The following is a 57,671-nucleotide window of genomic DNA, read 5'->3' on the forward strand; positions in this document are numbered from 1 at the left end:
CGGGGTCCTGCTCGTGCCGGTCGCCGTCGCGGTGGCCGGTCAGCGGCCGGGACGCGGTGGCCAGGACGGTGCCCGCGGAGTCGACGGCGACGCAGCGGGCGCTCTGCGTGCCGAGGTCGAGGCCGAGCCAGACGGCTTCGGGCGGCAGCCCGGCGGGGTCCCGGCGCGGGCGGGGTGCGGGGTCAGGCACGGGGTGCTCCTTGTGCTGCGGTACGGGATCCGGGCGGTGCGGTACCGGGTGGTTCGGTACGGGATCCGGGGGCAGCCGTACGGGATCCGGGAGCCGCCGCCGTCCAGCCCGCGTCCCGCGCGAGCGTCCGCCACCGCAGGAACTCCTCGTACAGCGCGGCGTAGTACTGCGCGCGCTCCGCGTCCGGCTCCCAACTGGTGCACATCCGGACGTACTTGGCGGCGGCGCTGTGCATGCTGGACTCCGCGCCGGTCAGCACGAGGCCGGTGAGGAAGGCTCCCTTGGCGCCGAGTTCGGTGTCGGCGGAGCGGGCCGTGGGCACGCCGGTGGCGTCCGCGATGAGGCGGCACCAGTCGTCGTTGTTGGCGCCGCCGCCGCACAGCCTGAGCTCCGTCACCGTCGTACGGGACGCGGCGAGCGAGTCGCGGACGACGAGGGAGAGTCCGTCGAAGACGGCGCGGGCGAGGTCGGCCGGGGTGTGGTCGAGGGACAGGCCCCAGAAGGCGCCGCGGGCGCGCGGGTCGAGGAACGGCGCGCGCTCGCCGGCCGGGGACAGATACGGCAGGAACATCAGGCCGTTCGCCCCGGGCGGCGCGGAGAACGCGAGCTCGCCCAGCTCCGGCGGCCCGTCGAGCTGGAGGGTGCGCGCGGCCCAGGTGAGCACCTCGACGCCGTTCAGCGTCGGGAAGGCGCGCAGGACGCGTTCCCGGCCCCGGTAGGCGATGTTGATGCCGGAGGGCTCGCCCGTCGCGTCGACGTCCTTGCGGACGATCTCCGTACAGAGCGTGGTGCCGAGGATGCCGCACGCCTGGCCGGGGTTGACGACGCCGACGCCGCGGGCGGTGGAGGCGATGTCGTACGGCGCCATCACCACCGGAAGGCCTGGTTCCACGCCGAGTTGGGCGGCCGCGGCGCCGGTGATCTCGGCGATCCGCTCGTCCTCGCCGAGGACCTTGGGCAGCAGCCGCGCGTGCGCGGAGAGCCCGAACAGGTCCACGATGTCCGGGGCGTAGTCGCCGGTGGCGTGGTCGAGGAACGGCGCCGACGCGTCCGACTCGTCGATCGCCGTCACGCCGGTGAGCTTGTGGAACAGCCAGCCCGCGGCGGTCAGTGAGGCACTGGAGCGGGCGAGCCGCTCCGGGTCGTGGGCGTCGAGCCAGCTGAACACGGCGTTCGGCATGCCGCTGCACGTCAGCGAGCCGTTGCGGCGGAACGCTTCTTCCAGGACGCCCTCGCGCTCCCAGCGGGTGAGGATGTCGCCGGCGCGGCCGTCGGACCACAGGATCGCGGGCCCGGTGGGCCGCCCCGCCGCGTCCACCAGCCAGGCGCCGTCGCCCTGCGCGGTGAACGTCACCAGCCAGACGGGGTCGGCGCCTTCGGGGCGATGGGCGAGCGCGGACAGGGCGGTGCGGACGGTGTGGACGACGGCGTTCCACACGGAGTCCATGTCCTGCTCGGCCCAGCCGGGATGGCGGCGCTCCACCTCCGTCGCGAGCCGCGACACGGCGAGTTCGCCGCCCCGGTCGTCGAAGACGACCGACTTGATCATGGTGGTGCCGACGTCAATCGCGAGTACCGACATGGTGGTTCACAGACCCTTCGTGGCGGGGGTGGCGACGGCGTGCGCGCTGGTCCTCGGTGTGGGGCCGCTGTCGGCGGCCGTGGTCCTCAGTACGAGGGTGAGGCCCGCGCTCACCGCGTGGAACCCGGCGAAGATCCAGACGACGCCGCCCACGCCCAGCGGCCCCTGGAAGAGGCTGACGACGAGCGGCCCGACGAAGGTGGAGGCACCGGCCCCGAGGTTCAGGGCGGCCATGGCCTGGCCCTTGTGGGCGGGCACGATGGCGGTCATGAGGGCGGAAAGCGGCACGTATCCGGAGAGGGTGGCGCCGTAGAGCACGGCGACCAGGACGCACATCGCGTACTGCGCGCCGGCCGCCGCCGGGACGTAGTACAGGAGCAGCGTGGAGACCGTGCAGCCGACGCCGCCGCACCACGCCACCGTCGCGCGCCAGCCGGCCCTGTCCCCGACGACGCCGAACAGAAGGTTCGTGACGATGTTCGTGGCGAACATGATGGCGAGCAGTCTGAGCCACTGGGCGTTGGAAAGCCCGACCTCGTGCCGGAACCACGCCGGAAGCATCACCAGAAAGCCGAACTGCGAGGCGGTGTTGAACATCCGCACCACGGCTCCGGCGCCGACGCGCGGCTCCCGGACGAGGATCGTGAGGCTGCCCACGAGCCCGGTCATGGGGCTCTCCCCCGCCGGGGCGAGCCGAGCCGACCCGGTGCGGTCGCGGACCAGGAGCAGCGCGAGCAGCCCGCCGCCGACGACCACGCCGAGGGCGGCCCACAGCGTGCCGCGCTCCCCCACCCACGGGATGAGCAGGCTCGCGGTGAGCGAGCCGAGCGTGGGCAGGCCCGCCGAGAACGCCGACCAGAACCAGCCCATGGCGCTGCCCATCTGCCGCGGCGGCGCGACGGCCGCGATCCACACCAGGAAGGCGTACGCGAACAGCGGATAGGCGAGGCCGCGCAGGCCGTAGCCGAGGAGCAGCAGCGGATACGACTCGCTGGGCACGGCGACCGCGAGGAAGAACACGTGCGTGACGACGAAGGCGGCGAGGCCAAACCACATGACCTTGCGCGGCCCCCACAGGTCGGAGAGCGCTGCGGACAGCCATCCGGCGACGGCGCCCGTGATGCCGTACACCGTGAAGACCATCGCGACCTGCGACGAGGGGATGCCGAGGTCTTCCAGGTACGGCGAGAGGAAACCGGCCTCGATGCCGACGCCCGTCATGAAGACCAGGAGTCCGAGGTAGCCCCAGGACAGGGGCTGCGGGATGCCGGCGCGTGTGAAGAGCGAACGCGGTGGGACGGTGCCGACCGGGGCGGGCGGCACGGGGGTGTTCGTCATCGAAGCTCCCCTGGGGCGGAGGGACCGGGGTGGAGGGACGGCCGTACGGCGGGACGGGCCCTGAGCTAACAAGCCGACGAAAACCCTCGTCAAACACCTGGTAGAACCTCCCGCGGCGCCGTCGGCCCGCCGTGTGAGAAGGCCGTCGGGGCGGGTCCTGGCCCGGCCTCCGAGCTGGGGTTCCCGGGTACGATCCGAGTGATATACGTGGGAATATCACTCGGAGACTTCACACACGAGGAGAGCCATGGGGCAGCCCGATCGCGTGGACGTGCGCGAGGAGCGGCGCCGCCGCATCCGGGAGCAGGTGGTCGCGGGCGGCTTCGTGCGCGCGGCCGACCTCGCCGACACGTTCGGCGTGAGCCTGATGACCGTCCACCGGGATCTGGACTTCCTGCAGTCGCAGGGCTGGCTGCGCAAGGTGCGCGGCGGGGCGACCGCCCTGCCGTCGGCGCAGTTCCACGGCAGCGTCGCCGAGCGCATGACGACCATGGCGCAGACGAAGCAGCAGCTCGCCCGCGCCGCGGCCCGCCTGCTCGTGCCCGGCCAGACGGTCCTGCTCGACGACAGCACGACGTGTCTGCACCTGACCCGCGAACTGACCGGGCACACCCCGCTGACGGTCCTCACGAACTCGCTGCCCGCGATCACCGCGCTCGCCAAGGAGCCCGGCGTCTCCCTCATCGCCCTGGGCGGCGCCTACTTCCCCGCGTACGACGCCTTCATGGGCCTGCACACGGCCGACAGCGTGGCCGCGTTCCGCGCGGACGTCCTCTTCATGTCGACGACGGCGGTGACCCGCGGCCGCTGCTACCACACCTCACCGGAGACGGTGCAGGTCAAGCGGGCGATGATGGCGGCGGCCACGCGACGTGTGCTGCTCGCCGACCACACCAAGTTCACCCGCGACGGCCTGTACGCGCTCGCGCCGCTGACGGACTTCGACGTGGTGGTCGTCGACGACGGGGTGGCGCGGGAGGAGCTGCGGGCGATGCGGGAGCGGGGGACGGAGGTGCTGGTGGTGGAGCGGGGCTGACACGCTCGCCGCTGCTGGGCAAGAGCTGGCGCGGGTGCTGGTGCGGGTGCGGGTGCTGGCGCGGGCGCGGGTGCTGGTGGCGGGAATGGGCCTCGCGGCCGGGTTGATCTTCGCTGCTACCGTTCGGGCATGCCCACCAAAAACCTGACGATACCCACCACGGACGGCCGGGCCGACGCTTTCGCCGCCGTCCCCGACCGCGGCGAGCGGCACCCCGGGGTGCTGCTGTACACGGACGCCTTCGGCATGCGGCCCGTGATCGAGGAGATGGCCCGCGAACTGGCCGACCACGGGTACTACGTACTCGTCCCCAACCTCTACTACCGGCACGGCCCGGCACCGGTGATCGAACTTCCCGAGCACATCGGGGAAGAGGCCCGGCCCGATGTCATCGCCCGGCTGATGCCGTTGGTCGAGGAGCACACCGCCGAGCGAGTCCTGCGCGACGCCGACGCCTATCTCCGGTTCCTCACCACTCAGCCCGAGGTCACCCCCGGCCCGGTCGGCGTGATCGGCTACTGCATGGGTGCCGCCCTGGCGATGCGCACCGCGACGGCCCACCCCGACCAGGTGGCCGCCGTCGCCGGATTCCACCCCGGCTTCCTGGTCACCGACGCGCCCGACAGCCCGCACCGCGACATCCCCAAGCTCACCGCGCAAGTCCACCTCGGCCTCGCCGAAGGCGACTTGTCGCCCGAGGCCATCGGCGAGCTCGACCGGGCCCTGGACGCCGCGGGAGTCGACCACAGCACCGAGATCTACCCCGGCACCGTCCACGGCTTCACCATGTCCGACACCGACGCCTTCGACGCCGCCGCGCTGCAGCGCCACTGGGACCGCCTGCTCCCCCTCCTCGACCGCACGCTGGCCAACGGCTGAGGCCGCCTGTCTAGGGGCGCGTCAGCTCGTCCCAGTGCACCGTCCGGTCGCACCACCGCTCGAGCAGCACCTTGTCGTGGCCGACCGCGAGGAGCCCGGCGCCGCTGTCCGCGCGGTAGTTCTCCACCGCGGTGACCAGCGCCGCCGTCGTCGACGCGTCCAGCATCGCCGTCATCTCGTCGCAGATCAGCCAGCGCGGGCGCAGGACCAGCGCGCGGGCCAGGCAGGCGCGCTGGAGCTGGCCGTCGCTGACCTCGTGCGGGCGGCGGCCGAGGAGGTCCTCGCCGAGGCCGACGGTACGCGCCAACTCCCGTACCCGGTCCGTGACTTCGGCGGCGCGCCCGGTGGCCCGCAGCGGCTCGGCGATCAGCTGGGTGAGGGTGAGGCGCGGGTCGGCGGACAGCCGGGGCTGCTGGAAGACGACGCCGAACGCGGTGCGCTGGGCGCGCGGCGCGCGATGGCGCCAGCCGCGCGCGGGCTCGCCGTCGACGACGACCCGGCCCCGGTCGGGCCGGTGCAGCAGCGCCGCGACGCGCGCGAGCGTCGACTTGCCGCAGCCGCTGGGGCCGAGCAGCCCGACGGACTCGCCCGGCGCGACCGTCAGGCTCACGTCGCGGACGACGGGGTCGCGGCGGTCGTATCCGGCGGTCAGGGAACGCAGTTCAAGCACGGGACACCTCCGGGGCGGCGGCGACCGGGTGGTGGCAGGCGGCACCGGACAGCGGCAGCGCGGGCACGGACCGGCACGCCGCGTCGGCCCGCTCGCAGCGCGCGGCGAACGCGCACCCCTCGGGCAGCGCGGACAGCTCGGGCGGCATGCCGGGGATGGGCGTGAACTCCCGGTCCGGCAGGGCGTTCAGCAGCCCGCGCGCGTAGGGGTGGCGCGGCCCCGGCTCGCCGAAGAAGTCGGCGGCGTCGGCGATCTCGACGATGCGGCTGGCGTACATCACGGCCACGCGGTCGGCGATGCGCTCGGCCGCCGCGAGGTCGTGGGTGATCATCAGCAGCGCGCGGTCGTCGCCGACGTGCCGCCGCAGTTCGTCGACGGTGCGGTCGACCAGCTCACGGTCGAGGCCGGTGGTGGGCTCGTCCGCGAGCAGCAGCGGGGCGTCGCCGATGAGCGCGAGCGCGGTGGCGGCGCGCTGGGCGAGCCCGCCGGACAGCTCGTGCGGGTAGCGGTCGAGGTGCCCGAGCGGGAACGCGGCCCGCTCGGCGGCGGCCTCGCCCGCCTTCCGCAGCTCGGGCCTGCGCACGCCCGTCAACTCCCGCAGGGTCTCCTCCAGTTGGGAGCGCACGGTCCGTACGGGGGTCAGATGCGCGGCCGGGCTCTGCGGTACGAGGCCGACGCGCCGCCCCCGCACGGTGCGGGCGAGGGTGCGCTCGTCGGCGGTGAGCAGGTCGGTGCCGTCCGAGAGGAGCGCGGCCCCGGCGGTCTCGGCGTTCTCGGGCAGCAGCCCGAGCAGCGCGGACGCGAGCACGGACTTGCCGCACCCGCTCTCACCGACGAGCGCGAGGCACTCACCCGCGACGAGCTCGAACCGCGCATCGGTGACGGCGGCCACGTGGGCACCGCCCCGCATACGGAAGCGGACGGAGAGGCCACGTACGGAGAGCACGGGCGGGGCAGCCGGGGCGGCGTCGCCTACGGCTTCGGACGCCGACGGGTCGGTCGCCGTGTCGGCCTCGGTGGACGGACCGGTCATGGCGTCGGTCCCGGTGGACGGGCCAGTCACAGCATCAGCTCCGATCGGCGGCGCGGGTTGATCCGGTCGCGCCAGGCGCCCGCGAGGCCCGCGATGGCCAGCGTCGGCACGATGATGAACAGGCCGGGGAAGAGCGTCGGCCACCAGTCGCCGGCGAGCAGCGAGCTGCGGGCGCTCTGCACCAGCGTGCCGAGGCTCGCCTGGTGCGTGGGCAGGCCGAGGCCGAGGAAGGACAGCGCGGACTCGTGCCAGATGGCGTGCGGGACCATCAGGACGGCGGCGAGCCCGGCCTGGGGCAGGACGCCCGGCAGCAGGTGCCGCACGGTCACGCGCCGGCGGGACGCGCCCCCGGAGATGGCGGCGTCCACGTACGGACGGGAACGCAGCGACAGGACCTCGGCACGCACGATGCGGGCCGTCGACAGCCAGTGCGTCAGCGCCACGGAGATCACCACCGGCCACACGCCCGGCCGGAACATCGCCACGATGAAGATGCCGAGCAGCAGGTGCGGCACGGACGAGAAGACGTCCACAAGACGCATCACAACCCGGTCCACCCAGCCGCCGGACGCGGCGGCGAGCGCGCCCACGGCGGTGCCGATGACGGTGGCCACGACGGCGGCGACCACGCCGACGAGGAGAGAGACGCGCAGTCCGTACACGCACCGGAGGAGCAGGTCGCGGCCCACGTCGTCGGTACCGAACGGGTGCTCAAGGGACGGCGGCAGGAGCTTGTCGGCGAGGTGCACGGCCTGTTCGTCGAGGTCGGCGAGCGGCGGCACGATCAGCACGGCGAGCACGACGGCCGTGACGATCACGGCGGAACTCCACACCCGCCAGGCGCGGGTGGACCGCGACGGCTTCCGCGCGCCGACGACGGAGCGGCCGGACCGGCTCGCGGCGGACCGCCAGGTCACCTCGGCGTCGGCAGACGTGCGCACGCCCGTCGTGGAGGGCTTGTCAGCCATCGAATCCCACCCTCGGGTCGGCGAGCCCGTACAGCAGGTCCGCGAGGAGATTGCCGAGCAGCACCGCCACCGTGGCGAGCGCGGTGAGCGCGGCGAGCAGCGGGAAGTCCACGCTCGTCGCGGCCTGCACGGTCGCGGCGGCGATGCCGGGCCAGGAGAAGACGGTCTCCACGAGCAGCGCGCCGGTGATCAGTTCGGGCACGCGGGAGCCGACGAGCGTGAGCACCGGCAGCATGCCGGAGCGGAAGGCGTGCTTGAGGAGCACGGTCCGCTCGGCGAGGCCCCGCGCGCGGGCACCCCGGACGGGGTCGTCGCCGAGCGCGTCGCCGACGCCCTGGCGTACGTACAGGACGAACCAGGGAAGCTGCGAGACGGCGAGGACCGCCGCGGGCAGCACGAGATGCTGCGTCACCTGCCCGGCCGTGACCGCCGTGCTGGAGGTGTCGGTGAGCCCGCCCGCGGGCAGCACGCCCAGCTTGAGGGCGAACAGCCACACGGCGAGCAGGCCGAGCCAGAACGGCGGCGCGGCCTCCAGGGTGTAGGCGAGCGAGGTCACGGCCCGGTCGAGCCAGCCGCCGGGGCGGCGCGCGGCGAGCACGCCGAGCGCCGAGCCGACGAGGATCGCGAGGACGAACGCGGTCGCGGCGAGCAGCACGGACCAGCCGATGCGTTCGCCGATGGCGTCGGCGACGGGCTGGCGCAGCGTGCTGGAGTCGCCGAGGTCGCCCTGGAGCGCCGAGGTCAGCCAGTCCCACCAGCGGGATATCAGGGGCTTGTCGACGCCGAGGTTGGCGCGGAGCTGGTCGAGGTTCTCCTGCGAGGCGGTGAGTCCGGCCGTGCCCGCGTACGCCTTGACGGGGTCGAAGGGCGAGGCCTCGGCGACGGCGAAGACGCCGAAGGTGACGGTGAGCAGGACGGGGACGGCGAACACCGCCCGCCGTCCCACGAGCCGCGCCATCGGGCCCCAGGGAAGCCGTCGGGTCACTTGTTCGGCTGCCAGTCCTCGACGTTCCACCAGGGGCCGGAGGCCAGGCCGTGGTCGTGCGGCTCGACCTGGGTGGAGAGGTCACCGAAGGACTTGTTGACGACGTACAGGTGGTCGATGTGCGTGAGGAAGGTGTAGCCCGGGTTCTTCACCAGCTCGCGCTGGATGGTGTCGTACGCGGCCTTGCGCTTGGCGTGGTCCCCGCTCGTGCGGGCGTCCTCCAGGGCCTTGTCGACCTTGGGGTTGTCGTAGTGCGCCATGTTGTTGAAGCCGTCACCGGCGAGGGAGGACTTCAGGAGGGTGTACTGGTCGAAGTCCGGGTCGGCCGGGGAGCCGCCGCCCGCGAGGACCGCGTCCTTGGGCATGCGCGGCTCGATGACCTCCCAGGTGCCGGACTGCACCTCGACCTTGATGCCGAGCTTCTTGGCGTCGGAGGCGTAGGCGAGCGCGTGGTCCTGGCGGAGCTTGTCACCGGTCAGGTACCAGAGCGGGAACTTCGCCTGGACGCCGTCCTTCTCCCGGATGCCGCCCTTGCCGGGCTTCCAGCCGACCTTGTCGAGGATCTTCTTGGCCGCCTCGACGTCCTGCTCGCGCTCGGTGCCCTTGGTGAACCAGGGGCTGTCGGTCGGGACAGGGCCGTAAGCCTCCTTGCCCGCGCCCTCCAGGATGGAGTCGACCATCGCCTTGCGGTCCACGCCGATGTCGAGGGCGCGCCGCACGTCGGTGTCGCCCGCGACCTTGTTGCCGGTCGGCAGGGTCACGACGCGGTAGTCGAAGGTCTTGGCGGCGTACGTCTTCTTGTCGCCGTCGGACTCGAAGGTCTTGGCGAGGTTGGGCGGCAGGATGGCGCCGTCGAGGTCGCCGGTGCGCAGCCGCGTGGCGCGGATGTCGTCGTCCTTGATGATCGCCATCGTGAAGTTCTTGATCTTCGGCGCGCCGCCCCAGTAGCCGGGGTTGGCCTTGAAGACGAGCTTCTCGCCCTTGGACCACTTCTCGAGCTTGTAGGGCCCGGTGCCGATCGGCTTCGTGGTGAAGGCGCCGGTGTTCACGTCCTGCTTGCCCGCGATGTGCTGGGGCGCGATGGGCAGGACGGTGCGCTCGGCGAACGGCGCGTAGGGGTACTTGAGGTGGAAGACGACCGTGTTCTCGCCCTTGGCCTCGACGCTCTTGAGGGCGTCCAGCTCGGTCTTGGAGGCGTTGTTCGTCTTCTTGTCGAGGATCGTCTCGTACGTGAAGACGACGTCCTTGGCCGTGAAGGGCTTGCCGTCGCTGAACTTGACGCCCTTGCGCAGCTCGTACGTGTACGTCTTGCCGTCGTCGGCGACCTTCGGCAGCTTCGCCGCGAGCGCGGGCTTCAGCTTCATGTCGGCGTCGTGCGTGAGCAGACCGTCGAAGATCTTGGAGTTGCCGTCCTTGCCGTAGCCGAGGAGCGGGCTGAGGGTCTCCGGCTCGTTCGCGATGCCGACGACCGCCGAGTCCTTCGCGCCGTCACTGCCCTTGCCGTCGTCCGGCGCCGAGCAGGCCGTGGCGGCGACCGCCAGTGCGGCGGCCGCCGCGACGGCACCGGTGCCACGTATCGATCCGGCCCTCATGCTCCACACCCCTACACAAGATCAAGAGTTATTGCGAACAGCTCGCAATTATGCCTCATGTAATGGGTGGGTAAGGGCCGGGGTCCATACGGCTTTAGCCCTACGCCCAGGTCAGGGAGTTGCGGGCGCGGGCAGGTCGATCAGGCCGGCCAGATTCTCCCGGTGGGTGCCCGCGGTGCCGAGGGCGATCGAGTCGGCCTTGGCCCGCTTCAGGTACAGATGGACGGGGTGCTCCCAGGTCATGCCGATGCCGCCGTGCAGTTGGACGGCCTCCTCGGCGGCGCGCACCGCCACGGGGGCCGCGTAGGCCTGGGCGAGGGCCGTCGCGAGGTTCGGCTCGTCGCTGCCGGTGGCGAGGGCGTCGGCGGCGTGCCGGGCGGCGGCGCGGGTGTTCACCACGTCGAGCCAGAGCCGGGCGAGGCGGTGCTTGAGCGCCTGGAAGGAGCCGACGGGCCGGTTGAACTGGTGGCGCTCCTTCAGGTAACGGACGGTCTCCGTCAAGCACCATTCGGCGAGGCCGAGTTGCTCGGAGGCGAGCAGTCCGGCACCGGAGCGCAGGCCGAGCCGGACCGCGGCGTCCGCCTCCGCGCCCTCGGCGAGCAGCCGCGCGGGGGCCGCGTCGAGGGTGACCGTGGCGAGCGGGCGGGTGCGGTCGAGGGAGGTCCGCGGGGTGAGGGTGACGCCGTTCCGGCCGGTGTCGACGGCGAAGAGGCCGCTGTCGGACGGGACGAGCAGGATGTCGGCGGCGGCCGCGTCCGCGACGCCGGTCACCTCGCCGTACAGGGCGCCGCCCGCGTACCGGACCCGCGGGTGGGCGGCCTCCGGGGCGGTGGCGAACGGCACGGCGAGCGCGCCGACGGTGCGGCCCGACGCCAGCGCGGCGAGCAGTTCCGCCGCCGCGTCGCCCGTGCAGGCGAGCAGCGTCTCGGTGGCGATGACGGCGCTTGTGAGGTACGGCACCGGCGCCACCGAGCGGCCCAACTCCTCCAGGACCACGGCCGCTTCGCGGTGCGTGGCGCCCTGTCCGCCGCGGTCCTCGGGCACCAGGAGCCCGGCGAGGCCCATGCCGTCGGCGAGGGCCTTCCACAGCTCGCGGTCGTGCGGCTCGTCCGACTCGGTGCGGGCGAGGACGGCGGCCGGGTCGCAGTGGTCGGCGAGGAGGGAGCGCACGGCGGAGCGGACCGCCTCCTCTTCCTCCGTGTAGAGCAGGTCACTCATCGGGCCAGGTCCTTCCAGGCGACGTCCTTGTCGGTGCGCGGTTCCGGCGGCAGGCCGAGGACGCGTTCGGCGACGATGTTCAGCAGGACCTCGGTGGTCCCGCCCTCGATGCTGTTGCCCTTGGAGCGCAGGTAGCGGTAGCCCGCCTCGCGCCCGGTGAAGTCGACGAGGTCGGGCCGGCGCATCGTCCAGTCGTCGTACAACAGGCCCTCCTCGCCGAGGAGTTCCACCTCCAGGCCGCTGATCTCCTGGTTGAGGCGGGCGAAGCCGAGCTTCATGCCGGAGCCCTCCGGTCCAGGCTGGCCCGCGACGAGCTGCTGGCGCAGCCGCTCGCCGGTGAGCCGGGCGACCTCCGCCTCGACCCACAGGGTCAGCAGGCGCTGGTGCAGGTCGTGGGTGCGCAGTTCGGGGCGCTCGCGCCAGGCCTCGGCGACCGGGCCGATCATGCCGCCCTCGCGCGGGATGCGCATGCCGCCGATGGACACGCGCTCGTTCATGAGGGTGGTCTGGGCGACCTTCCAGCCGTCGCCGACCGCGCCGAGGCGGCGGCTGTCCGGGATGCGCACGCCGGTGAGGAACACCTCGTTGAACTCGGCCTCGCCGGTGAGCTGGCGCAGCGGCCGCACCTCGACGCCGGGGTCGGTCATGTCGCAGATGAAGTACGTGATGCCGCGGTGCTTGGGCACGTCCGGGTCGGTGCGGGCGATCAGGATGCCCCAGCGGGCGGTGTGCGCGCTGGACGTCCACACCTTCTGCCCGTCCACCACCCAGCTCTCGCCGTCGCGGACGGCGCGGGTGCCGAGCGCCGCGAGGTCGGAGCCCGCGCCGGGCTCGCTGAAGAGCTGGCACCACACCTCCTCGCCGACCCACAGGGGCCGCAGGAAGCGGCGCTTCTGCTCGTCCGTGCCGAAGCCGAGGATCGTGGGCGCGGCCATGCCGAGGCCGATGCCGATGCGGCGCGGGTCGTTGTCGGGCGCGCCCGCGTCCTCCAGCTCGGTGTCCACGACGGCCTGCAGCGAGCGCGGCGCGCCGAGCCCACCGAGGCCCTCGGGGTAGTGCACCCAGGCGAGTCCGGCGTCGAAGCGTGCCTTGAGGAACGCGGTGCGTTCCGTCGTGGCCGGAGGGTGCTCGGTGAGCAACTCCTGGGTGCGGCGGCGCAGTTCGTCGGCGTCGATCGTGCGGCCGGTGTCGGTCGTGCGGCCGGTCATGCGGCGGCCTCCTCGGCGAGCGCGGGCAGGACGGCCACGCGGCCGGTGGTGATGCCGTCGGCGACGCGCTGGACGCCCCCGGCGGCCTGGCCGAGCGGCACGCGCTCGCTGACGAGCGGCTTGACGGCGCCCTTCGCGGCGAGTTCGGTGAGCCGCTCGTGGCACTCCAGGACCGCGCGCGGGTCCTTGGTGTTGTAGAGCCCCCAGTGCAGGCCGACGATCGAGTAGTTCTTCACCAGGGCGTGGTTCAGGGCGGGCGTCGGGATGGCGCCGCTCGCGAAGCCGACGACGAGGATGCGGCCCTCGAAGGCCACACACTTGGCGGACTTGGCGTACGCGACGCCGCCCACCGGGTCGTAGACGACGTCGGCGCCGCGGCCGCCGGTGGCCTCCTTCACGGCGCCCACGATGTCGTCCTCACGCCGGTCGAGGACCAGGTCGCAGCCGAGCTCCCGCGCGACCCTCGCCTTCTCCGCGCCGCCGACGACGCCGATGACCCGGGCGCCCGCGGCCCTGCCGAGCTGCACGGCCGCGCTGCCGACGCCGCCCGCGGCCGCGTGCACCAGGAGCGTCTCGCCCGCCTTGAGGTGCGCGCGCCGGTGCAGCCCGAACCAGCCGGTCTGGTAGCCGATGTGCAGCGCGGCGGCCTCGGCGTCGTCGAGGGCGTCCGGCACGGGCAGCAGGGCGGCGGCGTCCGCGACGGCGTACTCGGCGAAGCCGCCGTACGGCAGCACGGGGTTCGCGATGACGCGGCGGCCGTCCTCGGTCTCGCCGCAGATCTCCACGCCCGGCGTGAACGGCAGGGGCGGGGTGATCTGGTACTGGCCGCGGCACAGCAGCGCGTCCGGGAAGTTGATGTTCGCGGCGCGGACCTTCAGGAGCACCTGGCCGTCGCCGGGCACCGGCCGGTCCGCCTCTTCGAGCCGCATCACCTCGCTCGGCTCGCCGTTGCGGTGTACGTGCCATGCGCGCATGCGGGGCCTCCACGCTGTCGTCGACCGTGCTCCGGAGGCATACTAAGCGGTCGCTTGCCCGGAAGGGAACAGGGGGTGGCCCCGCGGGCCCGCTACTCCTCCGGGTCGCGCTTCGCGGCGGGCCGCGCGCGCACGTGCATCCGCTCCCCCTGCGGCCCGAAGAGGCTCAGGAACTCCACCGGCCCCTCGCCCGTGGACCCGAACCAGTGCGGCACCCGGGTGTCGAACTCGGCGGCCTCGCCCGGCCCGAGCACCACGTCGTGCTCGGCGAGCACGAGGCGCAGCCGCCCCGACAGGACGTACAGCCACTCGTACCCCTCGTGGGTACGCGGGTCGGGCTCGACGGAGCGGGTGGGCTCGATGACCTTGTACGCCTGCAGCCCGCCCGGCTGCCGGGTCAGCGGCACCATCGTGCGCCCGTACCGCGTGATCGGCTTGGCCCGCACGCGCGGATCGCCGACCGGCGGGGCGCCGACGAGCTCGTCCAGGGGGACCTGGTGGGCGCGGGCGATGGGCAGGAGCAGTTCGAGGCTGGGCCTGCGGCCACCCGATTCGAGCCGGGACAGGGTGCTCACGGAGATGCCGGTGGCGGCGGAGAGCCCGGCGAGGGTGGCACCGCGCTCCTTACGGATCTTGCGGAGGCGGGGGCCCACGGCGGTGAGGACCTTGTCCGTCTCGGCACCGTCGGGCTCGGGGGCGGGCAGGCCGCCGGAGTCCTGCCCGGCCTGATGCCCGGAGTCCTGCACGGCCTCACGTCCGGAGTCCTGCCGGGCCTTACGTCCAGAGCCCTGACCGGCCTTACGTCCACTGCGTCCGCTCTTCGTCGGACCACTCGCTGTGCTTCCCATGCGCCTATTGCAGAATCAGCAAGCCGATATGTCAATCCGGCACCCGATGCTCGGGGCTGGGCACTCGGCGCTCGGCTCGCGGTGCTCGGCGTTCGGCACCCTCGACGCGGAACCGGGGGCGCCGACTGCCGACGCCCCCGCGTCACCCCTTCACCTTTGCGCACCGGCGGGCTATCGAAGCACCCATGACGACCGACGGCACCGGGCAGCACCCCACCCCCACCGAGACGCACCCGGGCAGCACGCCCCCCGCGCCTCCTCCCGGCCTGCCCGCCCCGCCCCCACTGGGCGCGACGGCCCTCCCGCCCGGCACGTACGACGGCACCGTCGTCCTGGTCACCGGCGGCGGCAGCGGCCTCGGCCTGGCGATCGCGGCCGAATTCGCCCGCCTGGGCGCGGACTTGGTGATCGCGAGCCGGAACGAACCACGCCTGACGGCGGCGCGCGCCGAGCTTGCGGGGCTGGGCGGCCGGGTGGCGACGGCGGTGTGCGACATCCGCGACCCCGATCGCGTGGCCGCCGCCTTCGACGCCGCCGAATCCGCGTACGGCCTGCCCGCCGTCCTGGTGAACAACGCGGCGGCGAACTTCCCCGTGCCCGCGGAGGAGATGTCCCCCAACGCCTGGCGTGCGGTCGTCGACGCGACGCTGACCGGCACGTTCTTCATGACCCGGGAGTTCGCCCGCCGCCACCTTGCCGCGGGCACGCCCGCCTCGGTCATCAACATCGGCGCGTCGTACGCCTGGACGGGCGGCCCGGGTTTCGCGCACAGCGCGGCGGCGAAGGCGGGCGTGAAGAGCCTCGTCGAGACGCTCGCGGTGGAGTGGGGCCCGTACGGAATCCAGGTCAACGGCCTGGTACCGGGCCTGATGCCGCACGAGGACATGACGCGGGACATCCGCGCGGCCCTGAGCGACGCGGACCCCCTGACCGACGCGAACGCCCCCGCCCCCCGCACCTCACCGCCCTTGGCCACCCGCCAACCCGCCCTCCGCGTGGGCGCCCCACGCGAACTCGGCTGGGCGGCGACGTTCCTGGCCTCTCCTTACGCCCGCTTCATCACGGGCCACACCCTGGTGGTGGACGGCGCGAACTGGCAGCGGCGGTCCTTGGTGAACCCACCGGTGGTGTCGGTGCGGGAGCAGTTGGGCCGGGGCGGCTCACCTTCGCCGCCCGGCGCACTCACTTCCCCTCGAACTCCCCCGCCCGCCCCGCCCCCTTGGCCGTGAACCCCTCCCCCACGTCCTCCGAGTTCAGCGTGATCGCCGCGGTCATCGCCACGCGGTCGAGGGTGCGGTCGAGGGCCGCGTCGGCGTAGGTGTCGATGTTGCGTTTGATGGCGCGCACGGCGAGCGGGGCGTTCGTGGCGATCTCGGTGGCCACCGCTCGTGCGGTCGCGTCCAAGTCGGCGCGGGGTACGACGAGTTGGGCCAGGCGCAGGCGTTCCGCCGTGGTGGCGTCGATGCGGCGGCCCGTGAGCGCGAGGAACTTGGCCCAGCCCGCGCCCGCCTCGCGGGCCACGCGCAGGTCGCCGCCCGCGTCGACGGCGACGCCGAGTTGCGCCTCGGGCAGCGCGAACTCGGCGTCGTCCGCGGCGATCCGGACGTCCGCCATGAGGGCGAGTTCGAAGCCGAAGCCCAGGCAGTGGCCCTGGACGGCGGCGACGATCGGCTGCGGCAGACCCGCGAAGGCGCGGAAGCGCTCGTGGGCCCAGCGGATGCCCTCGTAGTAGTGGTGGGTGCGTTCCGCGCCCGAGCGGCCGGTGATGGCGCCGCCGGGCGCGGAGATGTCGATGCCCGCACAGAACGACCGGCCCTCCGCGCGCAGCAGGACCGCGCGGACGGAGTCGTCGAAGCGGATCCGGTCGGCGTACAGGCCGAGTTGGCGGGTCGACTCCCAGCTCCAGGCGTTGAGCCGGGCGGGCCGGCAGAGGGTGAGGATGCCGACGCCGTCCTCGACGTCGAGGCGAAGGCGGCGCTCCGCACCCTCCGGGATGTCCGTGCTGACGGTGTCGATCACCCGGTCCGCCCCTCTTCCCGCGCCGCGCCGACGGTACGTACCTGACGTACCGTCAGCCTACGGGTGGCGGCTCACCGGATGAAGACCCCGGATCAGCGGCCGAAGACCTCGAACGCCACCGCGGGCTTCCCGCCGAAGCGCGGCGCGAGTTGCTCGGCGAAGCCGCTGAGGAAGGTGCGGCAGTACTTCTCGGGGTCCTCGTCGGTGAGGACTTCGAGGTACGCGCGGTGTTCGAGCAGGGACTGGATGGCGCGCTCCATGCCGGGCGTCGCGTCCACCGCGTGGGTCGGCCGGTCCGTGCCCGCGATGGCGACCCAGCGCACCCCGTTCCACGGTTCGAGACCCTGCTCGGTCAGCTCGGGGAAGATCCAGCGGTTGCCCGCGTCGGACGCGGCGTCCAGTGTGGCCCGGCCGACGGCGACGTGGTCCGGGGTGTTCCAGGCGACGCCGCCCCAGGTGTCACGGTGGTTGAGGGTGATGACCAGCTCGGGCCGGTGCCTGCGGATGGCGGCGGCGATGTCGCGGCGCAGCGCCGTGCCGTACTCGATGACGCCGTCGGCGTGGTCGAGGAACTCGACGGTGTCCACGCCGACGACGGCGGCGCTCGCCCGCTGCTCCCGCTCGCGCAGCGGCCCCGCCTCGGCGGGTGCCATGGTGTCGATGCCGGCCTCGCCGCGCGTCGCGAGCAGGTACGCCACCTCGCGCCCGGCGTCGGTCCACGCGGCGATCGCTCCGGAGCAGCCGTACTCCAGGTCGTCCGGGTGGGCGACGACGGCGAGGGCCCGCTGCCAGTCCTCGGGCATGGGGGTGAGCTGCGCGGGCTCTGCGGAACTGTTCTGCTGGTCGGTCATGGGCGGCAGCCTATCCGTGGGCACCCCGCCCACGAACAGGCGTACGTACGGGAACAGCGGGACCGGGAGCATACGGCAACAGCGGGACCGGGAGCCGGGAAGCGTCAGGCCTCGCCGCGCACCAGGCCGAGCAGCCGGTCGAGCACCTTCGCGCCGCTCACCCGCAGCCCGTCGTGCTCGTACTCGTCCGTGATCCAGGTGCGCAGCCCCCGGATGGTGCGGGCGGTTCGCAGGGAGTGCTCGGTGTCGACGAACAGGTCGTCGTGGTAGACGGCCGCCGCCACGGGGACGTCGTTCGCGGCGAGGCGCGCGGGGTCGTACAGCGGGGCCCAGTCGGTGCGTCCGGCGAGGAGGTCGGCGGTCTCGCGCAGGGGGCGCAGGGCGGGGTCGGAGTCGAACATCCAGCGCTGCACGGCCTCGCCGGTGAACAGCAGCGGGGCGCCGTTCGCGAGGCTCTTGCCCGCGTCGAAGCCCGGGAAGTCGGCGCGCACCCGCTCGGCGGACCAGGCGGTGGGGCGCCCGCCCTGCCCGTAGCACGCCTCGTGCAGCAGGGCGTACAGCGGCGCGGCCGCGTACGAGAGGAGCCCGAGCACGGCTTCCTGGAAGGCGTCCGACAGGGTGTGGCCCGCCGGAGTGCGCACGAAGGCGTCCTCCAGGAGGTAGTGCAGGCGGTGGCTGCCGTCGCCGGTGCCGAGCAGGATGCCGAGGGACTGGAACGCCTCGACGGTGAGGCGGTAGCCGCCGGGCAGTATGGGCTCGTGCTCGGCGACGTACTCGGCGATGCGGCGGGCCCGCTCGGCGTCCATCGGGTAACGCGCGTAGTGCGCGAGGGACTTGCGCTCCATGCGCGGGTACGCGGCGCGGTAGACGTCGTCCGCGTGCCCGTCCAGTGTCGGCAGGCCGCCGGTGATCAGCGCCGCCCGCAGCCCCTCGGGCGCGGCCGACAGATAGTGCGTGGCGCAGAAGCCGCCGAAGCTCTGGCCGAGGACCGTCCACGGCGCGCCGCCGGTCACCTCCGGACGGATCGTCTCGCAGTCGCGCACGATCGCGTCGGCGCGGAAGTGCGCCAGGTAGTCGGCCTGTTCGCGCGGTCCGCCGCGCAGCGGCAGCGTCTGCCGGTTGGCCGGGGTGGAGCTGCCGGTGCCGCGTTGGTCGAGCAGCAGCACCCGGTAGTCGCGCAGGGCGCGGCCCAGCCACGCCTGCTTGCCGCTGAATCGGTTGGCGCCGAAGCCGGGCCCGCCCTGGAGGTACACCAGCCACGGCAGCTCGGCGTCCTCGCGCCCCGCCGCGACGCACTCCCGCGCGAACACCTCGATCCGCTCACCCGTCGGGTGGTCGTGATCGAGCGGCACGGTGAACCTGCGGTCGGTGAGGACGACTCCGGGCTGGCGGTAAGTGACGGTCAAGAGGACTCCTGAGCGTATGCGACAACGTGTGCGACAGATGCGTGGGCAACGTATCGCAACGCCTGGGTGCACGCGTACGCTGCGATCGTCCGATGACCAAGGAGGAGGAAGCGGGATGCGCGTCGCTCTGTTCCTGACGTGTGTCAACGACACGCTCTATCCCGACACGGGCCGAGCCGTGGTGAAACTCCTGACCAGGTTGGGTGTCGACGTGGACTTCCCGGCGGCGCAGACCTGTTGCGGGCAGGCCCACTTCAACACCGGCTACCGACATCAGGCCGAGCCGCTCGCCCGGTATTTCTCCGATGTCTTCGGGGAGTACGAGGCCATCGTGACGCCCTCCGGATCCTGCGGGGCGATGGTGCGGGAGCTGTATCCGCGGATGGGTGAGCGGGCCCGCGCGGAGGGCCGCGGCGACGGGCTCGCCCGCACTCTGGCCCCCGTGGTGCCGAAGACGTACGAACTGACGGAATTCCTGGTGGACGTGCTGGGTGTGACGGATGTGGGCGCCTACTACCCGCACACCGTGACGTACCACCCGACCTGCCACGGCCTGCGCTCCCTGGGCCTCGGGGACCGGCCGGCGCGGCTGCTCGCGGCGGTGCAGGGGCTCGACCTGGTGGAGCTGCCGGGGGCGACGGAGTGCTGCGGCTTCGGCGGCACGTTCGCGGTGAAGAACTCCGACGTATCGGCGGCGATGGGCGCGGACAAGGTGCGTCACGCCGAGTCGACCGGCGCGGAGGTGCTGTGCGCGGCGGACAACTCCTGCCTGATGCACCTGGGCGGCACGATGGCGCGGCTGCGGACGGCCATGCGGCCGGTGCACATCGCGGAGATCCTGGCGAGCACGGAAGAGGAGACCCGGGCATGAGCGCGACGGCGGAAGAGGAGACCCGGTCGTGAGCGGGACGTTCGTGGGGATGCCCGCCTTCCCGAAGGCGGCGCACGAGGCCGTCGGCAACGCGACGCTGCGGGCGAACCTGCGGCACGCCACCCACACCATCCGCGACAAGCGCGCGAAGGCGGTCGCCGAACTCGACGACTGGGCGCGGCTGCGCGAGGCGGGCAAGCAGATCAAGGACCATACGCTGCGCCATCTCGACCACTATCTGGTGCGGTTGGAGGAGTCGGTCACCGCGGCGGGCGGCACCGTCCACTGGGCCGCCGACGCCGACGAGGCGAACCGGATCGTCACCGGGCTCGTCAAGGACACCGGCGAGTCCGAAGTCGTCAAGGTCAAGTCGATGGCCACGCAGGAGATCGGGCTCAACGAAGCCCTGGAGGCCGCGGGCATCCGCGCCTACGAGACCGACCTCGCCGAACTCATCGTGCAGCTCGGCGAGGACCGCCCCTCGCACATCCTCGTCCCCGCCATCCACCGCAACCGCGGTGAGATCCGCGACATCTTCGCGCGGGAGATGGCGCGTTGGGGCCGCCCCGCCCCCGAGAACCTCACGGACACGCCCGCCGAACTGGCCGAGGCCGCCCGGCTGCACCTGCGGGAGAAGTTCCTGCGCGCCAAGGTCGGCGTCTCGGGGGCGAACTTCATGGTCGCCGAGACCGGCACCCTGGTGGTCGTGGAGTCCGAGGGCAACGGCCGCATGTGCCTGACGCTGCCGGAGACGCTGATCTCCGTCGTCGGCATCGAGAAGATCGTGCCGACCTGGCGCGACCTGGAGGTCTTCCTCCAGACCCTGCCGCGCTCCTCGACCGCCGAGCGCATGAACCCGTACACGTCGATGTGGACCGGCACCACCGACACCGACGGGCCGAGCACCTTCCACCTCGTCCTGCTGGACAACGGCCGCACCGACACCCTCGCCGACGACGTCGGCCGCCAGGCCCTGCGCTGCATCCGCTGCTCGGCCTGCCTGAACGTGTGCCCCGTCTACGAGCGGGCGGGCGGACACGCCTACGGCTCGGTCTACCCCGGGCCCATCGGCGCCATCCTCAGCCCTCAACTGCGCGGCACGGCCAGCGAGATCGACGCCTCCCTCCCCTACGCGTCCAGCCTCTGCGGCGCCTGCTACGAGGTGTGCCCGGTCGCCATCGACATCCCCGAAGTCCTCGTCCACCTGCGCGAACGCGTCGTCCAGGGCGGCGAGTTCACCCGCCACGGCGCGAAGGTGACCCTCAAGCCCGCGCAGGGACACGCGGCCGAGCGGGCCGCGATGCGCGCGGCCGGCATGGTGTTCGCCAGGCCCGGACTGCTGCGGGCCGGTCAGCGGCTCGCCGCCCGCACCCGCCGGGTGCATCCGCGTACGCTGCCGGGGCCCGGCCGGGCGTGGAGCGCGACCCGGGACCTGCCGAAGGTCCCCGGCGAATCGTTCCGGGACTGGTGGCAGCGCACCCGCGGCGGACAGGAGGACGGCGCATGACCAGCCGGGACATCGTCCTCGGACGCGTACGGCGCGCGCTCGGCGATTCGGCGGGCCGGGCCCCGGAGCCGTACGAGCAGGCCGTCGACCGGAGCTACCTGCGCGAGCACGGCGCGCGCACCACCGAGCAGACCGTCGACCTGCTCGCCGAGAACCTGGCCGACTACCGGGCGCTCGTGCACCGCACGGACCGCGAGGAACTGCCGATGCTGCTGACGCGGCTGCTGGCCGCGAGCGGCGCCCGCACCGTCCTCGTCCCGCCCGCCCTGCCGCCGGGGTGGCTGGCCGCCGCCGATCCGGTCCGCGTCCACGACCGGGCCGCGAGCACCGCCGCCGAGCTGGACGAGGCCGACGCCGTCGTCACCGGTTGCGCCGTGGCGATCGCGGAGACCGGCACCCTCGTCCTCGACGGCTCCCCCGACCAGGGACGCCGCCGCATCACCCTCGTCCCCGACCACCACATCTGCGTCGTCCGCGTACCCGACCAGGTCGTCTCCTCCGTACCGCAGGCCCTCGAACGGCTCGACCCGGCGCGTCCCCTCACCTGGATCTCCGGTCCTTCCGCGACCAGCGACATCGAACTCGACCGGGTCGAGGGCGTGCACGGGCCGCGCACCCTGGAGGTCGTCCTGGTGACCGGGCCCGGCTGAGCGGGTGCGGCAGGTCCGGCGTGCGGCCGGGTGCAGCGTATGCGGGGATGATCACGCGCGGTTAGCGTGAGGGAATGATCCGGTTCGAGCAGGTGACCAAGCGCTACCCGGACGGCACGACGGCCGTGGACGACCTCTCCTTCGAGGTCGCCGAGGGAGAGCTGGTCACGCTCGTCGGCCCGTCCGGCTGCGGCAAGACGACCACGATGATGATGGTGAACCGGCTGATCGAGCCGACGTCGGGCCATATCTACGTCAACGGCGAGGACATCGCGGGCGTCGACCCGGTGCGGCTGCGCCGCCGCATCGGTTACGTCATCCAGCAGGTCGGCCTCTTCCCGCACCGCACCGTCCTCGACAACACGGCCACCGTGCCCGCGCTCGTCGGCTGGAAGCGGGCCAAGGCGCGGGCGCGCGCCGCCGAGCTGCTCGACCTTGTGGGGCTCGACCCGAAGACGTACGGGTCCCGCTACCCGGAGCAGCTCTCCGGCGGGCAGCGCCAGCGCGTCGGCGTGGCCCGCGCGCTCGCCGCCGATCCGCCGGTGCTCCTGATGGACGAGCCGTTCGGCGCCGTCGACCCGGTCGTGCGGGAGCGGCTGCAGAACGAGTTCCTGAACCTCCAGCAGACCGTGCGCAAGACCGTCCTGATGGTCACGCACGACATCGAGGAGGCCGTGCGGCTCGGCGACCGGGTCGCGGTGTACGGCGAGGGGCGCATCGAGCAGTTCGACACCCCGGGCGCGGTCCTTGGCACGCCCGCGACGCCGTACGTGGCGGAGTTCGTGGGCGCCGACCGGGGCCTGAAGCGGCTCTCGGTCACCGAGATCGAGGCCGACGACCTGGAGCAGCCGCCCGTCGCCCGCCTCGACGAGCCCGCCGCGCAGGCCGCGGCCCGGCTCCGCGCGGACGACGCCCGCTGGGCGATGGTCCTGGACACCGACGGGGACCTGCACGGCTGGGTCGGCGTCGACGAGGTCGCGCTCGCCGACGACGGGGCCACGGTCGGCGACCTGGCGCACCGCATGAACGCCTGGGTCCCCGTCGGCACCCCGCTGAAGCAGGCCTTCGGCATGATGCTCCAGCACGACGCGGGCTGGGTCGCCGTCGTGGACGGCGCCCGCTTCGTCGGCGTCCTCACCCCGGCGAAGCTGCACGAGGCGCTGCGGCGGTCGGTGGACGCGGATGCCCACGGTGTGGGGCGGGGGGAGGTGGAGTTCGACTCGGTTTCCGACGCGTAGCGCCTCTCCGGCGCGGGGCGCCTCTCCGGCGCGGGGTGACGGGGGTTTTGGCTGCGCCATGACTGGGGTGGTTTGGCACCGCCGGGGCGGTGCGCGGGGGTTGCTCGCCGTTGCGGCGGAGAAGAAACCCCGGCTCGGGACAGAGCCCACTGCGGCCGGGTGGGTTCAGGTGCTGTGGGCCAGGAGGTAGGCGCGGCGGGTTTGGGCCTCGGTGGGTAGCGGTTCGCGTTCCAGGCGGGCCTCCACGGTGAAGCCCGCCTCTTCCAGGAGTTCGGCGATGTCCGCGACAGCGAGGAAGCGGAAGTCGAGGTCGACGTCGTGCCCCCACCACTCGTCCAGGTGCCGGATCTCCGTGCCGATGTGGAACGACAGGAGCAGCAGCCCCGAGGGGCGCAGCACCCGCCGCGCCTCCGCGAACGCCGGGAGCAGTTCGTGCGGGTCGAGGTGGATGATCGTGTAGAGGGCGACGGCCGCGGCGAACTCCCCGTCCTCGGCGGGCAGATGCAGAAGGTCGCCCTCGCGGAACTCCACCCCCGGATACCGGCGGCGGCCCGTCGCGACCATCCCCGCCGACAGGTCGACACCGACAGCGCGCACGCCGAGCCCGGTGAGGTGGGCCGCCACATGCCCGGGGCCGCAGCCGAGGTCGGCGACGGGCGCACCCGGTCCCGCCCGTTCCACCAGGCAGGACAGGAGCGCGCGTTCGAGCGGCTTGGCGTCGAGTTCGTCGTGCAACCGCTGCGCGTACTCGTCGGCGACGGTGTCGTAGCTGCGCCGGACGGCGTCGTGAGGGGCGCCGTGATCCCCGTGTTCGGCGACGTGCTCGGCGTCGCTCACCTGATCGGCCATGGCGGGCAGCATGGCATCCGCCGCGACCCGTGCCTACAGCAGCCCCTTGTCCTCCAGGTACTCGCGCGCGACGTCCTCGGGGAGCCTGCGCCAGCTGTCCACCCGGCGGTTGAGGTCGGCCAGGTCCGCCGTCGTCAGGACCGAGTTGAGGCGGGCCAGGGCGTGGGCGACGCCTTCGCTGCCCGCGCGGGAGCGGTTGACGACCGGGACGATGTAGTCGGCGTTCTGCAGGTGCTTGTCGTCGGCCAGGAGCACGAGGCCGAACTCGTCGAGCGTGGCGTCCGTCGTGGTGGTGAGGACCATCTGGTCCTGGCCTCGCTGCACGGCCTGCTTGGCCTGCGTGGTGCCGACGCCCTTGGGATCGACTCCGGTGACGTCGATGCCGTAGACCTTCTTCAGGCCCGGCTCGCAGTAGGGGCGCTGTACGCATTCGTCGCCCGCGGCGAGCCGCACCTTCAGGCCGGACTTGCCGAGGTCGCTGAGGGTTTTCAGGTGGTGCCTGCGGGCGTACGGGGTGGCGACCGCGAACGCGTTCTGGTCCACGGCCCTGCCCGGATCGAGGACGGTCAGGCCGCGCGGCGCGGCCAGCTTCCGCAGGGCCTTCATGGTGGCGTCGAGGTCGGGCGAGCCGACGGGCTTCGCGTCGGCGCCGTTGGCCTTGGCGTTGAGCCAGTCCGCGAACGTGGCCGCGTACTCGGGCACGACGTCGATCTGCCCGGACTCCAGGGCGGGTTCGTACAGTTCGCGGTTGGCGACGGACAGGATCTCGGTGCCGTACCCGGCCTTGTCCAGGAGCAGCGCGTACATCTGCGCGAGCAGGTCGCTCTCCGTGAAGCCGGCGGAGCCGATGACGAGGTGCTTGCTGTCGCCGGGCGGCTCGGTGACCTCGCCCCGGTTCTCCAGGGACGGGCCGGAGTCGCAGCCGGCAGCGAGCAGGGCGGCGGCCGCGACCAGCACCCCGCACCGGGTGCGCCGGCTCCTCCGGCGCACGGTGCTCGCCGTGTTCGCCGCGCTCGCCGTGCTCACCCCGGTCGGTCCGCCCGCCCCGGTCACCCCAGTCACTCCGCTCACCCCTTCCCCACCTTGCGCGCCCACCCGGGCGCCAGCCGCTCGACGGCCTCGAAGACGCCCTCGACCAGGAGGGCGAACACGGCGACGAGCACGGCGCCCGCCACCACCTGCGGCGTGCTGGCCAGGTTGAAGCCCGCCGTGATGATGCGGCCGAGCCCGCCACCGCCCGCGAGGGCCGCGATGGTGGCGGTGGCGACGAGCTGCACGGCGGCGATGCGCACCCCGCTCATGATCAGCGGCAGCGCGAGCGGTGCCTCGACCCGCCACAGCATCTGACGCCCCGTCATGCCCATCCCGCGCGCGGCCTGCACGACGCTGCGGTCGACGCCGCGCATGCCGACGTACGCGTTGGTGAGCAGCGGCGGCACGGCGAACAGCACCAGGGCGACGACGGTGGGGCCGTCGCCCCACTTCCCGAGCGGGGTGAGGAGCAGCAGGACGAGCACCGCGAAGGTCGGCACGGCGCGCCCGATGTTGGAGATGTTCACGGCGAGCGCGCCCCCCTTGCCGAGATGGCCGAGCACGAGCGCGACGGGCAGCGCGATGAGGCAGCTGATCAGCAGGCAGACGACCGTCAGAACGAGATGCTGGGTCAGCCGGTGCCAGACGCCGTCGTCGCCCGCCCAGTGCGCGGAGTCGGCGAGCCAGTCCCAGGCGTCGGTCAGGGTCTTCATCCGCGGGCCGCCCTCGTCCAGGGCGTGAGCAGCCGCTGTACGCCGAGCAGCAGCAGGTCGGCGAGGACGGCGATGACCACGCAGAGCACGGAGGCGGTGAGGACCTGGGCCTTGAAGTAGGTGTTCATGCCGGCGTAGATGAGGTTGCCGAGGCCGCCGAAGCCGACGATCGCGCCGACGGTGGCCAGCGAGACCGCCGAGACGGTGGCGATGCGCAGGCCCGCCATGGCGGCGGGCAGGGCGAGCGGCAGTTCGACGGTCAGGAGCAGCCGGATGGGGCCGTAGCCCATGCCGCGCGCGGCCTGCCGGGTCTCCTCCGGCACGGCGCGCAGCCCGGCCAGGATGTTCCGGACGAGCAGCGTCAGCGAGTACAGGACCAGGCCCGCGACGACCAGCGTCGACGACAGGCCGTACACCGGAAGCAGCAGCGAGAACATCGCGAGCGACGGGATCGTGTAGAGGACGGTGGTGACCGCGAGCACCGGTCCCGCGGCGAGCCCCCAGCGGCGGGCGAGGACGGCCAGCGGCAGGGCGACGACGAGCGCGATCAGGACGGAGAGCGCGGTCAGCTCCAGGTGCTGCAGCACGGCGTCGACGAGGATCTCGCGGCGCGTGCTCAGATACTCACCGCAGATCCACTCGTTGCGCGCGAGGCAGTCGTCCGGGGGCGCGGTCACCTGTCCATTCCAGCGGGGCGCACGGGGTGCGGCACGTCGTACTGGACCGTACGGGGTGGGGCGCCGCGCGCCGCGTGGCCACTGCTCGCGGAGGTCGCCACAAGGGGGCGGAATTCAGTCGTCCCCTTAAGCGGAATACAGGAATACAGGAATACAGGAATGCCTCAACCCTTGACCCTTGCACGGGTGCGCAGGGCCGTCAAGCGTTCGACCGAGTTTGCGCGCCCGTCCCGTCGACGGGACAGACAACAGGCGCCCGACGTGCTGTTTCGGTCGATCGACTGGAATCGGTTCACTATAGTGGCCAACCGGCATTGCATGACTTCTGCATCACGTCACAAAGCCGCTTCGGCACATCGATGACCTTGAAGAAACCTTAAGAACCACCGTATGCATAATTGCCGCATCAGATTCCTTGGGGGGATCTCGCCGCGGGCTCGACCGTAACAAGCCGGAACGTGCGGCAGATATCGACGCGCTTTCGCCGGACCGAGCCGAACGCGTCCCCATCAAGTGTCGGAAACCGCGGAATTCACGAGTCAGGCTGCTCCAGCGCCAGCGGGCTTGTCGCGGGCAATGAACGCGAAGGGAAAGAGTGATATGTCCGAGGGCATCCGCAGTTCCGATGCGTTGACTCACACCAACGACAACGGCGCCGGCCTGCTCGACCGCGGTCAGCACGGTGCCGAGGCCGACGAAAGGATCAGGTTGCGCGACCGGCTCACCGAGGCTGACCTCGCCGAACAACAGCGATACTGGCTCGACCAGCTCGACGACCTTCCGGTGTTGCGGCTCCCGGCCGACCGGCCACGGCCGGCCGTGCCCAGCACGGCGCTCACGCAGGTCGAATTCCGGGTGCCGACGGATGCCGTCGACAAGATGAATGCCCTGGCGGACAAAGTCGGCGGGACACTGTTCACCGTCCTCCTCTCCGCATCCCAGGCGCTCTTCTCCCATTACGGCAGGCAGCAGGACATCCCTCTGGCCACGGTGGCGACCGGCCGGGTGCCCGACGGATCAGACGACCGTTTCGCCAATGTCGTCGTCCTGCGGTCGACCATCCAGCCGGACGGCCCGTTCACGCGGTTGATCGAGCAGAACGTCCAGGTCGTCGAGGACGCGATGGCCAACGCGGACCTGCCCTTCTCCGGGCTTGCGGACGCGCTGACGCCCCAAGGCACCGATCGCGCCGCTCCCCTGGCCCAGGTACTGCTGATCCTGCGCGACACCGACGCGACGGAGACACCTCATCCGTTCGACCTCACGGTCGACTGCCGGCTGACCGACACGGGCGAGCTCGTCGGCACCTTCGGCTACGACCCGGGACTGTTCGAGGCGGCCACCATTCAGCGGCTGGCCCGGCACTTGGTGGTGCTGCTGACCGCCGCCGTGCAGGATCCGGCGAGGCCGGTGGGTGACCTTCCCCTCCTGGACAAGGAGGAACGGCACACACTTCTGAGCGAATGGGGCGTCAACCAGGTCGAGTTGCAGGAATGGCCGTGCGTGCACGAGCAGGTCGGCAGGCGCGCCCAGTCGGAGCCCGACACGGTCGCGATCGTCAGCGCCACGGACACGATGACGTACGGGCAGCTGGACACCGCGGCCAACCGACTCGCCAACCTGTTGGTGTCTTCCGGGGTTGAGCGGGGCGACATCGTCGCCGTGTGTCTCCCGCGCGGCCCGGGTCTTGTCACCGCCCTGCTTGCCGTCCTCCGCGCCGGCGGCACCTACCTGCCGCTGGACCCCCGGTACCCGACCGACCGGCTGGGCTTCATGCTCGGGGACGCCGACGTATCGGTGTGCGTCACCGAAAGCGCGCTGGTCGAGAAGTTGCGTGAGGCGACCGACGCCGACTTCATCTCGGTCGACGAACAGGAACAGAACCTGGCCGCCCAGCCCTCGGTGGCGCCGGCCGTCCCGGTCTCCGGGCGTGACGGGGCGTACGTGATCTACACCTCGGGCTCGACCGGCCGCCCGAAGGGGACGGTGGTCGAGCACCGTTCGATCACCAGGCTGCTCTCCAAGGCCGACTACATCCCGCTGCGGTCCGAGGACGTCGTCGCCCAGGGTGCCGACGCGACGTTCGACGCGGCGACCTTCGAGATCTGGGCACCGTTGGTCGCGGGCGCCCGGATGGTCGTCATCGACAAGGACACGATGCTCGACCCGACGGCGCTGATAGGCGCCCTGACTCGGCATCACATCACCACGCTCGTGCTCACCACGGCGGTGTTCAACCAGGTTGTCGCGGTGCAGCCCGATGCGTTCAAGACGCTGCGTCACCTGCTGTTCGGTGGTGAGGCAGTCAATCCGGACCGAGTGGCGCAGGCGTTGGCGGCGGGTCCGCCGGAGCGCCTGATCCACTGCTACGGCCCCACTGAGACGACATCCTTCGCCACCTGGCACCTGGTGGAGCAGATCGACGAGCACCGCACGATACCCATCGGCCGTCCGGTCGTGAACACGAGCGTGTACGTGCTCGACGAACGGATGAGCCCGGTACCCGCGGGTGTGGTCGGTGAGCTGTTCATCGGCGGGCCCGGGGTCGCGCGGGGTTACCTGGCCCGTCCGGGTCTCACCTCGGAACGCTTCCTGCCCGACATCTTCGGCGCAGCTCCGGGAGACCGGCTCTACCGCACCGGTGACCTGGTGCGATGGTCGCCGGAGGGCGCGCTGGAGTACGTCGGCCGGGTGGACCGTCAGGTCAAGGTCCGCGGCTTCCGGATCGAGCCGAACGAGATCGAGCTCGTGCTCCAGCAGCACCCGGACGTCGAAGCGGCGGTGGTGATCGCTCGCGACGACGGTGAGCACAAGCGCCTCGTCGGCTACGTCCAGCCCGAGCGGGACCGCCGGCCCGAGCCGGGCGCGCTGCGGGACTTCGTCGGGGAGCGGCTCCCGGAGTTCATGGTGCCCGCGGTCGTCATGCTGCTCGACGAGTTCCCGCTCACCCCGAGCGGCAAGGTCGACCGGGCCGCGTTGCCGGCCCCGGAGCTCACCGCCGACGCCGACGACTACGTCGCGCCGCGCACGGACGACGAGCGCGTGCTCGCCGAGATCTGGGCCGAGGTGCTCGAGATCGACCGCGTCGGGGTGACCGACAACTTCTACGAGATCGGCGGTGACTCCATCCTCGGGATCATGGTCGTCTCCAAGGCCCGCGCGGCGGGTGTGTCGGTCTCGGCCAAGGACCTGTTCCGTCTGCAGACCATCGCGGCGCTCAGCGACGAGGCGGCAGCGGACACCCCATCTGTTCACTGATTCCTGCTGATCTCATATCCACGGAGGGCGTTGTGCGCACCCAAAGACCAGGCCTCAAGGGGCGTCTGGTCCCCGAGAACCGATACCTGTGGCGTGCCCGGCGAGCCGAGCCACGGCACCGGATCGTCTGCTTCCCCCATGCGGGCGGCGGCGCCAACGCGTACTCGAGCTGGGCGCGGAGGTTGCCGGAGGACATCGAACTGGTGGCCATCCAGCTGCCGGGCCGGCAGAACCGGATCACCGAGGATCCGGCCAAGGACGTCGGCCAGCTCGTGCGGGAGATCGTCGCCGACCTGCGTCCCGCGCTCACCGGGCCGTTCTCCTTCTTCGGGCACTCATGCGGGTCGATGCTGGCCTTCGAGGTGGCGAGGGCGCTGCAGTCGCGGGGCGGCCCCCGCCCGACCCGGCTGTTCGTGTCCGCCCAGTCCACGCCCGAAGTGATCTGGGCCGGGCCGAAGTTGCACGACCTGCCGGAGCGGGAATTCCACGAGGCCGTGCTCAGCCTCGGTGGATTCGACGAGGAGGTGAGCGCGGATCCGGAGGTCATGGACGCGCTGGTACCGGTTGTCCTCGCCGACTTCCAGCTCTGGGAGCGCCACCGCGTGGCCACCGTGCCCCCATTGGAGACCCCGATCACCGCGCTGGTCGGCCAGTCCGACTGGCGGGCCCCGCTGGATACCGTGACGGGGTGGAGCGAGTACACCTCGGCATCCTTCACGACCAAGATATTCCCCGGCGGTCATTTCTACCTGAATGAGGACGGCAACGACGTCCCTGGGTTTGTCGGCGAAACCCTGCTGGAGGCGTAGCACCGCTGCCGGAGCAATCACAAAGAGGCTGCACGGGCGATCCGCCCGTGCAGCCTCTTTCGCTGGATACCTTGATACCGGTGGATACCTTGATATCGGGAATTCTCAGTTCGTGGACAAGAGTGGCTCAGTGGCTCAGCCAAGCGTGGTGGCTCAGCCAAGCGTGGCGGCGTCCCGCGACAGCTCCACGCTCTGGGCGCTCGGCCGGAGCAGCGGTGCGACCAACCGGGCCAGTTCCAGCGCCTGGGCGCCGTTGAGGCGCGGGTCGCAGGCCGACTCGTACCGCCGATGGAGATCCCGCTCGTGCACAGGCGCGTGATCGTCCATGCATTCGGTCACGTTGCGGCTGGTCAACTCCAGGTGCAGGCCGCCCGGGTGGGTACCCAGCGCCCGGTGGACCTCGATGAACCCGCGGACCTCCGACCAGATCGCCTCGAACCGGCGGGTCTTGGTGCCGTCCGCGGTCGTGATGGTGTTGCCGTGCATCGGATCGCACACCCAGATCGCCGGTGAGTCCCGAAGGATCACCTCGTCGACGAGCGGTGGCAGCAGGTCGTGCACCGCGTTCGCGCTGAGGCGGGTGATGAACGTCAGCCGGCCCGGCTCCCGGTGGGGGTCGAGCAGTTCGACCAGTTCCGCGATGTCCGCGCGGGTCGTGGTCGGCCCGATCTTGACCGCCACCGGGTTGCGTACGCTTGCCGCGAAGGCCACGTGCGGCCCGTTGGGCTGCCGCGTCCGCTCGCCGATCCACAACAGATGACCGGACAGGCCGTACGTCCGTCCGGACGCCGGATCGATCCTGGTGAGTGCGGTCTCGTACGGCAGCAGCAACGCTTCGTGGCTGGTGAAGAAGTCGCCGCCGAGGTCGGTGAAGAGCGCCCGGTCCTTGGTGCGAAGCCGCCGGATGTCGGACAGGACGCGGTCCGCGGCCCGGTACGCGGCGATCAGGCGCCGCGGGTCCGGGGTACGGGACTTGGTGTCGAAGCGCAGTTCGTTCACCGCGTCGCCCCGGTAGACGGGCAGTACGCGGTCGCCCCTGGTCTCGGTGGCCGACGAGCGCGGTTTCGCATACTGCCCGGCGAGCCTGCCGACGGTGAGCGTCGGCAGGCCGGACTCCGAGGTCAGGAGCGCGGCCATGTCGGCGAGGCAGCGCAACTTGTCCTGTGTGGGCTCGATCAGCGGCCCTGTGAACAGCTCCGCGCAGTCGCCGCCCTGGAGCAGGAACCCCTCACCTCGGGCCACCGCGGCCAGGCGCAGCCGGAGCTCGTCGCAGTCGCTCGGTGACACCAGCGCGGGCAGGCCGCCCAACGTGCGGACCACGTCCGCCAGTTTGTCGGGGTCGGGCCAGCGCGGCTGCTGGTGTTCCACCGGCAGATGCAACGGGTCGGCCGTGCTCAGCGTGGTGTTCGTCATCGCGGTCACCGGCAGGCCCGCAGGACGGCGGCGGCGACGTCGTCGCCGCTGTCCCCGAAGTGGGAGCGGTACAGCCGTGCGATGTCGTCCTCACGGCCGGAGTCGACGTCCGGCCCGTTCGCCTGCCGGCGGGTCTGCTGGATGCGCTGCGACACTTCACGGCGCATCCGCAGCAGACTGATGATGCCGAGATCAAGGTTGTCGATGTCTATACGCGCTTGTCCTATGGATAGTCGTATGTCCAGTTCCGTAAGTTCTTCGGTCGGTGATTCCAACACGCCTTGCTCCCCCTCGTGTGTGCTGTTGCCATAGGGCAGATGAGTGCCCGGTTCACGGTCAAGGTGTCAGCAGCAACTTGCCGATGGTGCGGCGCTGCTCGAGATCCGCCTGCGCGGTGCAGGCGTCGGCCAGCGGGTAGGTCCGTCCGATGTGGACGTTGAGGTTGTCCCGGTGGATCCAGGAGAACACCGCGGCGCCACGGGCCCGCAGCTCCTCGGGGGTCGCGATGAAGTCCGGGAGGTAGGGGCGGGTCAGCTTGATCGAGCCGCGTACGCCGGTGCTCAGATCAAGGGGCGGAATCTTGCCGCTGGACTGTCCGTAGAGGACGAAGCTGCCCCGTGGACGCAGTGAGGCGATGCTTCCCTCGAAGGTCGTACTGCCGACCGCGTCGTAGACGACATCCACGCCGTCGCCGTCAGTGAGCCTGCTGACCTCGGTGGCGAAATCGACCTCCGTGTAGCGGATGATCTCGTGCGCCCCTGCCTCCCGTGCCGCTTTCTCCTTCTCCGCGGTGGACACGGTCCCGATGACGCGGACGCCGAGCGACCGCAGCACCTGGGTGAGCAGGAGCCCGACACCGCCCGCCGCGGCGTGCACCAGAGCCGTCTCGCCCGCACGCACCGCGTGGCTGTCCTGGGTGAGCACGTGCACGGTCAGCCCCTGCAGCAGCACCGCCGCGGCCTGTTCGGCGCTCACCCCCTCGGGCACCCGCACGACACGGTCGGCGGGCAGTGTCACCTGCTCGGCGTAGCCACCGGGCGTCGGCACGTCAGCCGTGGCCACCAGGTCACCGACCGAGAGATCGGTGACGTCGGCCCCGACGGCGGCCACGGTCCCCGCCAGCTCCCGTCCGGGAACGTAGGGCAGCTCGCGTGGATAGAGACCGCTTCGCTCGTAGGTTTCGTGATAGTTGACGCCGATGGCTGCAACATTGACGAGCACCTCGCCGGGGCCCGCGACCGGCGTGGCCCACTCGGTCGGTGTCAGCACCTCGGGACCGCCATGCCGGTGTACCGCGACCGCACGCATTGCGGCCTCCTTACTCAGGTGTTGGAGCTGAATGTTTCTCAGGTGTGGGGGCTAGATGGTGCCGACCTCGTCGATGAGGTTCGGCAGTCGCTCGCCGGCCCGGATACGCCGCAGGACGTCCTGCTCGGTGCGGCCGGTGGCCGCGGCCCCGTCCAGCACCTCCTGCAGTCGTGCCGCCGGGACCACCACCGTGCCGTTGCCGTCGGAGAACACCCAGTCGCCCGTGTGCACCAGCACGCGGTTGACCAGGCACATGTCGCCGGCCGACTCGACGCGGTACGCGCCCTGGGTGTCGGTCGGGACGAAGTTGCTCGCGACGACCGGACGGGTGGTCTGCTCGACGACGTCCCGGTCGCGGATGGCACCGCCCAACACGATTCCCTCGAACCGCAGTTGCTCGAGCAGATAGGTCGCGGACAGCCCTCCCGCGAGCGCGGCGTCGGTGACCAGCGGCCCGGAGCCCGCGACGTAGACCATTCCTTGCCCGTCGACGACCTCGGGCACCAGGAAGTCACGGACCTCTTGCCAGGTACTCGGAGAGGGAGCGACGATGCTCGGGCCCTTGCGCACCGGCACCCAGCTGACGGTGTACGCGGCGCCGAAGAACATCCGGTCACCGCCCGACACGCGCTGCAGTCGCGAGTCCAGTACGCGGTTGGTGATGCCCAACGCGTCGAGCACGTCCGCGAGCGTCGCTGTGGAGACGCCGTGCTCCTGCACCGTTTTCGCGACCAGTTCGTAAGTCTCTTCGAGCGGTGCCTCGTTGCCGGTCGGACGGACGTCCGTGCCCGCGGTCACAGGGTGGTTCCGCGGGGCACGTGGATGCTGAAGCCCATGTCCACCGGGCCGAAGTCCTCGATGATCTCGAGGTTGTTCGCCTCGGCGGCCACACTGGTGGTGATGCACGCGTCCGCCTCACCACTGGCGCACTCCACCGCGGCCGCGGCGTTGCTCGTCGTGAGCCGGATGCCGTAGCCGCGGTCCTCGATGAGGCCGACCGGCGCGGGGTGGCTCAGCACCTTCTGTATCGGACCCTGATCGCGCCCGGCGAGCACCATCCGGTGAGTCGGCATCATGAAGCACTCGTGCAGCGACATCGACTTGAGGTTCCGGAAGACGATCTCGTTCAGCCTCGGGTAGACGACACAGCCGAGCAGCACGCTGTCGGACGGGTTGGCCATAACGCCGTCGACCGCGTTTTCCAGCGAGTCGTACAGAATGACGTCGCCCTGCTTGTAATCGTGCTGTTCCAGATAGTGATGTGCGGCCGCTTCGCAGTTCGTTCCTGCCGGCCCCAGCGTGTGGACCTGCAAGTTGCGGTCTTTGTTGGACACGACTGTTCCCCTCATATCAGAGTCGGTAATCCTCGCGCACCGGGTGGAAGATATCGATTCCCCGGGCTGCGGTCCGCGCGTGTGCCGCGTGCTCGACACCGCCGGGAATGATCACTGATTCACCGGCTCCCAGCACAACGATTTCGCCGTCGACCGTCACCTCGAATGTGCCCTCGAGGCAGTGCACGATCTGCTCGTGCGGGTGTTGGTGGGGCGGCACGTCGCCGCCCTCTTCAAACTGCCACAGCGTGACCGTCATCGTGTCGCCGTGGACGAACTCGACTCGCGCCTTCGGGAACATATCGGTGATCACCGACGTGCCCGACCGATGCTTCCTAGCTGCCATTTTACTGCTCCCGTGGGTCGCCTGCGGCATGTCCGGAGGGGGATGGTCAAAGTGGGGGGCCCGATGCGGATCGGGGCGTTCCGCCCGATGTGGATCGAGAGGTTCCGCCGATGCGGATGGCAAGGTTCCGCTCGGATGCTCCCCCCGGATTCACGAGGAGAGCGTACCGGCGGATGTCCCGCCAACGGGACACCAGGCAATCTTTGTACGGGCAACCGCCGGGTATCGGGAAGCGGTTGACGTGCATTCATTGACATCCCGAGCACCCGAGCAGTTGTGTTCGTACGCTAGGTAAACCGGATTTGGATGTCGACTTGCACTGCTTTGAGTTCGCGGGCGATTGCCGCATCGTTGAGGGAGGGACCGTGGGGGGAGGAAACGTGGCACAACTGGGCTCCGGCGCCGATGGTGGCGCACGATCTTTTCCGGAACTGTTCGACCACTGGGTGACAACGTCACCCGACACCGTGGCCGTTGAGTACGGCACCGTGTCGTTGACCTACCGAGAACTGGACGAACGAGCCGAACAGGTGGCGCGTGGGCTGCTCGCCGCCGGAGTACAAGCGGAATCCGTCGTCGGCGTCGCCTTGCGCAGGTCGGTGGACTGGGTGGCCGCGCTGCTCGGGGTGTTCCGCGCGGGCGCGGCATATCTGCCGCTGGACACCGCGCATCCTGCCGAGCGACTCGCGTACATGGTCAACAAGTCCGGCTGCACACTCGCATTGACGGACAAATCCGCCCAGACGGAGCTGCCCGATGTGGCGGTGCCGTTCCTCGGCCTCGACGAGCTCGACGGTGACGTCCCGTTGCCGGCGTTCCCCGGGCCGACGCAGAGTGCCTACGTCATCTACACCTCGGGCTCCACGGGCCGACCGAAGGGCGTGGTCGTCACCCACAGTGGACTCGCCGACCTCACGGCTACGCACGCCGCTCAACTCGGCGTCGCCCAGGGCAGCCGGGTCCTCCAGTTCGCCTCCCCGGGGTTCGACGCCTCGGTGTGGGAGCTGTGCATGGGCCTGCTCTCCGGCGCGACGCTGGTGCTGGCGGACGACGCGGATCTCGCCCCCGGCCGGCCGCTCGCCGAGACCCTGACGTCTCGTCAGGTCACGCATGTGACGCTGCCGCCGCCCGTGCTGGCCACGCTTCCGCCCGAGGCGATGCCCGCCGTCGAGTGCCTGGTGGTCGCCGGGGACGCGACCACGCCCAACCTCGTCGAGGCCTGGGCCCACAAGCTGAAGATGATCAACGCCTATGGGCCCACCGAGACCACCGTGTGCGCCACCATGAGCGCCCCGCTGGTCGCCGACGGCCAGGCGCCCCCCATCGGCAGCGCCATCACGGGTGCGCGGGTCCAGGTCCTGGACGCCGCGCTGCGCCCGTGCCCGCCGGACACCGTCGGTGAACTGTACGTATCCGGCCCCTTGCTGGCCCGCGGCTACCTGGGCGCCCCCGGCGAGACCGCGACCCGGTTCGTCCCGGACGCGTCCGGGCCGGCCGGCGCCCGGATGTACCGCACCGGGGACCTGGCGGCCCGGTCGGCGGACGGCACGCTCGTGTTCCACGGCCGGGCCGACACCCAGGTCAAGATCCACGGCGTACGCATCGAGACCCATGAGGTGGCGGCCGTTCTCGGTGCGCACCCCGGCGTCGCGGACTCCGTGGTCGTCGCTCGCGAGACGCGATCGAGCAAGCAGCTCGTCGCGTACGTCGTGCCGAAGGAGCAGGCGGAGCGGTCGAACGGCGTGACGAGCGACTCCTACGGCTCCCTCCTGCTGGCGCCGACCTTCTCGGTCGGCGACCTCCGCGCGTTCGCGGCACGGCACCTGCCCGCCCCGATGGTCCCGGCGGCGTTCGTGCCGATGGACCGGATTCCCCTCACCCCCAACGGAAAGCCCGACCTCGCGGCCCTGCCGGCTCCCCGGCTGCGGCATGTGGAGTACCAGGCACCGCGCGACGAGACGGAAACGGCACTCGCACAGCAGTTCGCCGAGGTGCTCGGGCTCGAGGAGGTCGGCGTCGACGACGACTTCTTCACGATCGGCGGCGACAGCATCCAGTCGATCCAGGTGGTCTCGCGCGTGCGGGAGCACGGCATCCACATCAGCGCCCGGGACGTCTTCGAGCGTCGGACGGTGGCCGCCCTGGCCGAGCTCGCGGCAACGCGCTCGGCGGCGGCGCCGGCCGAAGCGCTGGCCGAGCTCGACGGCGGTGGCACCGGGTCGATGCCGTTGCTGCCGGTCGCGCAGTGGATCCGGGACTGGGGCCCCGGGTTCGACCGCTTCGCGCAAGCCATGCTGGTGTCCCTGCCGGAGGGAATCGACGAAGCGGACCTGACCACGACCCTGCTGGCCGTCCTCGACCACCACGACATGCTGCGGGCACGCCTGGTGGGCGACGAGATCGTGGTGGCGCCCGCCGGTACCGTCCCGGTCGCCATGGACCGGGTCGAAGGCGTCGACGAGGCCGACCCGGACTGGCACCGTGCCCTGGCGCGGGAGCTGGACAGGGCGGCCGCGGGCCTGGACCCGTCCTCCGGGGCGCTCGCCCGTTTCACCTGGTTCGACGGCCGGCCGGGCAAGCTGCTCGTGGTGCTGCACCACCTCGTCGTCGACGGTGTGTCCTGGCGCATCCTGCTGTCCGACCTCGCCGACGCGTGGGCCGCCATCCGTGACGGACAGAAGCCGCAGCTGCCCGAGGTGCGTACCTCGATGCGCCGATGGGCACACGCACTGGCCGACGAGGCGCACAACCCGCGACGACTGGCCGAACTGCCACTGTGGCGCTCGATCCTGGCCGGACCGGACCCGCTGCTCGGCACCCGCCGCCTCGACCCGTCGGTCGACGTGGTCGGCACCGTGGTCGACGTCCCGGTGACCGTGCCGGTCCCGGTCACCGAGGCGCTGCTGACCACCGTGCCGTCGGTGTTCCGCGGCGAAGTGATGGACGGTCTGCTCGCCGCACTGACACTGGCGGTGACCGCGCGGCGGCGAGCCAAGGGGGACGCCGAATCCTCCGTGCTGATCAGGCTGGAGGGACACGGCCGGGAGGAGAGCGCGGCGCCGGGAGCCGACGTGTCGCGGACGGTGGGGTGGTTCACCACCGTGTACCCGATCCGCCTCGACCTCACCGACGTCGATGTCGACGACGCGCTCGCCGGCGGCCCGGCCGCGGGCCGGGCCGTCATGCTGGCCAAGCAGCGCCTGCGGGCCGTCCCCGACAAGGGCATCGGGTTCGGGCTGCTGCGCCACCTCAACGACGACACCGCGGCCGCGCTCGACGAGTACGCGACGCCGCAGGTGGGCTTCAACTACCTCGGACGCTTCGCCCCGGCGGACACCGACGCCTGGAGCCGGGTCGACGTGCCCCAGCTCGCCCAGTTGGACGCCGGTCAGGACCCGAGGATGCCCGCGCCGGCCGAGCTGGACATCAACGCGAGCCTCGTCGACACCGAGGAGGGCCCGCAGCTGCACGCGGTGTTCGCCGCGCCCTCGGGCGTGCTGACCCGTCATGAGGTGGAGGAAATCGCGGACTTGTGGTGCACCGCGCTGGCGGGACTGACCCACCACGCGGCCACCCCGGGCGTTCACGGGATGGTGCCGTCGGACGTGCCGCTGGTGCCGGTCACGCAGGCCGACCTGGACGGGTGGGCCGAGCAGCAGCCGAACCTGGTCGACGTCTGGCCGCTGACGCCGCTGCAGTCGGGCCTGCTGTTCCACAGCATGGCGGTCGACTCGGGCTTCGACGCGTACCAAGTGCAGTATGTCCTCAGGCTGCTGGGGCCGGTCGATCCGGAGCGGATGCGGGCGGCCGGGCAGCGACTGCTGGGGCGCCACGCGGGCCTGCGGTCGGTCTTCGCCCCCGACGCGCGGGGGGAAATGGTTCAGCTCGTCCTCGCCGACGCCGAGCTGCCGTGGCGCGTGGTCGACCTCGGTGACATGGACGAGGCGGCGCGCACGACCGCGTTCGAGCGACTGCTCGCCGACGACCTCCGGGAACACTTCGACCCCGTGGTTCCCCCGATGCTGCGGATGACACTCGTCCGCGGTGCGCCCGACGTGACGGACCTCGTCCTGACCGCACACCACGCGGTCGTCGACGGCTGGTCGATTCCGCTGATCGTGCGGGAGCTGCTGCTGCACTACGGCCCCGACTCCGCGGGACTGCCGAGGTCACGCACCCAAGGGGACTTCCTCAAGTGGCGTGCCGAACAGGACCCGAACGAGTCGGCGGGCGCCTGGGCGCGTGAACTCGACGGCGTCGACGGGCCCACGCTGGTCGGCGGCGGCCGCCGCACCGACAGCGGCGAGGGAATCGGACAGGTGGACGCGGTGCTCTCCGCGGCGGAGTCCGAGGCGGTCACCGCGTGCGCCGCACGGCTCGGGGTCACGGTGAACACCCTCGTCCAGACGGCGTGGGCGTTGCTGCTGTCCAGGATGACCGGCCGGCGGGACGTCGTGTTCGGAGCCGTGGTCTCCGGACGCCCGCCCGCGGTGCCCGGCGTGGACGCGATCGTGGGCATGCTGCTCAACACGGTGCCGGTCCGCCTGGACTGCGATCCTGCCGACACGCTCGCCGACCTGCTCGTCGACCTGCAGGGCAGGCAGGCCTCGCTGCTCGACCATCACCACCACGGACTCAGCGAGATGCACCAGGCGACTGGCCTGACGACGCTGTTCGACACAGTGGTCGGATTCCAGTCGTTCCCGCTCGACCGGACCGGCATCGCCGCCGCGGGTGACGCGGCCGGACTGCAGGTGGTGGGAATCCGCTCCTTCACGGTGAGCCACTACCCCCTGGCCCTCATGGTGTTCGCCGAGCCCGACAGTCCGCTGCGCCCCTGCGTGCAGTACCGACAGGACGTCTTCGGCCGGGCGGAGGCGAGCGATCTCGCGGTCAGGTTCGCCCAGATACTGCGCCAGATCGCGGACGACCCGATGACACCCGTCGGCGCGGTGGACGCCCTCTTGGCCTCCGAGCGGGCGACTCCGGTCGCCGAGGATCCCGCCCCCGCCGAGAAGACGGTCTCCGGGCTGGTCACCGCGCGGGCGTCGCGGACACCGGACGCCGTGGCGGTACGGAGCGCCGAGGACTCGCTCACCTACCGGGAGCTCGACGACAGGGCCACGGAGGTGGCGCGGGCATGGGCCGACGGTGGTCTCGTGCCGGAAGCCACGGTGTCGGTCCGGCTGTCGTCCTCGCTGGATGCCGTGATCGCACTGGTCGCGGCGCTGCGTGCCGGCGGCTGCTTGGTGGCCGCGGACGACGACGCGGACCTGGTGGTCACCGACCTGCCCGCGCCGACGGCCGGTACGGGTGCGCTGAAGCCGGTGCACCTGGGGCGGATAGCCGCGCTGCTGCCGACGTGGGGGTACGCGGACGGCCGCCGGACCGTGGCGGTCGGCCACGGGGCTCTCGCCGCGCGCCTCGAGCACGCCGCGCCGGAAGCGAGGCTGCTGACGGCCGTGACCGGCGACGTCACCGGCGACTTCGGCCAGTGGCTGGTCGACGTGCTCGGCGCGGTGTGCGTCGGCGGCGGCGTCGAGACAGCCGCCGGCCCCGACGCGCAGGGTGATCCGACGAAGGGCGATGCCGCGTACGCCGCGAGCGAGTCCGGCTGCCCACCGCTGCCGGGCATGAGGCTCTACGTGCTCGACAACACGCTCCAACCCGCGCCACCGGGGGCGGTCGGCGAACTCTACGTCTCCGGCCCGGCGCTCGGGCTCGGCTATCACGGCCGGTCCGCGGCGACCGCGGCGTGGTTCGTCCCGGACCCGTTCGCTCCGGGCACGTCTCGCATGTTCCGCACCGGAGAGCTGGTGCGTCGCGGGCGGGACGGCGGCCTTGAGCAGGTCGGCCGTACCGACGGACAGGTGACGGTACGCGGCGTACGGATCAGTCTGCCCGTGGTCGAATCGGCGCTGGCCGAGCACCCCGAGGTGGTCGAAGTCGCCGCGGTGGCGGGGACCGAGGACGGTCTCCCGCACGTGACCGCGTACGTGGTGAGTGCCGGTGTCGACACCGGGGAACTGACCGAGTTCGCCGCCGGCCGGTTGCCGCGCCATCTGGTCCCGGACGCCGTCGTCCTGCTGACGTACATCCCTCGGCTGCCGAACGGCAGGGTCGACGAGTCCGCGCTCTCCTCGGCGGAACAGGCCGACTACGTCCGCCGCGAGCCGCGTGACCGGCAGGAGGAAGTGCTGTGCGCGCTGTTCGAGGAGGTGCTCGAGATCGATGACATCGACATCGACGACGACTTCTTCCAACTGGGCGGTACGTCGCTGATGGCGACCCGGCTCAGCAGCCGTATCCGCAAGGAACTCGGCGTCACCGTCTCGATCCGGACCATCTTCGAGTCCCCCGCCGTCGTCGACCTGGCGCGCGTGGTCAAGGAAGCCGGCAAGTCCAACAGGCCGGCTCTGCGCCGGATGAACAGGGGTGACCAGTCCCGATGAACGACACATACGACGTCGTCGTGGTGGGCGCCCGCGTCGCGGGATCCCCGACCGCCATGCTCCTCGCGCGTGCCGGGTACCGGGTCCTGCTCCTGGAACGCGGGCGTTTCCCCCGGGACACGCTGTCCACTCTGCTCATCCACCAGCCCGGGGTCGCGCTGCTCAAGCGGTGGGATGTGCTGCCCCGTGTGGTCGCCACCGGGTGCCCGCCCATCGACCGGGCCAGCTACACCGTGGCGGACGTCCAACTGGAGGGATGTTCCTGGGCCGTCGACGGGGTGCGGACCGCGTTCGCCCCCCGTCGGTATCTCCTCGACTCGGTCCTGGCGCAGGCCGCGGTCGACGCGGGCGCCGAGTTCCGCGACGACTCCACCGTGCTCGACCTGACCTTCGACGGTGACCGGGTGACCGGGGTCCGGGTGCGATCGGGCGGAACCGAGTACACGGTGCGGGCCACCCTGGTCATCGGCGCGGACGGGATGCGGTCCACGGTGGCCGCCAAGGTCGGCGCGCCGATCGAGATCGAGGACCCCAAGCTGTCCTGCGCCTACTACACGTACTGGTCGGACCTGCCGCGGCGGTTCCGGTTGCACGAGGCGCCGGGGAGTTGGGTGGGGACCATCCCGACCAACGACGGCGCGACGCTGGTCGGCGCGTACTTCCCCCAGGAGCGGTTCGGGGAGGTGCGCGGTGACGGGCTCGGGGCGCTGCTCGGCGCCGTCGAGCGCACCGCCCCGGAGTTGCGTGAGGAGATGGCCGGCGGCCGCATGCTGGAGCGGCTGCACGGCACGGGCGACCAGCGCAACTTCTTCCGCAGGGCGAGCGGCCCCGGATGGGCGCTGGTGGGCGATGCCGGGCATCACAAGGACTCCATCACCGCACGGGGCATCACGGATGCCTTCCGCCAGGTTCAACTGCTCGTCGACTGCGTCGGCGACGGACTGCAGGACCCGGAGCGGCTCAGCGAGGGGCTCGACAGCTTCACCAAGCAGCGCGACGGCTTGCTCATGGCCGACTACCGCCACACCCTCACCACGGCCGCGCTGGCGGCCAGCAAGCACCAGATCGCGTTGCTCCGGGTGATCGCGAGCAGCGCCGAATTCACCGATCGCTACTTCTCGGCGATGTCGGGTGCCTGTCCGTCGGACGAGTTCGTCACGCCCGAGCTGCTGGACCTTCTCGCGGCGTCGTGACAGGGCTCAGTACCGGCTGAAACGCAAGAGGCCGTCCCAACCCCTGGTGAAGGGTTGGGACGGCCTCTTCGTCTGCGCGACGCGTGACGTGCGGTGACGTCGGTGACGTCAGAAGCGCACCGGCAGGCCGCCGAGCGCGGTGCCCTTGCCCGGCACGTCGATGAACGGGAGCTGGTCGGGCTCGACTGCGAGCTCCAGGGTCTGGTTCTTGATCAGGAACGTGTCGATGACGACCTCCGTCTCCAGTTGGGCGAGGGCCGCACCGGTGCAGTAGTGCGCGCCGCTGCCGAAGGCCAGGTGGCCGACGCCCGGGCCGAGGTCACGGGAGAGGTCCAGCCGCTGCGGGTTGTCGTACTGCGCCGGGTCGTGGTTGACGCCGATCAGGGAGGGGACGACGGCATCGCCCTGCTTGACGGGGCAGCCGCGGAACTCGAAGTCCTCGACCGCGTACAGGGGGCCTCCGGTCGGTACGGAGGTGGTGTAGCGCAGGATCTCCGGCACAGCGCGCTTGGCCAGGAGATCCGGCTGGGCGCGCAGCTTGGCGAGCTCCTCGGGGTGGGTGAGCAGGGTGAGCACCGCCTGGCCGAGGAAGTGTGCGGGCGGCGCGATGCCCGTGCTGGTCAGCAGCAGGAAGATCGAGATGATCATGTCCTCGGCCAGCAGGTCCTTGTCGATGCCGCCGGGCTTGAGCAACTCGGAGATCAGGTCGTCCGTGGGCTCGGAACGGCGGCGCGCGATCAGGTCCTTGTAGTACTCCACGATGCTCTGGACGGCCGGGACGAGCCGGTCGGGGTTGTACGAGACCAGCTCCATGATCCAGCCCTGGAGCTGGGGCTGGTCGGCCTCCTCGACGCCCATGAGTTCGCAGATGGCGGCGGTGGTGAGCGGGTAGCCGAGCTCCGCGATCAGGTCGCCCTCCTGCTTCGAGGACAGGACGGCGTACAGGTCCGACGCGGTCTTCTCCAGGCCCGGGCGCAGCGCGTTGACGCGGCGGGCCGTGAAGGCACGGGCGACCACATTGCGCAGCCGGGTGTGCTCGTCGCCGTCGGACAGGCTGAGCAGGCCGAAGTACTTGAAGTACTCCTTCGGCATGCCGACTCCCCCGAGCATCTGCTCCGCGAAGCTCGGCCCCTCTCTTCCCGGCAGCTTGGTCTCGTCGCGGATGAAGCGCGGCTCGTGGAGGACCTCCTTGCAGGCCTCGTAGCCGGAGACGAACCAGACCGGGGACTCCAGACCGTCGATGACGGCCTGGAAGAGCGGGCCCTGCTCGCGCAGTGCTGCGTACTCTGCGGGGTTGCTCACGGTTGCGTTCGTGAGGCGGGTGATCTGTTCAGACACGTCGGCGCTCTCTCTTTCTTGGGTCGTGTCCTTGTGCCATGTGTTCCCCGGAGGCCTCTGCCGTGGCAGAGGGGGGCGGGAAGGGGGTGCCGGCCCCGCCGCTGACGCGTCGTACGCGTCAGCGGCGGGGCCTGGCACTCTTACGCGGCCGTGGCCTCTCTCAGGCTCTCGGGCCGCAAGTCGGGCCAGGTGCTCACAGTCGGCTCCTACGCTTCGAGACGACGGTTGATGATCTGGCACATGTCGGTCGTGTGCTTCGGCGCTGTCATGCCGAAGTGCGTGGCGTCGACGTCGTACGACCGCACGCTGCCCCGGACGTACGGCTCCCACAAGTCGGCCGACGGATCCGGACTGTGGGTCGCGTTGAAGAACACGACGTCGCCCCGGTAGACGGGCTGCGCGAAGTCCCGCACCAGCCGCACGTGTTCGACCATGAGGTTCGAACCATTGGTGATGAGGGCCTGACGGTCGGCGTCGTCCTGGCCGCCCGGCAGGTAGCCCTGGAGGAAGTCCCGCGCCTGCGACGGGTTGAGGACCACGTCCTGCTGGGCGAACGTGCTGCTGGGTGCGGCGTCCAGGATCACGACCAACGGCACCTCGTGGCCGCGCTGTTGGAGCTCGGCGGCGATGGCGTGCGAGAGCGTGCCACCCATGGAGTGTCCCACGAAGTGGAAGGGGCCCTCGGCCTGGACGCCGAGGATCTGCTCCACGTAGTCCTGGACCATCGCCTCGAAGCTCTCCGGCAGCGGTGCGCCGTCGAAGCCGCGGGCCTGGATGCCGTACACCGGCCGGTCGCCCAGCTGGACCGCCATGCCCAGGTACGACCAGCACAGGCCGATACCGGGGTGGATGAACCAGACCGGCGCCTCGGCGCCGCCCGTCTTCAACGGCAGCACCACCCCGAACGGGTCGGTGTGACCGCCGGATTCGTCGCCGCCGTTCAGGTGCGCGGCCAGCCCCGCGACGGTGGGGGACTGGAAGGCGACCCGCATCGGTATGTCGATCATGAGGACCGTGCGGATCCGGCTGACAAGACGGGTGGCGCGCAGGGAGTGGCCGCCCAGGTCGAAGAAGTTGTCGTCGATGCCGACCTTGTCGACGCCGAGGACGTCGGCGAACAGGCCCGCCAGGACTTCTTCCTGGGGAGTGCGCGGTGCCCGGTAGGCCGCCGAGGCGGTCAGCTCCGGCGCGGGCAGTGCCTTGTGGTCGAGCTTGCCGTTCGGGGACAGCGGGAGCCGCTCCAGGGTGATGAAGGCGGAGGGCACCATGTACTCCGGCAGCCGCTCGGCCATGAACTCGCGGAGCTCGGCAGCGGTCAACTCACCGCTGTCCGGCGCCGGCACGGCGTACGCGACGAGCTGGGCGCCGCTCGCGTCGGAGCGTGCGATCACCGCGGCCTGGGCGACCGCGGGGTGCGCCGCCACCACGGCCTCGACCTCGCCCGGCTCGATCCGGAAGCCACGGATCTTCACCTGCGAGTCGGCGCGCCCAAGGTACTCGAGCTCCCCGTCCTCGCTCCAGCGGGCCAGGTCACCGGTGCGGTACATCCGCTCCCCCGCCGTGCCGAACGGGTCGGCCACGAAGCGCTCGGCGGTCAGGGCCGGGCCGTTGTGGTAGCCGCGACCCACCCCGGCGCCCGCCATGTACAGCTCGCCGACGGCGCCGTGGGCGACCGGGGCCAGGCCCGGGCCCAGGACGTACGCCCGCAGGTTGCGCAGCGGTTTGCCGATCGGGATGCCGGCGGCTCCGGGACCGTCCTCGGGCACCACGTGCGAGGTGACGTAGAAGGTCTCGCTGGGGCCGTAGCCGTTGACGACGCGGGCCTCGGGCCAGGCGGCACGGATCCGGTCGACCAGGGCGGTGGTCAGGGCCTCGCCCGCGAACACCAGTGACTTGGGGTGCACGCGGTCACCGAGCTGGTCGACCAGTTCGGCGAAGGCGGACGGCACCGAGCTGATGACGTCCACGTCCCACGCGTCGCGTTCGGCCAGGGCGAGGACGTCCCGGACGAGCTCGACGCTGCCGCCGGTGGTCAGCGTGACGAACAGCTCGAACGCCGCGACGTCGAAGCCGATCGAGGTGCTCGCCAGCATCCGCCAGCCGTCCGGCAGGCCGATGTCCTCGGCCAGTCCCGCCAAGGCGTTGGCGAGGTTGCGGTGGGTGATGCCGACGCCCTTGGGCAGGCCGGTCGAGCCCGACGTGTACACCTGGTAGACGAGGTGGCCCGGGCGCAGCGGCCGGGTCCGGTCGCCGTCGTCCAGGTCGGTGCCGAGGTGGCCCGACACATCCGTCCGGTCCAGGTGCAGCAGCTCCGTGTCCTGCTCGGGGAGCACACCGGCCGCGGTGGTGTCGGTGACGATCAGACGCGGCTCGGCGGTGGAGAGGATGTGCGCCAGGCGGGTGCTCGGGTAGCCCGGGTCGATGGGGACGTAGGCGGCCCCGGCCTTGATCACGGCGAGCAGTGCCACGACCAGTTCGGGCGTGCGCGGCAGGACCACGGCGACCGTGTCGTCGGGGCCGATGCCCTGCCCGGCGAGGTGGCGGGCGAGCCGGTTGGCCCGCTCGTTCAGCTCCGCGTAGGTCAGCGACCGGTCCTCGCAGACCACCGCGGTCGCCTCGGGCCGTCGGGCGGCCTGCTCCTCGACCTGCTGGGTGATGGTGTGCTCGGGCAGCTCGCTCGGCTTGGGGTTGAACTGGCGCAGGACCAGGTCCCGTTCGGCCTCGTCGAGGATGCCGAGCTCGGTGAGCGGGGTGTGCGGGTCGGCCGCCAGCTGCGCGAGTACGCGGCCCAGTCGGGCGCTGATGCGTTCGATCTCGTCGGCGGTGAACATGTTGTCCTGGTACTGCAGGCCCAGCCGCAGGTGCGGGTCGGCGGTGCCGGCCAGCATCAGGGGGTAGTGGGTGCCGCTGAGCATGCGGATACCGGTGACGGTGACACCGGCCGAGGCGTGCGCCTCGGTGAGGCCTTCCCGGTCGACGGGGAAGGACTCGAGGAGCACCATCGAGTCGTACAGGGTGCCCAGGCCGACCGCCTCGTGGATCTCGCTGAGGCTGTGGTGATGGTGGTCCATGAGCGTGGTCTGGTGCTCCTGGAGCCGGGTGAGCACCTGCGCCAGCGTCTCGTGCGCGGAGTACCGGACCCGCACCGGCAGGCTGTTGATGAACAGGCCGACCATTTCGTCGGACCCCGTCAGCTGCGGCGGACGGCCCGCGACGGTGGTGCCGAACACCACGTCCTGACGCCCGGTCAGGTGACCGAGGAGCACGCCCCAGACGCCCTGGATCAGGGTGTTGAGGGTGATGCCCAGCTCGCGTGCCCGGCCGGACAGGGCGCGGGCGGTCTCCGCGGCGAGCGGGAGCTCCAGCTGGCCCAGGCCGCCGCCCTGTTCGGTGGTGGCGGCGCGCGCCAGCATGGTCGGCTCCGTCACCCCCTCCAGTTCCCTGGCCCAGGCCTCGACCGACGCCTCGTGGTCCTGCTCCGCGAGCCAGGCCAGGAAGTCGCGGTAGGAGCGCACGCGCGGCAGCGCGGAGGCGTCCCCCTCGGCCTCGTACAGCAGGATCAGGTCCCGCATGAGGTGCGAGAGCGACCAGCCGTCGTACAGGGCGTGGTTGACGGTGAGGACCAGCTCCGAGCGCTCCTGGTCCAGCTGGACCAGGGTCATGCGCAGCATGGGCGGCACGGCCGGGTCGAAGGGCTCGGCGTGGTCGGCGGCCAGGAGCCGCTCGAATTCTTCGTCCCGCAGGTCGTCGCTCAGCTCGCGCAGGTCCACGACCTGCCACGGCAGTTCGACGTGGTCGAGGACGAGCTGCCGCTGCTCACCGGCCGCGCCGGTCACGAAGGCGGCGGCCATGTTGGGATACCGGCCGAGGAGCGCCTGGCCCGCGGCCCGCATCCGCTCCGGGGTCACGGCCCCGGACAGGTGCAGGACGAGCTGGATCCGGTAGGCGTCGAACGACGACTCCGCCATCACGCTGTGGAAGAGGATGCCGGACTGCGCCGGGGTCAGCGGCCACACGTCCGCGAGGCCGGGGTAGTTCTCCTCCCATGCCTCCAGGTCGCGCTGGCTCACCTGGACCAGCGGCACGTCCGACGGGGTCAGACCGCCCGCGCCGGGCCCGGCCGCGTGCCGGGCGAGGCCTTCGAGGGCCTCCTGCCACAGGTCCGCGAACTCCCGCGCCTCGTCCGGGGTGAGCAGACCGGCCGGGACGCCGATCTCGGTGCTCAGCCTCGGGCCCTGCTCGCCGTCCAGGACGTAGCAGTTGACCTCCACGGTGGCGAGGGCGGGCATGTCCGCGTCCAGGTCCGGGGTCAGGCCCTCGGCGTCGGTCGCCATCGTCCAGCCCGTGCCGCCGATGCTCTGCGGCTCGGTGTCCGCCGTGAACCGGCCCAGGTAGTTGAAGGAGAACTGTCCGGTGCCGTGCGCCGCGAGGGCGTCGGCGGTGTCGGGGTTGAGGTAGCGCAGGAGGCCGTAGCCCATGCCCTTGTCCGGGATGGCGTTGAGCTGCTCCTTGACCGCCTTGACGATGCCGCCCGCGGCCCCGCCGCCGGTGAACGCCTCCTCCAGGTCGAAGCCCGCCACGTCCAGGCGGACGGGGAACACGCTGGTGAACCAGCCCACCGTGCGTGACAAGTCCGCACCCGGCACCACTTCTTCCTCGCGGCCGTGGCCCTCCAGGCGCAGCAGCAGCGAGGACTCGTCCACACCGCGCCGCTCGCGCCACTTGGCCGCCGCGAGGGCGAGGCCGGTCAGCAGTCCGTCGTTGACACCGCAGTGGAAGGCGGCGGGCAGCGTCGTCAGGAGCGTCTCGGTGGCCGCCACCGGCAGCTCCACCCGCACGGTCTCCACGGTGGAGTGCAGGTCGACGGCGGGATCGAAGGCCCGTGAGCCGACGACCGGGTCCGGGCCCTCGACCACCGAGCGCCACAGCTCCAGCTCCGCGACCCGCTCGGGCCGTGCCGCCTCCTCGGCCAGGGAGTGGGTCCACTTGCGTACGGAGGTGGCGACCGGGGCGAGTTCGGGTGTGCGGCCCTCGCGGACCTGCTCCCAGGCCCGGGCGAGGTCGGGCAGCAGGATGCGCCAGGAGACGCCGTCGACCACCAGGTGGTGCAGGACGACGATCAGGCGCCCGGGGGCCTCCGGACCCGCATCGAACCAGACGAAGCGGGCCATGTCCCCGGCCGTCGGGTCCAACTGGTCGGCAGCCGCGTCGAGTTCGGCCGCGGCCTGTTCCCGCCAGGCGTCCTGGGACCAGGCGCCGTCGCAGGGGACGCGGTGGATGAGCGCGGCCGCGTCGATCGTGCCCGGAGCGGAGATCTCCAACTCCGGCTCCGTGCCCGGCACCAGGCGTGCGCGCAGCATGTCGTGGTGGTCGAGGACCGCGGACAGGGTCGCGGCCAGGCCCGGTCCGTCGATGCCGGTGGGCAGTTCGAGCACCATCGACATCGCGAACCGGTCGTAGCCGCCGCCGAGTTCGGTGATGTAGCGGGCGACCGGCAGCAACGGCGTGGTACCCACGCCGCCGCCCTCCAGCTCCGCCAGGACGGCGGTGGGGCGGTCGCCGGTGTCGAGGAACGCGGCGAGATCGGCCACGGTGCGGTACTGGAGGATCTGCCGTGCGGTGACCTCGACGCCGCGCGCCTTGGCGCGGGACACCACCTGGATGGAGCGGATGCTGTCACCGCCGGCGGCGAAGAAGTCGTCGTCGACACCGACCTGTTCGACGCCCAGCACCTCGGCGAAGACCTCGGCGATGATCTGCTCCTGGGCCGTGCGCGGGGCACGGTAGGCACCCTCGGTGAGCTCCGGACCGGGCAGCGCGGCCTTGTCCAGCTTGCCGTTCGGGGTCAGCGGCAGTTCGTCGAGGAGGACGAACGCCGACGGCACCATGAACTCCGGCAGCCGTCCGGTGGCGAACTCGCGCAGCTGCTCGACCGACACGCCCGTGGTCAGGTCGAAGTCGTCGCCGGCGTCCGCGTGCCGGTTGCCCGTGGGCACCACATAGCCGACGAGCTGGGCGCTGCCGCGCCGTTGGCGGGTCAGGACGACGGCCTGAGCCACACCAGGGTGCTCGGTCAGGGCCGCTTCGACCTCGCCGAGCTCGATGCGGAAGCCGCGGACCTTGACCTGGTCGTCGCTGCGGCCGAGGTATTCGAGCTGCCCGTCGTTGCCGCGGCGCACCAGGTCACCGGTGCGGTACATGCGCGAGCCCGCCGGGCCGTAGAGGTCGGCCACGAAGGCGGTCGCGGTCTGGCCGGGACGGTGCACGTAGCCGCGGGCCAGGCTCGGGCCCGCCACGTACAGCTCGCCGGGAGAGCCCGGCGGGACCGGGGCCAACCGCTCGTCGAGCACGTACAGGCGGACGTCGTTGACGGCCGTGCCGATGTGGACACGCTCGGGGCTGACGAGGGTACCGATGGAGGGGCACACCGTCGTCTCGGTGGGTCCGTAGGCGTTGATCATCCGGCGCCCCGGCGCCCACTGGGAGATCAGCGCGGGCGGCACCGCTTCACCGGCCACCGCCAGCACCTGGAGCCGGGGGAGGTTGCGCGGGGTGTCGGCGGGCATGGTGGCGACGATGCTGGGCGGGATGGTGACATGCGTGATGTCACGCGTGGCCAGCACCTGCGCGAGATCCTCACCGGCCAGCCGCTGCTGCTCGGGCACGATCACGGCCGCGCCCGTGGTCAGGGCCATCACCAGCTCCCAGAAGGCCGCGTCGAAGCTCGGCGACGACTGCTGCAGGACGCGGGAGCCCGTGGTGAGACCGATGTAGTTGCTGTGCATGGTGCTCAGGGCGGCCAGACCGGTGTGGGTGACGCACACGCCCTTGGGGCGGCCCGTCGAACCCGAGGTGTAGATGACGTACGCCGGGTTTTCCGGGACCAGCGGGGTGACCGGGTCGGTGTCCGGGAGGTCCTGCCAGGCCCGCCGGATGTCCTCGTCGTCGATGGCTACGAGTTCGGTGGGCAGGTCGGCGGGCAGCTCCTCGGTGGCGGACCGGGTGGTGAAGACCACCGCGGGGCGCGAGTCGCCGACCATGTAGCTGATGCGGTCGGCCGGGTAGTCCAGCGCGATCGGCAGATACGCCGCGCCCGCCTTGAGGATGCCGAGCGCCACCGCCACCTGGTGCGCGCTGCGCGGCAGGGACACGCCGACCGACTGCTCGGGCCCGATGCCGCGGGCGATCAGCCAGTGTGCGATGCGGTTCGCCCGCGCGTTCAGCTCCTCGTAACTCCAGGCGTCGTCGACCGACTCCACCGCCAGGGACTGCGGCGCCTGCTCCAGGCGGTTCCGGAACAGGTCGGGGAACGTGGCCGCCGGAATGCTCGGTTCGGCCTGCTGCTGTTCGGCGAGCAGCAGCTCGCGCCGCTCCTCCGCCGTGAGCAGGTCGGCGTCGCCGATGTGCTGTGCGGGCGTGGTGACCGCTGCGGTCAGCAACTGCTCCCAGCGGGCGATCACGGTCTCGATCGTGGAGCTGTCGAACAGCTCGGTGGAGTACTCCACCGCGATCTGGATGCCCGCGGGCGTGGTGCGGTCGGTGAAGGTCTCGTTCAGGCTCAGCATCAGGTCGTAGCGGGCCGTGCCGGTGCCCACGCCCTCCCCGCGCACCCGGAGTCCGGGCAGCTCGAAGGCCGCCTCCTCGTTGTTCTGCAGCACCAGGGCGATCTGGAACAGCGGATGGACGGACGCCGAGCGCTGAGGGTTGAGCTTCTCCACCAGTGACTCGAACGGGATGTCCTGGTGGGCGTAGGCGGCCAGGCTCGACTTGCGGACCTGGGCGATCAGTTCGGCGAACGTCGGGTTCCCGGAGGTGTCGGTGCGCATCACCCAGGTGTTGACGAACAGGCCGATGAGATCCTTGAGGCTGTCGTCGGTGCGGCCTGCGACACCGCTGCCGATCGCGATGTCCGTGCCCGCGCCGAGGCGCGTCAGGAGCGCGGCCATGGTCGCCTGCAGCACCATGAACGGCGTCGCGCCCGAAGCCCGGGCGAGCTCGCTCACCCCCTTGTGCACGTCCGCTCCGAGGGTGAACTGCAGCAGGTCGCCCTTGTACTCGAGCTGCGCGGGACGCGACCGGTCGCTGGGAATGGTCACCTGCTCGGGCAGCCCGGCCAACTGCTTGGCCCAGTACGCGTACTGCTTGCTGTACAGGCTGTCCGGGTCATCGTCGTCGCCCAGCAGTTCGCGCTGCCACAGCGTGTAGTCGGCGTACTGCACCGGCAGCGGCGCCCACTCGGGTGCCGCGCCCTGGACGCGGGCGGTGTAGGCGGTGGCCAGGTCCTGCGCCAGCGGCGCGGCGGACCAGCCGTCGGCGGCGATGTGGTGGACGACCATCGCCAGCACGTGCTCGGACGGGCCGGTGGTGAAGAGCCATGCCTTCAGCGGCACTTCGCGCGACAGGTCGATGGGGTGACGGGCCGTCTCGACGACGGCCTCCCGCAGCGCTTCCTCATCGTCCAGCGGCCGCACGGTCAAGCTGATGCGGGCCTGCTCCGGCTCGCGGATGTCCTGGTACGGCTTGCCGCCGATCTCCGGGTAGACGGTGCGCAGCGACTCGTGGCGGGTGATGACGTCGTTGATGGACGCCTCAAGCGCCGGCACGTCCAGCTCGCCGCTCATCCGCAGGATGATCGGCATGTTGTACGTCGCCGACGGGCCCTCGAACTTGTGCAGGAACCACAGCCGCTGCTGGGCGAACGACAGCGGAAGCCGCTCGGGCCGCTCGGTGACGGACACCAGGGCCGTCCGGACCCCGGCGTCGCCGTCCAGGTGCGGGGCGATGCCGGCGACGGTCGGGTGGTCGAACAGGGTACGCAGTTCGACCTCGGCGTTCAGCACGGAACGGATGCGGCTGATGAGCTTGGTGGCCAGCAGCGAATGCCCGCCCAGCGCGAAGAAGTCGTCGTCGATGCCGACCCGCTCCAGGCCGAGGATCTCGGCGAACAGCTCGCACAGCAGCTCTTCCCGCGCGGTGCGCGCCGCCCGCCCGGCGGCGGCCGCGGCGAAGTCCGGCGCGGGCAGCGCCCTGCGGTCCAGCTTGCCGTTGGCGGCCAGCGGCACCGTGGCGATCGCCACGACGGCCGCGGGCACCAGGTGCGCGGGCAGCCGCTCCTGCAGATAGCCGCGCAGCGAGCCCACCAGGGCACCGATCTGCCCGGCCGCTGCGGGGGCGTTGGCGAGTATCCGGTCGGCGCGACCGGAGGGCAGGAAGGTGCCGGAGAACTGCCGTGCCGCCGACGGGCCGTCGGTGAAGACGATCGCGTCGAAGCTCTCCGCCCCCGACCAGGTCATCAGCACGCTCCAGCCGTGCCCGGCCGCCCACTCGTCCACCTCGTGCGGGTCCAGCGCCGCACCCGTGAAGACGGGGGTTTCGAGCACCTGGGCTCGCACGGCCAGGTCCAGCTCGGTGGTCAGACGGGCGTTGGGGATGCCCGTGATCCGCACCGGGCCGTCCTGCCCGGCGCACAGGTCCGCGAGGCCGGCCAGCGTGCCGGTCTCACGGCCCCAGGCCAGCACCGGCACGTCGGCCAGGTCCACCAGGTCGGCGGAATCCTTGTGCAGGACGACCTCGTAGCGGTGCCGGGTCAGCTCGTTGTGCGCGTGCCCCGGCTTGAGGCGGATGTCCACCCCTGTCACGCCGTGCCGCTCGGCCCACTGGGTGAACCACTCGGGGTCCAGGACCAGTTCCGGCTCCGTGAGCGCCGCGCGGGCGATCGCCGCGCGCGCCGCCGACGGGGCGGCGTCGGGCTGCTGGGTGTAGTGCACTCCGGAGCTGAACAGGGGCAGGGTGGCGGCGTTGCGTACGTCGCCGACGACGATCCGCCCGCCCGGTGCCAGGAGTTCGAGGGCCTGGGCGAGGACCTGGTCGAGGTAGTGGGCGTGCGGGAAGTACTGGATCACCGAGTTGAGGACCACCACGTCGAAGTGGCCGGCGGGGAGTCCGGTCATGTCCTCGGCCTGCTGGTTCAGCAGGGTGACCTTGTCGGTGTATCCGGCCTCCTCGACCTCGCGGGTGAGGCGCGCGATGACGGCCGACGACAGGTCGCTGCCCCAGTACTGCTCCACGTGCGGCACGACGTGGGCCATCAACAGGCCCGAGCCGACGCCGATTTCGAGGACGCGGCGCGGCTGGTGGCGGATGATCTGCTCGACCGCCGCGTCGCGCCAGTGCCGCATCTCGTCCAGCTCGATGGGCAGACCGTCGTAGCTCGAGTTCCAGCCGAAGAAGTTCTCGCCGAACTCCGTGCTCTCGCCCGAGTAGACCTCGTCGTAGATCTTCTCCCACTCGTCGACCTGCTGCTCGGCCTGCTCCGTGGCGTCGATGCCGTCCAGATCCGGCACCACGTAGGCGACCAGCTGCTTGTCCTCCGCGCCGGCACTGCCCCGGGCGACGACCACGGACTGGGCGACGCCCGGGTGCGTGGCCAGGGCCCGCTCGACCTCGGCGGGCTCGACCCGCACACCGCGGATCTTGACCTGGTCGTCGTCGCGGCCGGCGTACTCGAGCTGCCCGTCGGCGTTCCAGCGGGCCAGGTCACCGGTGCGGTACATCCGCGCACCGGCCGGGCCGTAGGGGTCGGCCACGAACCGCTCGGCGGTCAGCCCGGAGCGGCCCAGGTAGCCGCGGGCGATGTTCCCCCCGACGTACAACTCCCCCACCACACCCGGCGGTACGGGCACAAGACCCGGGCCCAGGATGTAGGTGCGCATGTTCCCCAGTGGCGTGCCGATGGGGATGTTGTCCGTCGTCTGCCACTCCTGGCCGGCCGGGGCGGCGAACGTGGTGGCGTAGAAGGACTCGGTCTGCCCGTAGGCGTTGACGATCCGCACCTCGGGCAGCGCCTCGCGGATGCGCTGCACGAGCGTGGCGGACAGTGCCTCACCGGCGAAGACGACGGTCTCCAGGCCGTCGATGGCGGCCATGCGGTCACCGAGCTCGGCGAAGACGGACGGCACCGTGCTGATCACACTGGCCGACACCGCCTCGCGCTCGGCGAGCACCAGGGCGTCCCGGACCACCTCGACGGTGCCGCCGCCTGCCAGCGTCGTGACGATCTCGAAGACCGACACGTCGAAGTTCACCGAGGTACCGGCGAACATCCGCGTGTCCGCGCTCACGCCCACCCGCTCGGCGAGCCGCGTCACGCCGTTGACCACGTTCGCGTGGCTGATCACGACGCCCTTGGGGGTGCCGGTGGAGCCCGAGGTGTACATCACGTACGCCGCGTGCTCCGGCCGCAACGCGGCCGCCGGCGCCACGCCCTCGGCGGCGGACTCGAGGTCCACGTCACCGAGGAACAGGGTCGGGGCGTCCGTCCCGGAGAGCACCCCGACGGTGTCGGCGTCGGTGAGGACCAGCTGCGGGCGCGCGCTGTCCAGGATGTGGCCCAGGCGCGTGCTGGGGTACTTCGGGTCGATCGGCAGATACGCGGCGCCCGCCTTCAGGATGCCGAGCATGCCGGTGACCAGGTCGGCCGAGCGGGGCAGCGCGAGACCCACCACGGTCTCCGGGCCCACCCCGCGTCCGGCCAGCTCACGGGCCAGACGGTTCGCCCGCGCGTCCAACTCGGCGTAGCTGAAGCTGACGTCGCCGCACGTGACCGCGATCTTGTCCGGTGTCGCGGCCGCCTGCCGCTCGAACAGGCCGGGGACGGTCAGCTCAGGGGTGGCCGCCGCGGTGTCGTTGAGCTCGACGAGGACGCGCCGGCGCTCGGCGGGCTCCAGCAGGTCCATCCCGCCGAGCCGGACCTGCGGGTCCTCGGCCAGCCGGGCGAGGACGCGGCCGAAGCGCAGGGCGATGTCGCCCGCCTGCTCTCCGTCGAGGAGGTGGTGCTGGTGCTGGAGGCTGATCTTCAGGTGCGGCTCGGCGAAGGCCATCACCACCAGCGGGTAGTGGGTGCTGCTGAGCGGGCTGATCCCGGTCACCGAGATCCCGGCGGCCGAGTACGCCTCGCTGAGGGCGGCGCCGTCGATCGGGTACGACTCGAAGACCACCATCGTGTCGAACAGCGCGCGCAGCCCGGTGAACCGGTGCATCTCCAGCAGGCCGTGGTGCTGGTGGTCGAGGAGCACGCTCTGCCGCTCCTGCAGAGCGCGCAGCATGGCGCCGAGCGACTCGCCCGGAGGGCAGTTCACCCGCACCGGCAGGGTGTTGATGAACATGCCGACCATCTCGTCCACGCCCGTGACCTGCGGCGGACGCCCGGAGACGGTGGCACCGAACACCGTGTCCTGACGCCCGGTCAGCCCGGACAGGAGGATGGCCCAGGCACCCTGGACCATGGTGTTGAGGGTGATGCCCAACTCGCCTGCGCGGCGGGAGAGTTCGCGGGACTGCTCCGGTGTGAGCGGCACGTCCACCTGGCCGACCCCGGCCGGTTCACCCTCCGGGGCGGAGCCTGCGGGCACCAGCAGCGTGGGCTCGTCGACGCCGTCCAGCTCCTGTGCCCACGCCTGCGCGGCCGCCTGCGGGTCCTGCCGTGAGAGCCACGCCAGGAAGTCGCGGTAGTTGCGTGCCCTGCCCAGGGCGGTGGCGTCCCCGGCCGAGCCGTACAGACGCAGCAGGTCCTGGATGAGCAGGGGGATCGACCAGCCGTCGAACAGGACGTGGTGGGCCGTGAAGACCAGCTGCCACTTGTCGGCGGCCAGCTTGATCAGTGACAGGCGCAGCAGCGGCGCCTCGGCCAGGTCGAAGTGGGTGCGGTGCTCCTCGTCCAGGAACTGCTTGAGCAGCGTCTCCCGCTCGTCCTCGGTGTTGGTGCTCAAGTCCAGCTCGCGCCAGGGCAGTTCCAGGCCGCTCTGGATGATCTGGACCCGGTCTCCGTCGCTGTCGTGGGTGAAGGCGGCCCGCAGGTTCGGGTAGCGGTCGAGCAGTGCCTGCCCGGCCGCCCGCATCCGTCCCGGCTCGACCTCACCGGCGAGGTGGAAGACGAACTGCATCTGGTAGGCGTCGAAGTCGGCACCGGCCAGCTCGGCGTGGAAGAGCAGACCTTCCTGCATCGTGGTCAGCGGCCACACGTCGGCCAGGCCGGGGTAGCTCTTCTCCCAGCCGTCCAGCTGGCCCTGGCTCACCTGCACGAGCGGCACGTCCGAGGGCGTGAGGCCGCCCGCTTCCGACGCGGCGGCATGCTGCCCCAGGCCCTGCAGGGCGGTCTGCCACAGTGCGGCCAGCTCCTCCACCTCGGCCCGCGTGAACAGGCCGGAGGGGAAGTCGAGACGGGTGGCCAGGCGCGGGCCCTGCTCGGTGTCGGTCACGTACGCGCTGACGTTCAGCGCGGCCAGTGCGGGCATGTTCGCGTCCGGGTCCGCGAGCAGCTCGGTGGTGCCCTCGACCTGGGTGAAGCCCAGACCGCGCAGGGCCTCGGGCAGGTCGGACGAACCGGCGTACCGGCCCAGGTAGTTGAAGGACACCTGGCCGGTCGCGTGTCCCTTGAGGATCTCACCGGTCGCCGGGTTGAGGTAGCGCAGCATGCCGTAGCCGATGCCCTTGTCCGGCACGGCGAGCAGCTGTTCCTTGACCGCCTTGACCGCCGCTCCGGCGGCCCTGCCGCCGTTCAGGGCGTCGTCGAGGTCCACGCCTGCCACGTCCAGGCGGACGGGGAACATGCTGGTGAACCAGCCCACCGTACGCGAGAGATCCGCACCCGGCGCCGCGGCCTCCTCGCGGCCGTGGCCCTCCAGGCGCAGCAGAAGCGAGGACTCGTCCACACCGCGCTGCTTGCGCCACTTGGCCACCGCGAGGGCGAGCGCGGCCAGCAGGCCGTCGTTGACGCCGCCGCGGTAGGCGGCGGGCAGCGTGGTCAGCAGCGCCTCGGTGGCCGCCACCGGCAGGTCCATGTGCACGTACTCGACCGTGGAGATGGTGTCGACGGCCGGGTCGAGCGG

Annotated in this window: 38 protein-coding genes (2 of these 38 running past the window's edge); 11 read left to right on the top strand and 27 right to left on the bottom strand. The window is 71.7% G+C overall.

Annotated elements, in window-relative coordinates; all coding sequences use genetic code 11:
- The 3 genes in view from AC0KTA_RS02795 to AC0KTA_RS02805 are tightly spaced (at most 6 nt apart) and all read right to left on the bottom strand, a layout consistent with a single transcriptional unit that may run on beyond the window.
- Positions 1-190, bottom strand: partial view of an FGGY-family carbohydrate kinase gene (locus tag AC0KTA_RS02795; RefSeq protein WP_481053466.1) — the beginning only. 1,370 nt of this gene lie to the left of the window's left edge; 190 of the gene's 1,560 nt are visible here — the first part of the coding sequence; the start codon lies at positions 188-190; its stop codon lies off the left edge, out of view.
- A complete protein-coding gene (locus AC0KTA_RS02800; protein WP_481053467.1) occupies positions 183-1,772 on the bottom strand; it encodes an FGGY family carbohydrate kinase in 1,590 nt (529 codons plus the stop codon). The genes AC0KTA_RS02795 and AC0KTA_RS02800 overlap by 8 nt, the downstream gene beginning before the upstream one ends.
- A gap of 6 nt (positions 1,773-1,778) precedes the next feature.
- Positions 1,779-3,110 (bottom strand): MFS transporter, encoded by a 1,332-nt coding sequence (locus AC0KTA_RS02805; protein WP_481053468.1) that lies wholly within the window; start codon positions 3,108-3,110, stop codon positions 1,779-1,781.
- Between the two features lie 247 nt (positions 3,111-3,357).
- On the opposite strand from AC0KTA_RS02805, the gene AC0KTA_RS02810 reads away from it, so the two are divergent.
- Positions 3,358-4,146, top strand: a complete 789-nt coding sequence (locus tag AC0KTA_RS02810; RefSeq protein WP_481053469.1) for a DeoR/GlpR family DNA-binding transcription regulator — start codon at positions 3,358-3,360, stop codon at positions 4,144-4,146.
- 129 nt (positions 4,147-4,275) lie between these two features.
- A complete protein-coding gene (locus AC0KTA_RS02815; RefSeq protein ID WP_481053470.1) occupies positions 4,276-5,025 on the top strand; it encodes a dienelactone hydrolase family protein in 750 nt (249 codons plus the stop codon).
- A gap of 10 nt (positions 5,026-5,035) precedes the next feature.
- Here the strand turns inward: AC0KTA_RS02815 and AC0KTA_RS02820 are convergent, their stop codons facing one another.
- The 9 genes from AC0KTA_RS02820 to AC0KTA_RS02860 all read right to left on the bottom strand — a co-directional run bounded on the left by AC0KTA_RS02820 (position 5,036) and on the right by AC0KTA_RS02860 (position 14,521).
- Positions 5,036-5,695, bottom strand: a complete 660-nt coding sequence (locus AC0KTA_RS02820; protein ID WP_481053471.1) for an ABC transporter ATP-binding protein — start codon at positions 5,693-5,695, stop codon at positions 5,036-5,038.
- Positions 5,688-6,605 carry an ABC transporter ATP-binding protein gene (locus tag AC0KTA_RS02825; protein ID WP_481056290.1) on the bottom strand — a complete coding sequence of 306 codons (918 nt, stop codon included), beginning with the start codon at positions 6,603-6,605 and terminating at the stop codon, positions 5,688-5,690. Before AC0KTA_RS02825 ends, AC0KTA_RS02820 begins: the two co-directional genes overlap by 8 nt.
- A 149-nt stretch (positions 6,606-6,754) precedes the next feature.
- Complete coding sequence (locus AC0KTA_RS02830; RefSeq protein ID WP_481053472.1) at positions 6,755-7,696, bottom strand: ABC transporter permease; 942 nt, start codon at positions 7,694-7,696, stop codon at positions 6,755-6,757.
- Positions 7,689-8,681, bottom strand: a complete 993-nt coding sequence (locus tag AC0KTA_RS02835; protein WP_481053473.1) for an ABC transporter permease — start codon at positions 8,679-8,681, stop codon at positions 7,689-7,691. Before AC0KTA_RS02835 ends, AC0KTA_RS02830 begins: the two co-directional genes overlap by 8 nt.
- Complete coding sequence (locus tag AC0KTA_RS02840; protein ID WP_481053474.1) at positions 8,678-10,273, bottom strand: ABC transporter substrate-binding protein; 1,596 nt, start codon at positions 10,271-10,273, stop codon at positions 8,678-8,680. Before AC0KTA_RS02840 ends, AC0KTA_RS02835 begins: the two co-directional genes overlap by 4 nt.
- Before the next feature lie 111 nt (positions 10,274-10,384).
- Positions 10,385-11,491 carry an acyl-CoA dehydrogenase family protein gene (locus AC0KTA_RS02845; RefSeq protein ID WP_481053475.1) on the bottom strand — a complete coding sequence of 369 codons (1,107 nt, stop codon included), beginning with the start codon at positions 11,489-11,491 and terminating at the stop codon, positions 10,385-10,387.
- Positions 11,488-12,699 carry an acyl-CoA dehydrogenase family protein gene (locus AC0KTA_RS02850; RefSeq protein ID WP_481053476.1) on the bottom strand — a complete coding sequence of 404 codons (1,212 nt, stop codon included), beginning with the start codon at positions 12,697-12,699 and terminating at the stop codon, positions 11,488-11,490. Before AC0KTA_RS02850 ends, AC0KTA_RS02845 begins: the two co-directional genes overlap by 4 nt.
- Entirely contained in the window at positions 12,696-13,673 is a 978-nt protein-coding gene (locus tag AC0KTA_RS02855) for an NADPH:quinone oxidoreductase family protein (RefSeq protein WP_481053477.1), read from the bottom strand. Before AC0KTA_RS02855 ends, AC0KTA_RS02850 begins: the two co-directional genes overlap by 4 nt.
- Positions 13,674-13,765: 92 nt before the next feature.
- A complete protein-coding gene (locus tag AC0KTA_RS02860; RefSeq protein WP_481053478.1) occupies positions 13,766-14,521 on the bottom strand; it encodes a helix-turn-helix domain-containing protein in 756 nt (251 codons plus the stop codon).
- 185 nt (positions 14,522-14,706) lie between these two features.
- Here AC0KTA_RS02860 and AC0KTA_RS02865 point away from each other — a divergent pair, with 185 nt between their 5' ends.
- Complete coding sequence (locus AC0KTA_RS02865; protein ID WP_481053479.1) at positions 14,707-15,750, top strand: SDR family oxidoreductase; 1,044 nt, start codon at positions 14,707-14,709, stop codon at positions 15,748-15,750.
- Here the strand turns inward: AC0KTA_RS02865 and AC0KTA_RS02870 are convergent.
- The 3 genes from AC0KTA_RS02870 to AC0KTA_RS02880 all read right to left on the bottom strand — a co-directional run bounded on the left by AC0KTA_RS02870 (position 15,704) and on the right by AC0KTA_RS02880 (position 18,797).
- Positions 15,704-16,540: an enoyl-CoA hydratase/isomerase family protein gene (locus AC0KTA_RS02870; RefSeq protein WP_481053480.1), complete on the bottom strand. Its 837-nt coding sequence runs from the start codon at positions 16,538-16,540 to the stop codon at positions 15,704-15,706. The genes AC0KTA_RS02865 and AC0KTA_RS02870 overlap by 47 nt on opposite strands.
- 92 nt (positions 16,541-16,632) lie before the next feature.
- On the bottom strand, positions 16,633-17,391 hold the full coding sequence (locus AC0KTA_RS02875; RefSeq protein ID WP_481053481.1) for a PIG-L deacetylase family protein: 759 nt from the start codon (positions 17,389-17,391) through the stop codon (positions 16,633-16,635).
- A gap of 104 nt (positions 17,392-17,495) precedes the next feature.
- Positions 17,496-18,797, bottom strand: a complete 1,302-nt coding sequence (locus AC0KTA_RS02880) for an alpha/beta fold hydrolase (protein ID WP_481053482.1) — start codon at positions 18,795-18,797, stop codon at positions 17,496-17,498.
- 115 nt (positions 18,798-18,912) lie between these two features.
- On the opposite strand from AC0KTA_RS02880, the gene AC0KTA_RS02885 reads away from it, so the two are divergent.
- The 4 genes from AC0KTA_RS02885 (at position 18,913) to AC0KTA_RS02900 (ending at position 23,063) form a co-directional block, all read left to right on the top strand.
- Complete coding sequence (locus AC0KTA_RS02885) at positions 18,913-19,668, top strand: (Fe-S)-binding protein (RefSeq protein WP_481053483.1); 756 nt, start codon at positions 18,913-18,915, stop codon at positions 19,666-19,668.
- A gap of 28 nt (positions 19,669-19,696) precedes the next feature.
- Complete coding sequence (locus tag AC0KTA_RS02890) at positions 19,697-21,175, top strand: LutB/LldF family L-lactate oxidation iron-sulfur protein (RefSeq protein ID WP_481053484.1); 1,479 nt, start codon at positions 19,697-19,699, stop codon at positions 21,173-21,175.
- Complete coding sequence (locus tag AC0KTA_RS02895) at positions 21,172-21,825, top strand: LutC/YkgG family protein (protein WP_481053485.1); 654 nt, start codon at positions 21,172-21,174, stop codon at positions 21,823-21,825. The genes AC0KTA_RS02890 and AC0KTA_RS02895 overlap by 4 nt, the downstream gene beginning before the upstream one ends.
- A gap of 74 nt (positions 21,826-21,899) precedes the next feature.
- Positions 21,900-23,063 (top strand): ABC transporter ATP-binding protein, encoded by a 1,164-nt coding sequence (locus tag AC0KTA_RS02900; protein ID WP_481053486.1) that lies wholly within the window; start codon positions 21,900-21,902, stop codon positions 23,061-23,063.
- A gap of 165 nt (positions 23,064-23,228) precedes the next feature.
- On the opposite strand, the gene AC0KTA_RS02905 is transcribed toward AC0KTA_RS02900, so the two are convergent.
- From AC0KTA_RS02905 to AC0KTA_RS02920, 4 genes are all read right to left on the bottom strand, one after another.
- The gene (locus AC0KTA_RS02905) at positions 23,229-23,912 is read right to left on the bottom strand and encodes a class I SAM-dependent DNA methyltransferase (RefSeq protein ID WP_481053487.1); all 684 of its coding nucleotides are present in this window, start codon (positions 23,910-23,912) and stop codon (positions 23,229-23,231) included.
- 33 nt (positions 23,913-23,945) lie between these two features.
- Positions 23,946-24,866, bottom strand: coding sequence for an ABC transporter substrate-binding protein (locus AC0KTA_RS02910; protein WP_481056291.1), 921 nt, complete (start codon positions 24,864-24,866; stop codon positions 23,946-23,948).
- Between the two features lie 113 nt (positions 24,867-24,979).
- Positions 24,980-25,657 carry an ABC transporter permease gene (locus AC0KTA_RS02915; protein WP_481053488.1) on the bottom strand — a complete coding sequence of 226 codons (678 nt, stop codon included), beginning with the start codon at positions 25,655-25,657 and terminating at the stop codon, positions 24,980-24,982.
- Positions 25,654-26,334 (bottom strand): ABC transporter permease, encoded by a 681-nt coding sequence (locus AC0KTA_RS02920; RefSeq protein WP_481053489.1) that lies wholly within the window; start codon positions 26,332-26,334, stop codon positions 25,654-25,656. The genes AC0KTA_RS02915 and AC0KTA_RS02920 overlap by 4 nt, the downstream gene beginning before the upstream one ends.
- Positions 26,335-26,934: 600 nt before the next feature.
- Between AC0KTA_RS02920 and AC0KTA_RS02925 the strand changes: the two genes are divergently transcribed.
- Together AC0KTA_RS02925 and AC0KTA_RS02930 are read left to right on the top strand one after the other, a co-directional pair.
- Positions 26,935-29,592, top strand: coding sequence for a non-ribosomal peptide synthetase (locus AC0KTA_RS02925; protein ID WP_481053490.1), 2,658 nt, complete (start codon positions 26,935-26,937; stop codon positions 29,590-29,592).
- A 32-nt stretch (positions 29,593-29,624) separates the two neighbouring features.
- Positions 29,625-30,401: a thioesterase II family protein gene (locus AC0KTA_RS02930; RefSeq protein ID WP_481053491.1), complete on the top strand. Its 777-nt coding sequence runs from the start codon at positions 29,625-29,627 to the stop codon at positions 30,399-30,401.
- Between the two features lie 153 nt (positions 30,402-30,554).
- On the opposite strand, the gene AC0KTA_RS02935 is transcribed toward AC0KTA_RS02930, so the two are convergent.
- From AC0KTA_RS02935 to AC0KTA_RS02960, 6 genes are all read right to left on the bottom strand, one after another.
- A complete protein-coding gene (locus AC0KTA_RS02935) occupies positions 30,555-31,814 on the bottom strand; it encodes a 3-deoxy-7-phosphoheptulonate synthase (RefSeq protein WP_481053492.1) in 1,260 nt (419 codons plus the stop codon).
- 5 nt (positions 31,815-31,819) lie between these two features.
- Complete coding sequence (locus AC0KTA_RS02940; protein ID WP_481053493.1) at positions 31,820-31,981, bottom strand: chorismate mutase family protein; 162 nt, start codon at positions 31,979-31,981, stop codon at positions 31,820-31,822.
- Between the two features lie 169 nt (positions 31,982-32,150).
- Positions 32,151-33,122 (bottom strand): quinone oxidoreductase family protein, encoded by a 972-nt coding sequence (locus AC0KTA_RS02945; protein WP_481053494.1) that lies wholly within the window; start codon positions 33,120-33,122, stop codon positions 32,151-32,153.
- A 51-nt stretch (positions 33,123-33,173) separates the two neighbouring features.
- Entirely contained in the window at positions 33,174-33,920 is a 747-nt protein-coding gene (locus AC0KTA_RS02950) for an RraA family protein (protein ID WP_481053495.1), read from the bottom strand.
- The gene (locus tag AC0KTA_RS02955; protein WP_481053496.1) at positions 33,917-34,456 is read right to left on the bottom strand and encodes a prephenate dehydratase domain-containing protein; all 540 of its coding nucleotides are present in this window, start codon (positions 34,454-34,456) and stop codon (positions 33,917-33,919) included. Before AC0KTA_RS02955 ends, AC0KTA_RS02950 begins: the two co-directional genes overlap by 4 nt.
- A 16-nt stretch (positions 34,457-34,472) precedes the next feature.
- Positions 34,473-34,802, bottom strand: coding sequence for a cupin domain-containing protein (locus AC0KTA_RS02960; protein ID WP_481053497.1), 330 nt, complete (start codon positions 34,800-34,802; stop codon positions 34,473-34,475).
- A 446-nt stretch (positions 34,803-35,248) separates the two neighbouring features.
- Here AC0KTA_RS02960 and AC0KTA_RS02965 point away from each other — a divergent pair, with 446 nt between their 5' ends.
- The gene (locus AC0KTA_RS02965) at positions 35,249-41,254 is read left to right on the top strand and encodes an amino acid adenylation domain-containing protein (protein WP_481053498.1); all 6,006 of its coding nucleotides are present in this window, start codon (positions 35,249-35,251) and stop codon (positions 41,252-41,254) included.
- Positions 41,251-42,447: an NAD(P)/FAD-dependent oxidoreductase gene (locus tag AC0KTA_RS02970; protein WP_481053499.1), complete on the top strand. Its 1,197-nt coding sequence runs from the start codon at positions 41,251-41,253 to the stop codon at positions 42,445-42,447. Before AC0KTA_RS02965 ends, AC0KTA_RS02970 begins: the two co-directional genes overlap by 4 nt.
- 108 nt (positions 42,448-42,555) lie before the next feature.
- On the opposite strand, the gene AC0KTA_RS02975 is transcribed toward AC0KTA_RS02970, so the two are convergent.
- Together AC0KTA_RS02975 and AC0KTA_RS02980 are read right to left on the bottom strand one after the other, a co-directional pair.
- Positions 42,556-43,749, bottom strand: a complete 1,194-nt coding sequence (locus tag AC0KTA_RS02975; RefSeq protein WP_481053500.1) for a cytochrome P450 — start codon at positions 43,747-43,749, stop codon at positions 42,556-42,558.
- Positions 43,750-43,991: 242 nt separating this feature from the next.
- Positions 43,992-57,671 carry the 3' portion of an amino acid adenylation domain-containing protein gene (locus AC0KTA_RS02980; protein ID WP_481053501.1) on the bottom strand. It continues 3,819 nt past the right edge of the window, so 13,680 of the gene's 17,499 nt are visible here — the last part of the coding sequence; its start codon lies off the right edge, out of view — the gene reads right to left on this strand; the stop codon is at positions 43,992-43,994.

The sequence above is a fragment of the Streptomyces sp. Y309 genome (assembly GCF_056712025.1).

Bases quoted from the DNA above. Each gene is read 5' to 3' on its own strand.
- AC0KTA_RS02960 (WP_481053497.1), bottom strand. From the start codon at position 34,802: ATGGCAGCTAGGAAGCATCGGTCGGGCACGTCGGTGATCACCGATATG.
- AC0KTA_RS02900 (WP_481053486.1), top strand. From the start codon at position 21,900: ATGATCCGGTTCGAGCAGGTGACCAAGCGCTACCCGGACGGCACGACG.
- AC0KTA_RS02845 (WP_481053475.1), bottom strand. From the start codon at position 11,491: ATGAGTGACCTGCTCTACACGGAGGAAGAGGAGGCGGTCCGCTCCGCC.
- AC0KTA_RS02940 (WP_481053493.1), bottom strand. From the start codon at position 31,981: ATGCGCCGTGAAGTGTCGCAGCGCATCCAGCAGACCCGCCGGCAGGCG.
- AC0KTA_RS02840 (WP_481053474.1), bottom strand. From the start codon at position 10,273: ATGAGGGCCGGATCGATACGTGGCACCGGTGCCGTCGCGGCGGCCGCC.
- AC0KTA_RS02935 (WP_481053492.1), bottom strand. From the start codon at position 31,814: ATGACGAACACCACGCTGAGCACGGCCGACCCGTTGCATCTGCCGGTG.
- AC0KTA_RS02825 (WP_481056290.1), bottom strand. From the start codon at position 6,605: ATGCGGGGCGGTGCCCACGTGGCCGCCGTCACCGATGCGCGGTTCGAG.
- AC0KTA_RS02945 (WP_481053494.1), bottom strand. From the start codon at position 33,122: ATGCGTGCGGTCGCGGTACACCGGCATGGCGGTCCCGAGGTGCTGACA.
- AC0KTA_RS02860 (WP_481053478.1), bottom strand. From the start codon at position 14,521: ATGGGAAGCACAGCGAGTGGTCCGACGAAGAGCGGACGCAGTGGACGT.
- AC0KTA_RS02885 (WP_481053483.1), top strand. From the start codon at position 18,913: ATGCGCGTCGCTCTGTTCCTGACGTGTGTCAACGACACGCTCTATCCC.
- AC0KTA_RS02970 (WP_481053499.1), top strand. From the start codon at position 41,251: ATGAACGACACATACGACGTCGTCGTGGTGGGCGCCCGCGTCGCGGGA.
- AC0KTA_RS02810 (WP_481053469.1), top strand. From the start codon at position 3,358: ATGGGGCAGCCCGATCGCGTGGACGTGCGCGAGGAGCGGCGCCGCCGC.
- AC0KTA_RS02830 (WP_481053472.1), bottom strand. From the start codon at position 7,696: ATGGCTGACAAGCCCTCCACGACGGGCGTGCGCACGTCTGCCGACGCC.
- AC0KTA_RS02865 (WP_481053479.1), top strand. From the start codon at position 14,707: ATGACGACCGACGGCACCGGGCAGCACCCCACCCCCACCGAGACGCAC.
- AC0KTA_RS02925 (WP_481053490.1), top strand. From the start codon at position 26,935: ATGTCCGAGGGCATCCGCAGTTCCGATGCGTTGACTCACACCAACGAC.
- AC0KTA_RS02905 (WP_481053487.1), bottom strand. From the start codon at position 23,912: ATGGCCGATCAGGTGAGCGACGCCGAGCACGTCGCCGAACACGGGGAT.
- AC0KTA_RS02915 (WP_481053488.1), bottom strand. From the start codon at position 25,657: ATGAAGACCCTGACCGACGCCTGGGACTGGCTCGCCGACTCCGCGCAC.
- AC0KTA_RS02815 (WP_481053470.1), top strand. From the start codon at position 4,276: ATGCCCACCAAAAACCTGACGATACCCACCACGGACGGCCGGGCCGAC.
- AC0KTA_RS02805 (WP_481053468.1), bottom strand. From the start codon at position 3,110: ATGACGAACACCCCCGTGCCGCCCGCCCCGGTCGGCACCGTCCCACCG.
- AC0KTA_RS02850 (WP_481053476.1), bottom strand. From the start codon at position 12,699: ATGACCGGCCGCACGACCGACACCGGCCGCACGATCGACGCCGACGAA.
- AC0KTA_RS02800 (WP_481053467.1), bottom strand. From the start codon at position 1,772: ATGTCGGTACTCGCGATTGACGTCGGCACCACCATGATCAAGTCGGTC.
- AC0KTA_RS02895 (WP_481053485.1), top strand. From the start codon at position 21,172: ATGACCAGCCGGGACATCGTCCTCGGACGCGTACGGCGCGCGCTCGGC.
- AC0KTA_RS02875 (WP_481053481.1), bottom strand. From the start codon at position 17,391: ATGACCGACCAGCAGAACAGTTCCGCAGAGCCCGCGCAGCTCACCCCC.
- AC0KTA_RS02855 (WP_481053477.1), bottom strand. From the start codon at position 13,673: ATGCGCGCATGGCACGTACACCGCAACGGCGAGCCGAGCGAGGTGATG.